Source organism: Fluviicola taffensis DSM 16823 (assembly GCF_943372375.1).
Classification (GTDB): Bacteria; Bacteroidota; Bacteroidia; order Flavobacteriales_D; family Crocinitomicaceae; genus Fluviicola; species Fluviicola taffensis_A.
On the sequence record NZ_CALRYJ010000005.1, the window covers coordinates 115,343 to 173,013 of the forward strand.

Here is a 57,671-nt window from a genome sequence, read left to right on the forward strand (position 1 = left end):
GCTGACATGGGAAGATGCCGTGAAAATTTACTCGAACGATATCAATACCAAAGAGAACAAAGGATACATTACAAATCCGATCACAGGAGAAATCAAATGGAGTGTGGAGCAGGTAAATCAAGTTGATCCCATGATGTTCCAGTTGACGGATGGTTTGGAGTTGAACCAGATCACTGCACCAACTTTATATTATGATTTTAACGAACGAAAAGAAGCGATTCGAATTGTTCGCGTAGCTGAAAGAACAAAACCACACGTTGGAAACTTAACCGATGATTACAATTTGTTCCGAATGATGGCATTGGAAGAGAAAAGACAAAAAGCAATCGCTGTTTGGACAAAAACTAAGATCTCAACTGCATATATTCGAATCGATGATTCTTTCAAGGATTGTCCGTTTGAAAATCAGTGGATTCCTAAAGCACCTTAAAGAAAAACTATAAAACTTATGTCAGACGTAGCTGCTATTGAACAACTGGTAAAAGACTATAAAGCTCTCAAAAATGAAATTCATCAGGTAATTGTCGGTCAGGAAGAAGTTGTTGATCAGGTATTGATTTCGATTTTCTCCAGAGGACATTGTTTACTTGTTGGAGTTCCCGGACTAGCAAAAACCTTATTGGTGAACACCATTGCCGATACATTGGGATTGTCGTTCAACCGGGTTCAGTTTACACCCGATCTAATGCCATCAGACATTGTTGGTTCTGAAATCCTGGACGAAAGTCGCCAATTCAAATTCATTAAAGGTCCCTTATTCAATAATATCATTCTGGCGGATGAGATCAACCGTACACCTCCCAAAACGCAATCAGCCCTTTTAGAGGCGATGCAGGAAAGAAGAGTGACGGCAGCCGGAACAACTTATACCCTGCCCCATCCATTCTTTGTATTGGCAACTCAAAACCCGATAGAACAAGAAGGAACTTATCCTTTACCTGAAGCTCAATTAGACCGTTTTATGTTCAATATTTGGGTGGATTACCCAAGCTTTGTAGAAGAATTGGCTATCGTGAAAAGTACGACCTCAGACACAAAGATCACATTGAATCGAATTGTTTCCGGAGAAAAGATTGCTGAATACCAGGAATTGATCCGTCGCATTCCGGTTCCGGATAATGTGTTGGAATATGCCGTGAAACTGGTTGCAAAAACACGTAAGGACAATCCATTGGCTCCGCAACTCACGAAAGATTTCATTTCATGGGGAGCAGGTCCGAGAGCATCTCAATACTTGATCGTCGGTGCAAAATGCCACGCTGCTTTACATGGTCGCTTCTCACCGGATATCGATGATGTGAAAGCTGTTGCCTTGCCAATCTTAAGACACCGCATCGTTCGAAATTACCGGGCAGAGGCGGAAGGTTATTCCAATGACAGGATTATTACAGAATTGATGAAGTAATCAATCGAATTATATAAAAAAACGTAGGGGCGCAAAATTTGCGCCCCTACGTTTTTTTATGATGTTTCGTTTACACGTTAATCGTATACGTATGTCCATTGATCTCAATCGTAAATGTTCCGTCACAGTTACCATTTCCGTAATCAATTGTACGTGTTGATTTTCCTGTCGGTGTGATTTCCAATGTTCCTTTTGTGATATAAGCACAATAGGCTTTTACATGCAGCGGGCTTGTCACATTTGCAACGTATCCGTCACCATTCACAACTTGTGCCGTTGCAGTTCCGGTAATATCCCATTCGTCATCCGCAATATTCCATACCGTATTATACCCGTTTGTAAATGTCCGGACCTGAGCTGAAACATAGGTTGCAACTTCTCCTGTTGTCAATGTCACAACACCGTTGATATCTACATTGTAATACGGTTGGCTTTGGCTGTTTACACCCATATTCTCAACCGTCATCACACCTTCTACCTTGTTGTCGTTTACATAGTAGTTCACAGGAGTGAATTTCACAATTGTTCCCTGGTTGTAATAAGCACCGTTGTAAGAAATGATCAACTTACCACGACGTTGTTTGTAATCCTGACAAGTACAGTTATTATTTCCCCAATCGATTGTGATCGTATCCTGAACACCAACAGTATCCAATGTGATGATCACATTACAATTTGCTTTTTCAGCTTCAGTTACGATGTGACTATCCTGATATTTGTAAATTGGCTTGTCAATTCCATAAACAAAGACTCCACCTTTATAAGCTTGGTCAGACATGTTTGCCATTTCAGCAAATGCATTTTCAACAATGGCATTGGTTTTTGGAGCACTACTTTCGTCATACTTCCATTTCTTACATGAAGCAATTTGAACTAGTGCTGCAAGAGAAAAAGTAAAAATTAAGAATCGTTTCATTTTGATGTAGTTTTAGTTTTAGAAATGCGAATATCGTTGATTACAAATAACATACCAAACCATTTTTGTGTAAATGAGCAAATATCACTTTTAACCTATTATTTGGCGAAAAGTTACACTTCCTTGTTAAAATTTCACGGGCAAAACCCCATCATTCAGGGCGCTTCATTTCGTTGTTCACATTTCAGTATTAATAGTTTCAACGGACGAATCCAAATCCGACATCCCCTTGCCCCTATCTTTGTTTCATGAAAGATCTCAAATCTTTACAAGCCCTAATTGCACTCATGGATGATCCGGATGAGCAAGTTTATGCGCATGTAAGAGATCGCTTGCTGGAAATCGGTCCGGATGCGGTAGAGTTACTCGAATCTTCCTGGGAAGAAAAGGATTACGGTTTACTCTTTCAATCCCGCATTGAAACGATTATTCATGAAATCCAGTTCGAGGAATGCAAACGCCAATTGGTTTCCTGGTACAACAGTTCGACCAAGGATTTATTGAAAGGCGCAATCATCATCGCAAAATACCAATATCCCGGATTGGACGAAAAACAGGTAACTGATTTCATTGAACGTATCCGAAGAGATTGCTGGTTGGAACTGAATCCGAACATGACCGCATTTGAATCGATCCGAATCATCAATAAAGTACTGTTCGGTCAATATGGATTTTCAGGAAATTCAAAAAATTACAACTCGCCCCTCAATTCCTTTATCAACACGGTTATTGAAACGAAGAAGGGAAATCCATTGAGCCTGAGTATTCTGTACAGCATCATCGCCCAGGAACTGAAGCTTCCGATCTACGGCGTAAATCTTCCCAACCATTTCATTTTGGCCTACATGGACAACAATGGTGTGAATCAGTTCATCTCCAACGGAAACGAATACGGAGTGTTGTTCTACATCAATGCCTTTTCCAAAGGAAGCATGCTTCAAAAAGACGATATCACGCAATTCCTGTCAAGTATCCAGGTTGCTCCATTGGCAAGTCATTTTCAACCCTGTTCCAATTCGGACATTATCCGCAGAATGCTTACAAACCTGGTTTCTTCCTTCCAACAGGTAGGGAATTTGGAAAAGGTGAATGAGTTGATTGAGTTGCGCGCGCTTTTGGATTAATTAGGAATGGAAAGGGGAAATCCTCCGACAATTGATTTGTTCACTAGTATTTAACTTATTCAAATCAACCACCCAAATCCGTTTGAAAATATTACCTACCTTCGGTTAAATCAATTTTTCACTCTTGAAACACATCCTTCTATTTCCGCTCCTGTTTTCTATTCTTCCGGCATTCAGTCAGCAGAACATCTTTAAATGGGGAGAAGGTCTCACCTACTACACAGGAAAATTCGACCCAAAAAAGTTCAACGAGAAGGAATTGGATACCATTTACAATTACCTGTATAATTGTCACTTTGAAATGATGACCGTTGGTAACATTTGGAAGATTGAGCAAATGGATACCGCAACAACCAAATCCATTGATCTTTATTACACTAAAACACTTCACATTCTTGAAACAATGAGAATTCCTCCCGGCCTGTTTTGGGATAGTCTGCGTATTTACCGTAAAAAGGAACTGTTTGAAGTGTGTCAGCATAATCGTTTATATATCCTGGCACTAAAAGACCCTTCTGTTATGTACGATTATTATCATGACGAATGCTCTCAGGAAATCAAAGCTCTGAATGGAGACAGCACACAGCTTTTACAGGCTTGGTTTGAATTAAAGGAAAAGCAGAAATTAACTAATTGCTGCCCTGAAAATTTGGAAAAAAGATATCAGGCAGAGTACAGTTCCAAAAATCGCCTAAAGTATGCCAGGTATGAATTGATGACTTATGGCTGGGGAAATTGCATGAATCAATTTGTTTATTATCATTCGGATGACCAACGCATACAACCGGAATTTGAGAAGTTGTTTCTCCATGTTGACCGTGAGGATGAGAAAGAGTAAACAAAATTTTCTGAAAATTCAACCGTTTCATTTACAGCAGTAGGAATTAAACTTTAACTTTTCAATTCCTAAAATTCGTATATTGAACTCGCTTAAAATATCGAGCACTTCCACAATTCAGAAATTCGTTGATAAAAAATAAAATCATGGCAAAATATCCTTTAATCCTCATGACACTTCTCGGAATAAACCAATCCATTCAAGCACAGGAAGACAAATACCAATGGCTGGAAGAAGTGGATGGCAAAAAGGCTTTGGAATTCGTAACCGCTCAAAACAAAGCTACTTTTGAAAAATTGAGCAAACAGAAGGACTATCAATCCATTTACGATAAGACTTTGGAGATTTCCAATTCTTCCGATCGGATTGCTTACCCGAACATCCAGGGAAAATTCGTTTACAATTTTTGGAAAGACCAACGTCACGAACGCGGAGTCTGGAGAAGATGCCCTTTGGTTGATTATACCAACGGAAAAATGAATTGGGAAACCTTGTTGGATATTGATGCGTTATCTCAAAAAGACAGTATCAAATGGGTTTACAAAGGCGCAAGTGGTTTGTATCCTTCTTACAACCGGTTTTTGGTTGAACTTTCCAATGGCGGTGGAGATGCGGTTTATATCAAGGAATTTGATGTGAACACCAAGCAATTCGTGGAAAACGGATTTCAAATTGACGAAGCAAAAGGCGGAGCAAGCTATATCGATGAAAATACCCTGATCGTTTCCACCGATTTCGGCGAGGGAACCATGACCACTTCCGGTTATCCGAACCAGGTGAAAATCTGGAAACGCGGAACACCATTGAAAGATGCACAATTGATTTACGAAGGAAAAACAACAGATGTTGGCAGTTGGGGTGGAATTTTACGCGCAGACGGGAAAAATTATGTTTTCATTTCACGCGCCTCCACCATGTTTACAGCCCAAAAATTGTTGTGGATCGATAACAAGATCGTGACTTTGGATATTCCGGATGATTGCGGTCTGAATGGTATCCTGAAAGGTCAATTAGTTATCCAGTTGAAATCCGATTGGACAGTAAATGGTCAAACTTATCAAAACGGAACGCTTCTGAGTTTGAATTTCGAGAAGCTATTAAAGGGCGTGAAAGAAGTGCAGATGATTCTCCAACCGGATGAATTTTCAAGTATCTCTGATGTTTCAACTACCAAAAACCAATTGTTGGTGAACATGCTGACGAACGTTACGAGTAAATTGTTCATCTATTCCTTCATTGATGGAAAATGGGCAGACCAACAAGTGAAAGCACCCGATTTCGGAACCGTTTCCCTGATTTCTTCCAGTGAGTTTTCCGATCAGTACTTTTTCCAATACGAAAACTTCATCACTCCTTCCACCTTGTACGCAGCGGATGCAGGAACGAATACCTTCAAAGCTAGCAAATCACTTCCATCCTATTTTGATGCGAGCAAATACGAAGTAAAACAATTCAAAGCAAGATCAAAAGACGGAACCATGGTTCCCTATTTCATGGTCGCAGCAAAAAACATCAAGTATGACGGCTTGAATCCTACTTTGATCGTTGCTTATGGAGGATTTGAAGTTTCCTACCAACCGTTTTATGCGTCCAAATATGGAAACACCTGGCTGGACAAGGGAGGAATCTTCGTCATTGCGAATATCCGTGGTGGTGGAGAATTCGGTCCGAAATGGCACCAGGACGGGATCAAGGAAAAACGCCAGAATGTATTTGACGACCTATTTGCAGTTTCAGAAGACCTGATTGCAAAGAAGATCACTTCACCTAAACACCTGGGAGTTATGGGTGGAAGTAACGGCGGATTATTGGTCGGAGTGGCATTCACGCAAAGACCGGATTTGTACAATGCGGTGGTTTGCCAGGTTCCCTTATTGGACATGCAACGCTACAACAAACTCTTGGCCGGCGCAAGCTGGATGGGCGAATACGGAAACCCGGATGTCCCGGAAGAATGGGCATACATCAAAAAATATTCTCCGTACCAAAACCTGAAAGCGGGAATGAAGTATCCGGAAGTCTTCTTCACCACTTCTACCCGCGATGACCGTGTTCACCCGGGTCATGCCCGAAAAATGGTTGCCAAGATGAACGACATGGGCTACAAAACGTATTATTACGAAAACACCGAAGGCGGACATGCCGGTTCATCCACCAACGAGCAAAGCGCCAAAGGTACTGCTCTGATGATTTCTTATTTGTTGATGAAATTGAGGTGATAGAAATAGGTATTGATCCGAAAAGAGAGTGTTTTCCGGGAGAAAGATAAATGCAAAAAGCACCTTTTTCAGAGGTGCTTTTGCCAATTAACAGGATGGTTTTATCGGATTCTCAATTATCCCACAATAATTTTTGGATCATACTTGTAATATCCATAAAGTACTTGTTCTTGCCCGTTGGGGCTTAATCGATATAAGGCAAAATTCACCAATAAATTTGCCGTTCCGGGTGCTTTGACTTTCGATTCAAGGGTCATGAAATTTCGGCTATAATTAACAGCCGGCAATCCATTTCCACCAGCAGAAGGTTGAACAGCCTTTGGACGATTTACACAAGCCGAAATGAAATCATTCAGAACACTTGTTCCACCGGTTACATTGTAAATTATAACCGCATCATCTCCATTTTCCTCAACTGTTGTGCCAACGAAATTGATAATATCACCCGCATTTGCTTTGATCTCCAGATCATTTGTACCTTGACCTGTAATACCTCTTGCATTTCCGGCAACCATGAAGAAGGTTTTTTTCAGCAAACTCGCGTCGTTTATGTTTGTTGGATATTTTGGATCAATCGAAACAGGCAGCTTTGCTGCAAGAAGTTGTTCCGTGTCAACGACAACTAATACACTTATAATTTTCCCTGTGGAAGCCTTTACTGTTGTTTTAGACATAACATTTGTTTTTATAATCATTACTTAATCTTAAGGCTTCTTCGCAACCGCTAAAGCATTAGCAAACACGGTTGGTTTCCACCCCCTGTTTTAAAACCCTAACAGGAAGGTTCGTTTTTTCTGTTCGCTGTGGCGAACAAAGTGGGTTCTGCTCCACTGTTTTGTACTAAATCTGTCAACAACAATCGGTTATCATCCAAAAATTCGCTCAGTAAAGTATCCGTAGAATTTTCCGTTCCATGCGCGCTTTGGAGGATCACCATCTGTTCTTAACACCGTTTTTTCTTTATCAGCTGAATTCAGAAAATAGTGGTGATTACGATGTGTAATCTGTTTTTCAAAGGTGAGGGTATTCAATAGGAAAACGTTACCCGAAAACGGGTAAAAAACTAACTACCTGAAAACAGGTATGGCCTTAGACGGACATGTGCGGGCTGATGAACAACCCCGTAAGCGATTATTCAGAAGATTTTCGGAATATTCACGGTCTCTCCAACGGTTTAAATTTCATTTTTGATTCTGACGAGAATTGATTATTGATCCAATAGTCCTTCATTAATCGCATAACGAACCAAACTAGCTATTTTATTTACGCCCAACTTCGTGTAAATATTCTTGCGGTGTGTTTCAACGGTGAGTAAACTCAAATGAATAGCAGCTGCAATTTCATGTGTGCTTTTTCCTTCTGCAATAAGCCGAACGATTTCCTTTTCACGCAACGTGAGCGGTGTGGGCGTGTTTGAGAGTTTCTTTTGAGGTTGCAGGCTCTTCATCACAACTGCTGTTACGCGCGGATCGAAGTAAGACTTTTCATTCATAATGGCGTGAATCGCTTCAATGAATTGGTCTTTTCCGGAATCCTTTAACAGGTAACCGTCAACTCCTGTTTTGAGCATTTCTTTGATGCTTTTTTGATCTGCATACGTAGTTAATACCAATATTTTAATTGCAGGATGGTCCTTTTTGATTCTGCGCGAAGCTTCAATTCCGTCCATGACCGGCATTCCGAGATCCATCAAAATTAAATCAGGATTCATCAATAGCCCTTTGCGTAACAACTCTTCTCCGTTTTTCGCTTCACCCACAATTTGAATGGTGGTTTCATTCACCAACAACGACTTTATTCCGTCAATAATTAGTTGATGATCATCTGCAATGACAATTTTAATCATGTTTCAATGAAATTAAGTGGGAGAATGAGTACACAGGTTGTTCCGTAATGAGGTGTTGAATTGATTTCCAATTTACCGTTCAATTGCGCCATACGTTCATGCATATTTAGAAGTCCGATTCCGGTTCGCGCTGACTGTACATTAAATCCGCAACCGTTGTCTTCCAACAACACATTTATTTCTTCAGCATGCTGATTGATGTGTAATTCTACTTTTGAAGCGCCTGCATGTTTCAAGGTATTGGATAATAATTCTTGAATGACTTTGTAAAGTGTCAATGCCACTTCATGACCTATCTGTATCGTTTCCGGAAAATGTGAAAAATGAATTTCGAATTGTTTGGTTGTTTGAATTCGGGTAATTAATTCATTGATTGCCGGAATCAAACTGAATTGAAGATCCAGTCCGGTAGCCATTTGATGTGAAATAGCCCGAACTTCCGCACAGGCTTCAGCAATTAGTTTTGAGGTGGTCGCATAATGGGAAAACAGCTCAGTATCTTCAACCGGAGGCGCGGCAGCTTCATGTTGATACTTGATTGTTGCCAGGTAACTTCCCAGGTTATCATGAATGTCTTTTGCCAGTTTTTTACGCTCGGTTTGCTGTGCTGTTACTTCGGTTTCCAGAATACTAATTTCCTGATCTTTTAGTAATTGATCAACCTGCTCCGCATTCCGTTCGCGGGTATAAACCAATAACAATTTTTGTCGTCTGATGCGTTGATAAAACAACACACTAAGAAAAACAATCGCAACGAATACCAATACAACCGTGACCAATGAAAGTTTCAATTGATTGGAAGTGAGCTTATTCTTTAAAGAAATGGTTTTGTTTCGCACATGAAGATTGGTTATTTCCTGCACTTTTTGTTTGGTGTCGTATTTTTCTTCCAACAAAGTCAATTGCACCTGATTCTCTGTATTCAGAAGCGAATCTTTTAGTTTACCATAGGTTTCGTGCCACATCAATGCTTGTTGAAAGTGCCCCGTTTTTTGTTCCGCTTCATACAATCCGAACAATGCCTTTTTCTGTTCATTCACCAACCCCAATTCTTTCCCCAATTTGTAGCTTTTCGTGTAATAATAAATGGCTTGGGAGTAGGATTTCAAATAAAAGTGATTTGCTCCGTAGAGATTAAAGATGTAAACGCTCGTGTGTTGATCATGCAGTTTTTGCGCTGCGTTATTGGCAATTCCCAAATACTCGAGTGCGTGTGTATAATTACCCATTTCGGTGTAGGCAAATGCCAAATTGGTATACGCCACCAGCAAGGTTGTCGGTTGATCCTTTTGTTGCAGAAATTGAATTGCTTTTTTTAGCAGGATAACTGCTTCTTTCTTTTTATTGACTAAAATCTCTACTCCGGCAATATTGACCCAAGCCTCTGCAAGTGCTATTGAGTCGGCTGATTGTTCGTAATAAATCTTTGCTTTTTGAAAGTACTCTATACTCTTCTCGTACCGTTTCTGCTCTTTGTATATGGCTCCGATATTGTTATTGATCATGGCAATCCCTTCCAGATCTTTGAGCGATTCATTGATGTGGGCACTTTTGGTAAAATAAGTAATCGCTTTCGCCCAATCACCTTTGTAATAAGCAATGCTTCCACAGTTCAATAACGCTCTGCTCTGCCCTCTTCGATCTCCCCATTTTTCAGCCAAATACGCACTCTTGGAGAAGTTTAACTGCGCCTGATCAAAATCCTGACTCATGGTATAACTCATTCCCAGATTGTTTAAGGCTTGGATTTCCGGGTAAACTTTTCCCAACTGATGTGCTTTCAAACAGACTTCCCTTAAAAATCGGCGTTCCCTGTTAAAATGCTCCTTTTCACGCTCGATTTCGGCCAATTTCAAGCAAAATTCAATCTGTAAATCTTGGCGATAGGCTTTGTTTAACCCATATCCTTTTTGGTAAAATGTTGCAGCCTTGTCTAATTCCAAATCACTGAGAGCCAAATTTCCCTTCACCAATAAAAGTAACGGAAAACACTTGCCACGATCCCTTTGAGTCATTTCGCGTTCAATTTTCTCCAACGCCGCTGATGCTTCTTCCGAATGTCCTTCATTGCGCTGGTATTCTGCCAATTGCAACCGTGCAATCAATGTATTTTCAGTTAGCCCGTTTCGATTTGCAATATCCAGTGCTTTCTCTGCGTAATACTTGAAAGAGCCATTGCCTGACGTATAACAAGCCCATGATAATTCATTGAGCAAGGCGGATTTTTTTTCAGCCGAGGTTTCGGTTGAACAGGCGCGTTTTAGTTGTTTAACCGTTGCCGGCTGACCAAGAATTGTTGCTATGCGGAAACAGAAGAATCCGATTAAAAACCATTTCATCCGGCAAACCACTGTTAAGAAGGCTATTGACGTTTATCAAAGCGAATGATGGCTTTGCCGCTTGCTTCCGGACCTCTTCCCCAACTTGCAGGAAATGAAACAAATACAATAACAAAACCCTCTTCACCAGTCGGATTATTGGTAAGGATGGTTGTTTTTGTTCGGACACTTCCATTATTCTCACACGGAGCGGCTTCAAGTTGTACCAAGACATTCAATTCATTCGAGTTTATTTCATCACATAAATTGAATAATTCCAACTCCCTGGGTTCGGTAGAAACAAATTCCATTCCCGTATTCAAACATTTGTTAATAACCTCTGTTACTAAGGTATAAGTATAAACGCCATCATGAACAGATGAAGTTATAGAAAGTTTGATATTGGGATCCCAATCGCATACATTTTCTATCATAGTGAATAGTGTTAACATTCATGGTCTAAAACAGCTTGTTTTCAGGAAATGAATGGGTTAAATAATGGTTCGTGATCAGCTAATTCTGATATATCAAATATAGCACAATAATTTAAAAATTCCGCTCAAACAAAAAACCAATTGCCACTTCTTTCTGGAATTCCGGGTTATTCCGCCCCTGCTATTTCTAAGATAACAATTTGAAAACCTAAGCGGAAACAGGTATGGGTTAATTTACCCGATATCGGATACAACTTCTTCTTTTCTTCCCAAAACCTTTGTAAAGTGGATGGCAAGACGCAACCATCATTTTTTCTGAATTCAGCCGATGAATGAATAAGGAATTGTGGTGAAGATTGAATTTTGAATTCCCAACCATTCCAAAACCTTAACACTTAATGGCAATTTACGTGTGACCTATCGACTAAATAATACCTATCTTGATAAATTCACCATTAAGAGAAAGTATGACTTGGAGAGAATTAAGAAATCATCTAAAAGGAAAAGTGTTTCTTATCGGGTTGACATTTGTTGATCAGGAAGGGAAAGTGATGGAAGTGTACCAGACGCATGGAACTGTTTCCAAATTGACTGTGGATGGATTCTTCAAAATACGAAGAGCCGATAATAGTATCTTCACCATACCGTACAACAGAGATACCATAAAAGCGGCGAAAGAAGGAGAATACCGCGAAAAAACGACGGGTGAAATAATCAAAAACCCCGACTTCATCATGACTTGGGAAGTGAAAACTGCCACGCAAGATAAATTGGAGGACATCAAAAAAAATGGCTACACACCTACTTTTGACTATTCCGAAACACAACAACCCCAGCGGGCTGATGAGGATGAATTGGTTGAAAATGGACTAGAACTGTGATTTCAAGCTGATCAAACCTGTCAAGTAGCTTGCCGACCATATGAAGCTACTTCCTTATATGAAACGGCCTTAGTCACCATGTCTGATTTCTACAGTGGCATTCAAACGGATTTGGAATAATTTGTATATTCGGTATTTCCTCAATCGAAGCAACGTGAAAAACATACCGACACTATACGAATGGGCAGGTGATATCAAGACCTTTGAACGGTTATTCGCCCGGTTTTACGACAAAGTCCTGAAAGACGATCTATTGGGCGAAGTTTTCAAAGACATGTCACCGGAGCATGTAAAGCATGTATCCAATTTTGTAGCTGAGGTTTTTGGAGGCGGTGAATTCTATACATTGGAGAACAATGGCAGCCATGCAAAAATGATCGGTCAGCACATCGGGAAAATGCTTACCGAAGAAAAACGACAACGTTGGGTGCATCTTTTATTACAAACCGCAGATGAGGTCGGACTTAAAAGCGATCCGGAATTTCGTTCTGCTTTCGTAGGTTATATTGAATGGGGAACCCGACTTGCAGTCATCAATTCCCAACTGACCGAGAATCCGATGGATACCAATGAACCCATGCCGAAATGGGGCTGGGGAGAAACAGGTGGACCATATAATCCGGAGATCAATTAAGAGTAACTATTTTGGGTACAAGAATCACCTGTTTATTAGCGTTATATCAAATAAGTGTAATGATCTTTTAGAACTAGCTTAATGGCATCAAACGACATCGATTTTATTTCAGTTAACGGACAAAATCAGGATTTTCCAAAACATTTCCATGAAACATTTTGTATCTCACTGATCCGGAACGGAATTGAAAAAATTGAACTGGAAGAGAATTTCTTATACAGCCCCAAAAACAGTATTTCCATAACCAACCCATATGAAGTGCATGCCAATCCGGTGGTGGACAATGATGCAAAAGTTAGTTTTGATACCATTTATGTTTCAATCGAATTAATGACCTACCTATCAAACGGGAAAACAATTGAATTCAAAAACAGGCAAATCCAGGATGTCAAGACCAACCAGATTTTCATACAACTGATGGAAGAACTAAAGTGCAATAATTCTTTGCAATCCGAATTTCTATTAGGTGATCTGATGACTCAATTGGATCCTCATGTACAAACTCCAAAAAGCGAATTGGTCTCTTCTTTCCATTCAGACTACTTAACAGAACTGATCACTTATATTGAGCAAAACCTGGAAGACAAACTTTACATAGATGAGTTGGCAAAAATCACGAACCTGAACAAATATGGTTTTGCTAAAAAATTCAAATTACTGACAGGAATGACACCCATGAGTTATGTCTTGATGAAAAAGGTCTTTGCTGCAAAAGCTAAGATTAGTGCAGACTGTGACCTAACTGACTTAGCATATGCCTATAATTTTACAGACATTTCACACTTCTCACATAGTTTCAAAAAATATATCGGTATTTCACCTAAAGAATATAGAAATCAGTTGAACGGACAATTGCCAAGATTATACAAGTAAAAATGGCTTTCCTGCTTTAAATTTGACGAAAAGAGTTCAATGAAAAAGTTGTTTTCCGTACTATCGATTATCATTCTGATTCTCGAATGCAATGCCCAGCAAAGCGAACAGGTCAGCAAACGTCAATTATTAAAAGATTTTGATGTGTTTCGGCACATTTTTGAAAAGGCCAATGCAGGATTGTACAAATACCATCCGAAGCTGCAAACGGACAGCGTTTTTTCTGCAAATAGAAAACGTATCAACAAAAACACTTCTTACCGCGAGTTTTATTCTATTCTCTGGAATGTGATCGATTTTACAGGAAGTTGCCATAACGAATTAACTTATCCGGATTCACTGATTAAGATCCTTCATCGGAAAAAAATATACTTCCCTCTGCCTTTGAAGCTTATAAATAACAAACTCTACTCCAATTTAACATACGAGAACATTCCCGCAGGTAGTGAAATTCTTTCCGTAAACGGGATTAGTGCCCAGATATTTGCTACAGAAACTTCGCGTTATTTAAGCACTGACGGGCACAATACTAGCGGAAAACACGCATTTCTTGAAACACGATTACTTCCTTTTTATATTTACCTGGCCTATGGCGAACCCGATTCTTTTGCAATCAACTTTAAAGACAGTTCCGAAATTCGCCAAGTCGTTCTGGAACCTGTTGAATACAAAAAAGCAATTGAAAACTACAAAAAGCGTTTTATTCCAGCTTACGAAAAAAGTTCTGTATCTGATTATTCCTTTAAGTATTCCGATAGCACCGAAACGGGTTTTTTAACGATAAATACTTTCGCTTTGGGTGGTCCGAAAAGCGAAGGACATAAAAAATACGCAGCATTTCTTGATTCGATTTTTAACCATCTGAAGGCTAGAAACATTCAAAACCTGATTGTGGATATCCGAGAAAATGGCGGAGGGAATGATCCGAATGATCTGTTATTGTATTCTTACCTGACCAAACGCAACTTCAGAGAGAATGTTTCAGCATTTACACTCTTTCATACCGTTCCTCTAAAGAAATTCTATGTAGAAGAAGAAACCGATGAGATCAAGGATTTGGAAGAAGAATTAAAAGAAGAGCATTCCATTTTAAAAGACGGAAAATATTATCAAAACGAAAAATTCAACCAATACTGGACTCCAAAACCCAATGCTTATTCCGGGAAAGTATATCTTTTAGTCAGTCCGTTTGTAGCTTCAGCCGGTTCTCTATTTGCCAGCATGATAAAAAATGATGAACAATCCGTAGTGATCGGACAGGAAACTTTGGGTGGATATTACGGGCATACCGGGCATATTCCTGTCACTTACAAACTTCCAAATACAGAGCTCTTATTATCATTTTCAATTGTTGATCTGGAACAAGATGTACAAAAATTACCGGATCAACGATATGGAGACGGGGTGAAACCGGATTACACAGTAGAACAAACCATTGAAGAGTACCTAAAAAGTATCGATGCAGTAATGGAATTTGCAAAAAAACAGATAAATCCTTAAGGTGCTAAAAAATGGTTTCCGACCATATGGACATTGTGTAAGAAGTGCGTTTCCGATTTAGTTTCTGAAACAGAAGCTATCGGGTATTTGACTAAATCATTACATTTGAACCGCTAATTCAATTAGACTTAACCGACTAATTGAAAACGACACTATGTAACACTGAAAAATAAATAATCATGACTCAAAAGTTGAACGATCAATCACCACTATTGAAGCGCTTTCTTTTATGGATCATTTTAGCTGCTCCTTTTATTATTCACTCCCAGGTTGAAATAGGAAAAAAAGCACCCGAGCTGCACCTCGAAGGAATTTATAACTGCAACGATAAATCACTCCAATTGGAATCTCTCAAGGGGAACATTGTAGTCCTGGACTTCTGGGCAACCTGGTGTTCTCCATGTGTCGCAGCTTTTCCGGAAAACAATGAGCTGTATACCAAATACAAGGATCAAAATGTAACGTTTATTGCCATAACGGATGACTCAAAAGAGAAATTGGAAAACTTCCTGAAAAAAGTGAAAATCGATTTTTGCGTTGGAAGAGATGATGATAAACAGGAATTCAAAAACTACAATGTCACAGGTCGTCCGGCGATGTTCATCATAAACCGGGATGGTACTTTGGTATATCGTGGAATTCATGTATCGGAGGAAACACTTTTAGAGGTCATCAACACCAATGGAGTTGCTCCGGAGCAAAAAAGTAATCACCCTGAAATTATTTTGAACGGTGGATTTCGTGGTGGCGAGGATCCGGTATTTAACGGGATGAAACAAATGACCGGAAGGAAGGAATTTTGTAGTTCTGCACTGATCGATCAATTGATTATCCGACCTTCACTGGAAACAAATTCAGCAGGTTCTGCTTATAGAATGAAGAACGGACATGTCGGCATCACCTATTGTGCCGGATCACTCAAAGAACTGGTTGTTTTTCTATACGACCTTCCATCTGATATATGGGTAGAAAATAAAACCGGTGACTCTTGCCGGTATGACCTTGTTTACTGGAGAAAAAAAGACAGTTTTGAAGGAGCTATTTCGGAGATTGAGCAAAGTTTATCGGATGGTTTATCAATCACATTCGACAGTATTTCAAGTCAGAAAAAGGTCCTGTTCTTATCTCTTCCCAAAACGAATGAATACGTCAGAACCGAGGAACAAATTGAAGAAGGAACGGATAAAGCCTATACTTCAATCAGTCTTTTCCTAACAAAATTGGAAGAACTAACCAATCAGTTTTATATCGCAGACAATTCATTAAAGAACCAGCTGGTCTACAACCAGGGAATGGAATGGAAAAAGCTGAATGATGCCAGTGCTGCTGAGATCATTGATTTTCTAAAGGCCAAAGGAATAACTGTCAACCAGGAAATGAAAGTGATTACGACTTATGTGATTAATAGGAAATAAGGTTGTCGGGAGGTTTAAATATTAAACCAGACCTTTCATTAAATTAAACCAAAACAAACCAATCGCAAAGGGTTTCAGGTCTTGCCGGAGTTATATGAAGGAAATTATATGAAAATTGGAATTTTTCCTTTTAGATTGGTGAAATAGAACAGATTTGGCACATTAACAAAATTGTTACATTTGAAATGATTTTGTTAATAGATAAAAGCTTAGATTTAGTTACAAAGCAACAAGAGCTATGGAAATAGAAAGAAGATTCGGAATAATTATTGGGATTAATGATTATAAAGTAAAACCATTGGATTTTTGTGTGAATGATGCCGAGTCTATTGCTCAAATATTAGAAGAGAAGTGTCGATTTGACAAAAAAGATATCCACCTAATTACAAGTAAAAAAGGTAATGCCACAAAAGACATTACAGGTAACTTTGAGAACTCTTTAAAAGAAATCGAAAAGGAATTTATTCCTCATAATGATTCAATATTTTTCTTTTTCGCCGGACATGGAAAATATTTACTTGAAAAATCTACTCTGCAGTTTCACGATAGTTATATGGTTATTGAAGATGTTTTTCAAAAAATTAATGGATTATTTCCAAAATATCAATGCTATGCGATTGATGCTTGTGAATCTGGAGGTAAGGTTTTAACAAGAGGGCTGGATAACGAAGATTTCTTATCAAAATATATTTCTAGAAGTCAAGGTATCTTATTTATGTATGCATCAACAGAAAGTGAAAATGCTAAGGAGAAATCAGATTTAAGTCACGGTTTATTTACAAATTTTTTTCTTCAAGCAATTAATAACGAAGAAATGTATGATGAAGAAGGAATTCTTACACCCAATAGGATTCAAGATTATATCGCAAAAGAAACATTAAGAGATAGTGGTTTTAAACAAACACCAGTCATTGAAAACAGAACAATTGGATATTATCCCTTTGCATTTAAAGAGAACAATAATACCCAAGAAAAAGGAAAAAAGAAAGAAAATAAAAGAACTGCAAAAGACCACAAATCAATAAAGACTGAAGTTATAGTAAGTGAAAAAAACATTAATAAAGAATACTTCCCAGAAGTTCCTTATGAAATAAGACAGTTGTTATTTAATAATATCAAACCTACTTTTGAAAATGAACTAAAGGTTTGGATAGATCGCGTAAATCTTAACGATTATGAAGTCATCTTTGAAGATGATTTTAGAGCTTTTAATTCAGATGCGGAAACTGAAGTAAAAGATAGTGTTGTAAAGAAAAGTTTTTCCGATAAAGTTATTTCGTTAAATAATATTTTCACATCAGAAAGAGAGGTTATTAAACCTCCCTCGATATCCACTATAAGTGTAATATCTGCTTTAATGAGAAAAAATGAACCTGAATATGTTTATCGTAACTATATAAATTGGAACGAAAATGGAATTTTAGCTAAATCAATCTTTTTAAAGTCAAAAACTATAAATAAAGTTTCCGTTGGGATTTCCTTTTTGATATATCAAGCAATCTACGGTGTTGGATTAGCAGACACTTCGTTTTATTTAGATTATAACGGATATTCAAATGATAACTTTAAAGGACCTTTTACAACAATAAAGCCATATAAATTTAACGAAAAAACGACTTCAAATATAATTGAAAGCATAAAAAACAAGCTAGTATCATTTGATGGAATGGTTACCCAATGGAATGAAAAACGAAAATTTGATATAGAAGATTTTGACAGGAGATCGGAGTGAACTAATGATAGATCATATGAAATAGTAGTAAACAAAAAGTTCGTTCATTAAAAACTATAATTCAAATAGGTAAATTAACCGCCATTTGCGACACTTGGATTTCAAAACAAAAACAAATTGATCATTACCATTGACTAGGAAAAAGAAAAGTAACTTCATATTGAACGATAAGCTTCTCCAAAATCTAAAATTATCTAAATCCCACCCCTCTTAGTCTCCCCTCAAGGGGAGAAGCACAAAATTCTCAATTAATTCGTATCAAATCCCACTTCCAGCTGCATTTCCTTCATCTCTGTGATCATTTTAGCAGATGGATTGATGCGTAATCGTTTGGAAGGCATACTGACTGTCAGGTTGTCCAAATGATCGACCACCGTGAATTTGACCGAGCAATTTCCTTCCTCGCTTTCCTTGAACATCGATTCCAGCTTGTTTAGCATCATCTGATCCAACAATTTGATCGGAACCGTGATATTGATCGTAGCCGTTTTCGTTCCCATCATATCCTGCAATTGTTCAATGGAATTGATGCTGAATTCGATCGGTTTCATTTTCGTGATCTTGTCCGGATAAGGACCTTCCTGAACGCGACCTTTGATGGCTACGAACAAATCCTTCGTTAACAGATGTTTGAACTTCAGATAGGTGTCTCCGAAGATATATTGCTTGTGCGAATTCGAATAATCTTCAATCAGGATCAAACCGAATGGCTTCCCTGTCTTGGTTGTCAAATGCTGTGCATCGGTGATAATCGCCGGAATGGTGAAGTCGCGACCCAAATGGTTTTTCACATTGGAAAGTAATTCCACATTTCCATTGCAGAATGCTTCGATCTCCACTCTGAAATCATCCAGGGGATGTCCGGAAATAAAGATTCCAACCACTTCGCGTTCGCGGTTCAATTTGTAAAGCAAGCTCCATTCTTCCGATTGTGGGATCATCGGTTCGGGCATTTTCACATCTGCCGATTCTCCAAACATGGAAACCTGCGCGGAATTTTCATTGTCCTGCAAGCTGTTTCCGTATTTCAGTGCATTCTCAATGAAGGTTTTCCCTCCCGGATCCAAAGCAAAGTATTGTGCCCGATGCGCTCCTCTGAATGAATCAAAACAACCGGCATAAGCCATACTTTCCAAGGCTTTCTTGTTCACCAAACGCAAATTCAGGCGCTTCGTCATTTCAAAGATGGATTGGAATGGTCCTTCTTCTTCCCGATTTTGAATGATATTCTCCACCGGACCACTTCCCAATCCTTTGATTCCTCCCAAACCGAAACGAATTGCTCCAGCCGTATTCACTGTAAATTCATAAACCGATTCATTCACATCCGGTCCGAGCACTTCCAATCCCATACGTCGGCATTCTTCCATGAAGAAGCTCACCTGCGTAATATCGTTCAGGTTATTGGAAAGTACCGCAGCCATGAATTCAGCCGGATAGTTTGCTTTCAGATATGCTGTCTGGTAAGCAATCCAGGCATAACAGGTGGAATGCGATTTGTTGAAGGCGTAAGATGCAAATGCTTCCCAGTCTTTCCAGATCTTCTCCAGAACCACCGGATCATGTCCACGTTGTCCACCTTGCTCTACGAACTGAGGTTTCATTTTATCCAGGATGTAGCGCTGCTTCTTACCCATTGCCTTACGCAAAACATCGGCATCACCTTTGGAGAAACCTGCCAATTTCTGGGACAAAAGCATTACCTGCTCTTGGTAAACGGTAATTCCGTATGTTTCCTTCAGAAACTCTTCACAAGCATCTAAATCGTATTTAATCTCTTGTTCCCCGTTCTTCCGTTTAATAAAATCGGGAATGTATTCCAACGGACCCGGACGATACAAGGCATTCATCGCAATCAAATCCGCAAACACGGACGGACGCAATTCACGCATGTATTTCTGCATTCCGGGACTCTCGTATTGGAAAATCCCTACCGTTTCACCGCGTTGGAATAACTCGTAAGTTTTCAGGTCATCGATCGGGAAAGTATCCGGATCCAGATCAATATCGTGGCGTTTTTTTACGTTTTTGACTGCATGCTTGATCAAGGTCAAAGTCTTCAGACCCAAGAAGTCCATTTTCAATAATCCGGCTTCTTCTGCAACAGAGTTATCAAATTGGGTGCACCACATGCCTGTATCTTTTGCAAGTGCTACAGGAACGAAATTCGTAATATCGTCAGGCGTGATAATGACACCGCAAGCGTGAATCCCGGTATTCCGGACAGAACCTTCAATACGCTGCGCTTGTCTCAAAACCTGGGCACGCATGTCGGTTCCTTTGGCAAGTAAACGCAATTCCTGAACATTCGCCAAATCCTGCGGACTATTCGTCAATTTTTCTGCCAGCTTCGGTTCTTCCCAGTTGAAGATCGCATCCAATGAGAAGTTATCCGGAATGAGCTTCGCAAGTCCATTCGTTTCAATCAAAGGCAAATCCAATACACGACCTGCATCCCGAATGGAAGACTTCGCAGCCATTGTTCCATAGGTAATGATCTGTGCCACCTGGTTCGAACCATATTTTTCAATTACCCAATCGATGACTCTTCCACGACCTTCATCATCGAAGTCAATATCGATATCGGGCATGGAAACACGATCCGGGTTCAGGAAACGCTCAAATAGCAGATCGTACGCAATCGGATCGACATTGGTAATTCCGGTACAATAAGCTACCGCCGAACCTGCCGCCGATCCACGACCGGGACCAACAGAAACGCCCATATCGCGGGCTGCCTGACAAAAGTCCTGTACGATCAGGAAATACCCGGGATATCCGGTTTTCTCGACTGTTGCCAATTCAAAATCCAATCGGTCGCGAATCTCGTCCGTAATCTCCGGATAACGTTTGGCAGCACCTTCGTAAGTCAGATGACGCAAATAAGCATTCTCTCCTCTTTTGCCACCATCCACCTCATCTTCCGGATGTTTGAATTCTTCCGGGATCTCGAATGCAGGAAGTAATACTTCACGCGCCAAAGGATAATGCTCAATCTTTCCTAAAATCTCAGCTACATTTTCAATTGCTTCCGGAAGATCCAGAAACAACTCCTTCATCTCATCCGATGATTTGAAGTAATATTCTTCATTCTCCAATCCAAAGCGGAAGTTTCTTCCTTTTCCTTTTGGAGTGGTCACTTGTTCGCCATCTCTTACACAAAGCAGAATGTCGTGCGTGTTCGCATCTTCTCTTGTAGCATAAAAAGTGTTATTTGTGGCAACCAGTTTTACCTCATGCTTATTGGCCAATTTGATCAAGGAGGAATTCACCCGATTCTCATCTTCCTGTCCGTGGCGCATAATCTCCACATACAAATCGTCCTGAAACAGATTCTTCCACCAAATCAAAGCATCTTCTGCCTGCTTTTCACCCACATTCAGAAGTAAGCTTGGAATTTCACCATTCAATCCTCCTGTCAATACAATCAGATCTTCGTGGTATTTTTCAATGGCCGCTTTATCAATCCGTGGAACGTAATACATTCCTTCGGTGTGAGCCATGGAAGCCAACTTGATGAGGTTGTGGTATCCTTTTTTATTTTTTGCGATGAAAACAACCAGTGATCCGTTGTCTTTCACACTTTTATCCAAGCGGTCGCGACATACGTACATTTCACAACCAATGATCGGCAACAATGGCTTTTTGGAATACGATTGTCCGTTTTCTTCTGCTTCTTGTCTTTCTGCTGCAATTTCCTTATTGATTCCGGCAATTGCTTTCTCAAAATGAAAGGCAGCCATCATGTTTCCAATATCCGTCAGGGCAACGGCTGGCATGTTGTGCTTAATGGCTTGCTTCACCAATCCTTTTACATCCATGGTGGATTGCAAAATGGTGAATTGCGTATGATTGTGTAAGTGAACGAAAGGAATGTCTTTTAATCGCTCCCGAGCTTCTGAAACGTCGACTGAAACAGAATCGTCACTTGTTTGTTTTTTGAGTTTGGCACTTTCCTCTTTTAAATTGAGGTGTGTAAGTCCAATCGGTTGAATGAAATCCGGATTCGCAATTTTGAACCGGTTGAAGTATTCCAATTCAACTTTCAGTTCTTCTTTTGTAAAGACTTCTCTACGAACCAATTCAAAGAAACAACGGGTAGTTGCCTCCACATCGGCAGTTGCGTTGTGAGCTTCACCAAAAGGAACACTGAACAAATAGTTGTGTAATTCGGTTAGCGTTGGTAGTTTGAATTTTCCTCCACGACCTCCGGGAATCTTACACATTTCTGCTGTAACTTCCGTACAGGTATCCAAAACGGGAAGGTCGTGCATATTGGTTTCCACCTTCGTACGCAGGAACTCAGCCCCCATGATATTGAGGTCAAACCCGATGTTCTGTCCGACTACAAAGTCCGATTTCCGTAAGGCTTCATTGAATTCTGCGATAACATCTTCTAAGGCTTGTCCTTGCTCCATTGCAAGCTCGGTGGAGATTCCGTGGATCCGTTCCGCATCGTAAGGGATATCAAATCCATCCGGTCGGATCAGGAAGTCTTTTGCTTCTACCAAATTTCCCAACTCATCATGCAATTGCCAGGCAATCTGAATTGCTCTTGGCCAATTGTCTAAATCGGTCAAAGGAGCATTCCAATCGCGAGGTAAACCTGTTGTTTCGGTATCGAAAATCAAATACATGAGAGTCCTTTTTTGGGACAATAAAGATAGTCAAAAGAAAGGGATGAATCAAAAACAAGTTAGCTGCTTGTTAATAACTCATCCCTATTCTTTGAAAGTTTTGCATGCTTATTACTACAACATGATATCATGTTGTAACCATATCGTTATATCATAAACATGTGCAAGCTCGGCTCTAATTTGTTACAGCAGGAACGGATTCCATGGTCGTTTCTTTCGCCGGAAGCACATTCCCTTTGATCCGAACCACTTTCACCCCTTCATTCACCGCATTGGATGTAATGGTAACGGATTTATTGATCGAACCAGCGTTACTTGTATTGTAATGCACGGTTATTTCACCTGTTTTACCCGGCAAAATCGGTTCCGTTGGCCAGCTGGGAACGGTACACGAACAAGAACCTTTTACATTTCCCAAGATCAGCGGAGCATTTCCTGTGTTCTTGAAGATAAACACACAATCTCCATTTGCGCCATTTTCGATTGTTCCGTAATCATGGGAGTCTTTCTCAAACTCAATTTGCGGACCATTCAACACTTCGGGTTGTGCAGCTGCTTGTTTCATACCCAATGTAAAAACAAAGCTTAAGATAAAAAAAAGGGTGTTTGATTTCATAACGTAGAATTTAAATATTTGAAGCAATCTACGCAATCGGAACCAAGTAAGATCAGGGATTAACAAGACCTTAACTCAAGTCTTAAATAGCTGTTAAAAATGATTTTTCAAAGCAACTTTTTTGGTTAAGAACCATCGTTTTCTGCCAATACTTACCCTTCTCATCCCAAGATTCCCCCTACTTTTTTCCAAGGCAAAAAGAACGAGCACTGCTCGTGAAGACGAAGCAAGACTTTATTAAAGTCTAATGCTGAGGTAGTAGGCAAAAATGCCTTTCCCCAATTACAGCATTCGAGCAGTCTTCCCTTTCTGAACGATCTACGGAAAGAAGAGGTCAGGACCTCAAATGGAAAACACTTTCCGAGATCGGCAACAGAAACGGAAGACTTTTACTTCCAAGATAAAGATAAAAGGACGGGTTATGATTTTTGTTTCAAAGCTTGAATTACTCTGCCGTGTAATTGGGAATTATCTCCACTGATAAAATTGATACAAAAGACCATTAATTGTCTTACCGAAAAGTAAAACGAGAAATAAACAGAATATTACTCATCCTCGGGGATAACGAAGACTTTGAAACGAACCTTTTCAGTGCCTTTTTTGGTGTTGGTTGAAAGGATAATGGAACGGTCTTGCTCGTAGTATTTTCCTTTGGTTTCGAAAGTTACGTGAAGAATTGCTGATTTTCCTGGTGGAATGGGTTCGGGAAGCGTGGCTTTGGTACAAGGACAAGAAACCTTGTAATCCGAGATAATGAGTGGAGTATCTCCTGTATTTGTTATCACATAATCGTGTGAAATGACAGGTCCCTCTTTCGTTTTGGGAAATGAAAACACTCCTTTATCAACAGAAAATTCCGCTTTCTGACCAATGCAAAAAGCGGAATTCAATATGATAAATGCGATAGTTAAACAACGCATTTGATTTAATTTTTAGTGAGCAGATGGAGCACCACCGTCATTTACCGGGCTTGTTCCTTCCGGTTGAGGAGCAACATTCCCTTTGATACGGATTACTTTCGTTGGCTCGTTTACAGCATTTGAAGTGATAGTCACATTCTTGTTGATTGCACCTGAACGTTTTGTATCGTATTTCACTGTAATAACTCCTTTTGCTCCCGGAGCAATTGGTTCTTTCGGCCACTCAGGAACCGTACAACCACATGATCCTTTTGCATTCGAAATAATCAAAGGTGCATTACCTGTATTTGTGAAAGTAAATGTACAAGCTCCGTTACCTCCATATTTGATATTTCCGTAATCATGCGTTTCTTTTGCGAATTCGATCTTAGCCCCGTTTTGAACTTCTTGAGCTACCGCAGTGTTTGCACCGATCACAGCTACAAAAGCTAACATCATTGTAAATAATACCTTTTTCATCATTAGTTTCTTTTAGTTGTTGTAAATATAGATTATAAAGTTTTACCTCTTGGTTTCTTTAACACATAGTTAACGAAAAACCATTCAAAATACTAATTTGCTTTTGAAACATATTCATCAAAAGTCAAATCCACCTTTTTTAAACGATCTTCTATCTGTTTTCGTTGCTCGGCAGGCATCTTCGGATTCTCCTTTAACAACATCTCGTAGTACTTCTTGACCTTGTCTTTCTGTCTTGGAATAACAAAGACATCGTATGCACCGGCAAGACTTTCCAATACCATCGCCCGATTTTTGTACATCGGATACATCAGGATCAGTGAGTCAGCAATGATTACGGAACGCTGATGTAAGTTGGCAGAAGCAAAAATAATGTGTGCCTTGTCCATATATTTCGCAGCATCTTTCGATTTCGGGAAACGATGTGCAACGGCTAAACATTTTTCAGCATAAACCACCGCAGTTTCCTGACTGTATTCAAGTGATCCTGTAGCCGAAGATTTTTTCAAGGAATCCTCAAATGTTTTCACCTCCTGAATAGCTGACGCACTATTCGCAGGATCCTTTTCACTACCTGTAGATTCAACAGTTGCAGGTTCAGAAGAGCAAGCAAACAAGAATAGTCCTATTCCAAATGCAATTAATCGGTTCATTATTTTCCTTTTTTAAACGATGGAAACTTCATTTTATAAGCTACAGAAATCAAACCCTGCGAAATATTCTGAAGTCTTTTTGTCAATAATCTTCTTTTTAACACGGAAAGATGGTCTGTAAATAAGACTCCTTCAACGTGATCGTATTCATGCTGAATGATTCGCGCTTTATAACCATCAAACCATTCATCGTGGAATTGCCAGTTCTCGTCGTAATAGGTCATTCGGATTTTTTCCTTGCGCATGACTTCTTCCCTGATTTTCGGAATACTCAAGCAACCTTCATGAAAACCCCAAGATTCCCCAGTCTCTTCTTCAATTATCGGATTGATAAAAACGCGCTTAAATCCGTCCATTCCTTCCGCTTTCGGATCTTCTTCCTCATCCTCATCATCCGTTTCTGCAAACGGACTTCCATCTACAACGAACAAACGGATCGAACGGTTGATTTGAGGTGCGGCCAAACCAACTCCCGACGCTTCATACATCGTTTCAAACATATCTTCTATCAGCTTATCCAATTCCGGATAGTCTTTATCAATTTCGACAGCTTCTTTTTTTAGGATCGGATCACCGTAAGCTACAATTGGCAATATCATTTTGATTTTTTTTACAAAGTTAGGAAATAGAGTCTTTCGAAATACTTTTCCTTATTTTACGCGGGTTTGAAGGTAATCCTGAAGGATAATTGTGGCACTTACCGTGTCAATCAATCCTTTTTGTTCCCGATCTTTCTTCTTTAATCCGCTTTGTGCAATCACGGCGGAAGCCATTTTTGAAGTGAACCGTTCGTCCAATAAGCTAATGACCAATTCGGGAAAATTCTTCTGAACCGCTTCTTTCAATAAACGTACATTTTGGGTAATGTGTGAGTCGGAAGCATCCAATCTTTTCGGTTCACCGATTACAATTTCTACAATTTTCTCTTTCGCAACAAGCCCTTTCAACTCATCCATCAAGGTTTTACTATCGATTGTTTTTAAACCGAAAGCAAACATCTGAAGCTCATCGGAAAGTGCCAAGCCTGTTCGTTTCAGACCAAAATCGATTGCGAGTATTTTTGACAAGAGACTAGTATTAAAAATTATCCTGTAAAAATACGCTTAATTAATTGCGAATGCCGAATACCTCTTCTTACTTTTTGCCAAGGCAGAAAAAGTAAGCCTTCATTTTTTTTCAATTTTCGCCAATCAAAAAATCAGGTATTCAAGTAACTAAAAACATTTTTCTTGAATGACAATGATAACTCGCTCCAATTACGTTTTGATATCTATCAGAATTGAAAAAACCACTTCATATAATTTTTACCTTTGTCGAAAATCAAAAAGTATGCGTTCCATTATTGAAGCTGCTTGGGAAAACCGAGCATTATTAGATCAGCCAGAAACACGTCAGGCAATAGAACATGTCATTGAAGATCTCGACAAGGGAATACTGCGCGTTGCAGAACCGAAAGACGATGGAACCTGGCAAGTGAATGAATGGGTGAAAAAAGCCGTAGTGATGTATTTCCCTATTCGCAAAATGGAAACCATTGAAGTTGGTCCTTTTGAATTTCACGATAAGATGGCGCTAAAAAAGAATTATGCCGAACTAGGTGTTCGCGTTGTTCCTCACGCAATTGCACGTTATGGAGCATTTGTAGCATCGGGTGTGATCATGATGCCTTCTTATATAAACATCGGAGCTTACGTTGATTCCGGAACCATGGTTGACACATGGGCAACAGTTGGTTCATGCGCTCAAATCGGAAAAAATGTGCATTTGAGTGGTGGTGTCGGAATTGGTGGTGTATTGGAACCTTTGCAGGCTGCTCCTGTAATCATTGAAGACCATGCATTTATCGGATCCCGTTGTATTGTTGTAGAAGGTGTCCGCGTTGGTAAAGAAGCTGTTTTGGGAGCAAATGTGTGTTTGACGATGTCAACAAAGATTATCGACGTAACCGGAGATGAGCCAATCGAATTAAAAGGGTATGTTCCTGAGCGTTCGGTGGTGATTCCGGGTTCTTACACCAAATCATTCCCAGCCGGGGATTTTCAAGTGCCATGCGCTTTGATTATCGGAAAACGCAAAGCATCAACGGATTTGAAGACAAGTTTGAATGATGCTTTAAGAGAACACAATGTAGCAGTATAAAACAGTAGGGGTGCGATTAATCGCACCCCTACTAATATATCTAACTATTATTTTTCTGACTTTCCAGTTTAATCAGGTTCAATGCAGATCCTGCCTTAAACCAATCAATTTGTTGTGCATTATAGGTATGATTCAATTTGATCTCCTCTGTTGAACCATCCGCATGAACCAATTCCAAAGTCAATTGTTTTCCCGGAGCGAAATCAACCAGATCAATGAAGTTGAAGGTATCGTCTTCTCTGATCTTATCGTAATCTGCCTCGTAAGCGAAAGTCAATCCCAACATTCCTTGTTTCTTCAGGTTTGTTTCATGGATCCGTGCAAATGATTTCACGATTACCGCACGCACACCTAAATGACGTGGTTCCATTGCAGCATGCTCACGGGAAGAACCTTCCCCGTAATTGTGATCTCCCACAACAATCGAAGGAATACCAGCCGCTTTATAAGCACGAGCTACAGCAGGAACTTCTCCGGTTGAACCAGTCAATTGATTTACCACTTCGTTTGCTTTTCCGTTGAATGCGTTTTCAGCACCAATCAACATGTTATTCGAAATATTATCTAAGTGACCGCGGTAACGCAACCACGGACCAGCCATTGAAATGTGGTCGGTTGTACATTTCCCGAATGCTTTGATCAGCAATTTCGCACCATGAATGTTTTGTCCATCCCAAATAGGGAAAGACTCCAACAACTGCAAGCGCGTTGAATCCATCTTTACAATTACCTGAACTCCTGAACCGTCTTCAGCTGGAGCCTGATATCCCGGATCATCCACATCAAATCCTTTTTTCGGAAGTTCATCCCCATGAGGAGGCAACAATTTCACTTGTTCTCCTTTATCATTTGTCAATGTATCTGTCAATGGATTGAATCCCAAATCACCGGAGATTGCCAAAGCAGCAACCATTTCGGGAGATGTCACAAATGCATGTGTATTCGGGTTACCGTCTGCTCTTTTGGAGAAGTTACGGTTGAATGAATGAACAATCGTATTTTTCTCTTGCTTGTCGGCACCTTCGCGATCCCATTGTCCGATACAAGGTCCACAAGCATTGGTAAACACTTTCGTACCCATTTTCTCAAATGTCGCAATAATTCCATCACGCTCAATGGTGAAACGAACCTGCTCGGATCCCGGGTTAATACCGAATTCCGCTTTCGGAGTGATTCCATGAGCAACGGCTTGTTCCACAATGGAAGCCGCACGGGACATGTCTTCGTAAGATGAGTTTGTACAAGATCCGATCAGACCCCACTCTACTTTCATCGGCCAACCGTTAGCTTCAGCCTCCGCTCTCATTTTAGAAACCGGTGTTCCGCGATCCGGAGTGAATGGTCCGTTGATATGAGGTTCTAAGGTATTCAAATCGATTTCGATCAATTCATCAAAGTACTTTTCCGGGTTTGCATAAACATCCGGATCACCCGTCAAATGATCTGCGACCTGGTCTGCTAAAGCAACCACTTCCGCACGACCTGTTGCCGTTAAGTAGCGACGCATCGAATCGTCATACCCGAATGTGGAAGTCGTAGCGCCAATCTCAGCCCCCATGTTACAGATGGTTCCTTTTCCTGTAGCAGAAAGCGAAATCGCTCCGTCACCGAAATATTCAACAACGGCACCCGTTCCTCCTTTTACAGTCAAAATATCCGCCACTTTCAGGATCACATCTTTCGCAGAAGTCCATCCGTTCAGTCTTCCAGTCAGTTTCACTCCGATCAATTTCGGGAATTTCAACTCCCAGGGCATTCCGGCCATCACGTCAACCGCATCAGCACCACCGACGCCGATGGCAATCATTCCCAATCCACCTCCGTTGACGGTATGAGAATCGGTTCCGATCATCATTCCTCCCGGAAAGGCGTAATTCTCCAGCATAACCTGGTGAATGATCCCTGCTCCCGGTTTCCAGAAACCGATTCCGTATTTATTGGAGATTGAAGACAGAAAGTTGAACACTTCGCTGCTTTCATTCAATGAGCGTTGTAAATCGGCATCAGCACCCACTTTTGCCTGAATTAAATGGTCGCAATGCACCGTTGAAGGAACAGCTACTTTTGGTTTCCCGGCTTGCATGAATTGCAACAAAGCCATTTGTGCTGTTGCATCCTGCATCGTTACACGATCCGGAGCAAAATCCACATACGACTTCCCACGTTCATGGACAATCGTTGCAGCTCCATCCCAAAGATGTGCATATAATATCTTTTCTGTCAAAGTTAAAGGGCGACCAACCACTTTTCTTGCAGCAGCTACGCGTTCCGGGTAAGCAGCGTAGACTTTTCGGATCATATCTAAATCGAAAACAGCCATTTCTAGTACATTTTTGAATAAGCCTAAATTTAAGTATTAAAAAAATGACATCCTCTAAATACTATTTATAAATGCATTGATTTTTTCTATACATAAGCGGATTGTTTATCATACTTAAAATACATCTCCAATCTTGCACGCAGATTGCGCGGATTTACGCAGATGTATCTGCCAAATTTCTATAAGCAGAATATAAACGCAAAGGATGAAAACACATTGATTTTTTCGATGGTATTACCTTCAGTGTATCTATTTACAGTTGGTAAACCATTCTATGAACTTTTAAATTAAATTTTCATAGCAATTCTGATATGTGAGCCCCTTCAAAAGACCAAAGAAAAAAAGCGAATTAAAATTATATATTTATACTATAAGAACTAATTCATGGACAATCGTTTTACGGACATCATTCAGCTAATCAAACAATCTCGGACTAATGTTATAAAAGCCGTAAACTCTGAACTAATAAACCTCTATTGGAATATCGGAGCATACATCAGTAAGAAAATTGAAGACTCGGAATGGGGCGATTCCATTGTTACTGATTTAGCCAAACACATTCAGACTCATGAACCTGAAATTAAAGGCTTTTCCGATAAGAATATCTGGAGAATGAAACAGTTTTACGAAACCTATAAAGATTTTCCAAAACTCTCACCAGTGGTGAGAGAAAAACTAAACTTCTTTATGGATTAATTTGTATTTTGAGCGGTATCTAAGTATTAGACTTTTAAACCAAAAAGACTTAAATTAAAAGGCTAAATTGGAAATATCAATTTAAAACTTGGAATTGATGTCGATTGAAAACAATAACCATATAAAAAATGAAACCCACTAGTTTGAATTGCTTCAGGGACTAATGGGAATAAGATATCACAAAGATAAAGCAAAATCTGAAACGCAACAAATTAGCATAAAAAGTTCGGTTTATATCAGAACTTTTGTATCTTTGCAAAACCACTACTATGCGAATTATAGGAAAGAAAACAATTTTAAAGGTCAAAAAGAAAAACATAGGAAATAAAAAACTGTGCGCTGAAATTGATCAGTTAATAGCAGATTTGGAAAAGTTTAATCCGAGTGAAAAAAGTTTGAATGACATTAGAAGTGATGCAGACTGTGTGCATAGTGATGGATTTTACTTTTTTGATATTCATATTCATCGAACGCTTATACTCATTGAATTGGATGATGAAGGAGAAGCCACCATTGTTTGGGCAGGCACTCATCAGGAATATGAAGCAACATTTAAAAACAATAAATCGACCATTGAAAAATGGTTGCGAAAAAATGGTTACATAGCATCATGAAAACACATTTTGACATAGAAGCAATCGTAGAAAAAAGCATAATCACCAATGAATTAGATTATGACAGAGCGCTTATTGCTGACAGAAAACTAAGACTCCTTGCAAAGGAAAGTATTCATTTCAAACATTTGAGAACGAAACTGCGTGAGATCATAGAAAAATATGAAGCTTCTGAGTGGAGTGATGTTGACAAAATTGATGATCAAAAACTCGCGGAAAGTGCCAAATCTGAACGTATTGCAGAACTGGAAAGACAATTCCTGGAAAACAGGAAACAAGCAATCCGGAAAAAGTTAAAAGAACTGGATTTAACCCAAGAAAACCTGGCATCCCTTTTAGGTCACAAAAGCAAGACTCACATGTCTGAATTGATGAATGGTATCAAACCATTTACGCTAAAAGATTTAGTAATCATCAATCGCTTATTAAAAATTGATATCGCCGTATTGATTCCCGTATTCCTCTCGAAAGAAGACCAGGTAAAGGTGCAGGAAGCTGTGATAAAATTGGACAAACCCAAGGTGAGGTTGACCAGTGATGATTTTGTTTTATACTAATTGGCTGTAAAATCATTCTCCATGGATTTATACGATTCAGATAGCAAGGAATGAAAATGCATTGATTTTTTCGATGGGTGGATTGTTTCCCGAACTAAAGAAGGTTACTTAATTAGCACGCAGATCTCGCGGATGCATGCACTCGCTTTCTGTAAGCAGCAGATGAACCGTTTGCCGCGACGGAATAAGGAGGAAGTGAAGGATGAGTTTCCATTTTCAGAATATTGGTTATTTTGGTGTAGCGAAACTGTATTGAATCTATTTCTCAAACCGGTATACTTTTGCGATCTTATGTTTATAAACGAGTTATGTAATTAAGAGCAAATGACAAACATTATTGTTTTAGATACTAACATTTTGCGAGGTCTAGGAACTAAATTCTATGAAGCCGTAGATCTTTTGGCCTTGGAAGATTATTGCTATTCATCAGGTAGTGAGCTTGTCATCCCCAAAACGGTTCGTCGAGAATTCTTAGATTTCTACAAAAGAGAAGTCATCCAGAAACATACGAATTCGATTCAAGTTTCTTATAACAAATTAAAGAACCTGGAGAGATTTGAAAAAATTGAAGAGCCTGAATTTAACGAACTCTCAGAAAAACAAATTTCTTTCATCGAAGAACAACTAAGAAAAGGAAAATTCAATCCAATAATAGATATTTCACTTGATGAAGATGAATTACTTGAGTTTTTGCTAAAAAATCGGCAAGATGTAAAGAAAGACAACACCCGTGATTACTTAATATGGCTTAATGTTATTTGGTTAGCTAATAAGTATGATGAAGATCAAATCATTTTAATATCGCAAGATAGAATTTTTACTGACAATCCAGTTCTCGATAGTATTCGAGAAAAGCATGGTGCTCAAAACATAAAAGTAATTGAATCAATTTCAAGCTATTTAAGAGAATTCGGATTTAATTCAGCTGATCTGACCTCTGACTTGATTTTAAAATCGCTCCCGATTGAAGTAATTAAAGATGAATTAATAAAAGATAAAGATTCGATTCCAAGTCATATTAGCGGGTTTTACTACGAAGAAAATAGAGATTTCAAACTCGAAAAATTAAATATCGGTAAAATTGAAATTGAAGATTTTTATGGCCATAAGGATTCCAAGACTAAGAAAATCAAAATTATAGCTCACGTTTTAGTCGATGTAGAAATGGTCTTTGAGAAGGAACCTAATATTGAAAAACTCGAAGAATATTTTGAGAAATATATCGACGGATTTTATCCAAATACCTTTGATAAACAAGGTAGACCTTTCTTTAATGATTTTATGTTATTCCATTTTGGAATGGAGTATGACGAAAAAAACAAATCGATCAAGAATGTTGAATTCTATGATTTTTTCCCAGAGGAATCCTATTTCAGAAAAGTAAAAAAAGCACACGGATACGAATAACAATTCATAACATAGATGTTCTTCATACTAAAAAGTTGATATTCGATAATTGGCATGAAAGCAAAGGCCGAAAACGAGACACTTCAATGACAGAAAGAGAAATAAGAAAATATATTGACCGACTTAATAATGGGAAAGCAAGTGAATCTATATTCACCCGACAAATTAGTGAAAACGTTGATGTTGCCAAAGTATGGAAAAAACAACCCAAAATGACCGATGATATTATTGGAAATTTTAGTTCTTATAGATTCTTCTTTATAAAAAATGAATTCTCCAAATACGTTGGAGCAGTGCTTGACATGGAAGATGACTTACATTGGTATGTAAATCCTAAGAGCAGGAAGAAAGGTTATCTAACAACTGCATTAAAGGAATCAATCCTTCCCTATTTATTTTATGATGAAAGAAAGAGTCAAAGAATAACCATTGAAAAAAATGCAATTGGCGAAAAGAATTATTTAAACTCTAAAGGAGTAGCTCTTAAACTTGGATTCAAAGCAATAAATGAGATGGAAACAGAATTTGAGTTAAAACAAATCGATTTCAATTGGGACAACGAAAATCTTGAAGAAATCAATCCAGTAACCAGCCCTGAAAGATTCGAAGAATTAAGAAAAAGAGCATTTTATGCTTATAAAATACTTTATAAAATCAGTGACGAACTTCTAATGACCGTTAGCGATGACCATGAATTAAAAGAAGTTGCAGATGAAGTAAGGCAGTATACCCATAAAATAGCGGATCTTGAATGGGCAAATAAAAAACGATAGGTTAACAAAATCACTTCCCCGTCGCCACCAATAACTCCCGCATATCTACTTCCAGGAATTTCGAAATCTCATAAAGCGTTTCAATAGACGGTTGCACTTCATTGGTACACCAACGCGAAACAGTTGATTCGGTTTTACCCAAATGACTCGCTAAATCCTTGCTGCTTTTATTCTTTTCAGCCAGAACAGACTTGATTCTATTTAAGTTCACTTTCGCCATGGTGCAAATATATTGACTTCTCCTGCAAATATCGCAAAATTCCAAACACCTGAAAATTATCTCCAAACAGCAAAAAATAATATTTTCATGCGTTTTAATTTGCATAATAATATTATTTATTATAATCTTGTAGCAAGAAATTATATTTCCGTGTCAACAAAAAAATATGAAAATCTCATTGCTATGAAACCAAAAATGGAGAAAGAAGTCATTCTATCATTGATTAAAGACGATTTGGTAAACCACAAATTGCTGCTGGGTTTGGATGCATTGGGCCTTCGCGCTGCAGATTATTATTTGAATATCAGCGACACCATTTTCTCCTTGATGGGTTTTCCTGAAAACAAAGACTCCGACCGGATTTATGAGCATTACCTGGAGTTGACGCAAAAAGCCAGATTCCTGAACATTTCGGAATCACAAAATCAGTTGAATCAACTGGCACAGGAAATTTATTTGGAGCTGACGGTGCATCGTTCAACCTTAAAAAACGACCGCTGACAAAATACCTGATCGAAACTGCTTTTATGGAATACTCATTTGTTTAACTCACAATTAATTACGAAATTCGTTACATGAATTACAAGCAATACATAGAAATTAATTCCGAAAAGCGATTTGGCAAACCAATCATTAAAGGGACACGCATTTCTGTTGCTGATGTTTTGAACTGGCTTGCAAATGGCATGTCAAGCAAAGAGATTATTCAGGATTTCCCGGAATTGAATGAAGAACAAATTAATGCTTGCTTATTTTTCGCGGCATCTAAAGAAGGTCATTTAGGGATCGCATCATGAAACTGTTGTTCGATCAAAATATTTCTCACCGAATCATCCATTTCATTCAAGATATCTTCCCGGACGCCAAGCAGGTTAGAAAGAAAACATGATCAGAAAACTAACCGGCATCCTCATCCCTACTTTCATTTCGAGCATATCGGGTTGTGAGAAGAAACTATTCGACTAGCGAATAATCTTTCAATACTAATCCATTCCAAGACAAAACCCGCCATCAACACAGAGAATAAAGAACTAATTAAACACTAAAAAATGTATTACATCATTCAAGAAAATATATTTAGGGAGCCCAATTACGATCAAATTTTTCGTGTATTAGAAAAACTAAATTTACCTTTTGAAATTGTCAAAGTTGAACCTTTAGCAGAAAATTTTGCATTCAAAACAGACTTGAAAAATGTATTTGTTTATGGTTCCGTTAAATTGGCAAGAATTGCTCAGCAGTATCATTTCAAACCCGGTTCTTTTTATGGAGGAAACCATTCGTTTGAAGTATATTCCAAGTATTATGGTGAAAATTTATTAAACTTTGATAGCGAAATTTCTGAATTTGGTAATGACTTGAAATGGGAAGTGGGCGAAGAAAAATTTATAAGACCAAGCAGAGATGCAAAAGTTTTTACCGGTAAAAGATTTACTGAAACTAAATGGAATGATTTTGTAGAGCAAACCCTAAATAGCAACGGAAATATTCCATTGAAAAAGGATACTAAAATCCAAATTACCAAACCGAAAAAAATATATAAAGAGGCTCGTATTTGGATTGTAGACGGAAAGGTTGTTACAAGTTCATACTATTTTTTTCACGGGAATATCGAGTTTGAAGAAAATGTTGATCTTGAAGGAATAAACTTTGCTGAAAGAATGGCAAAAATCTATGAAGTTGCAGATGCATTTGTTATGGATATTTGCTTAACGGATGACGGATGGAAAATTGTAGAAATCAATTGTGTAAATAGCGCTGGATTTTATAAAGCAGATATTGAAAAATTAATAATCGCACTAGAAGAGAAATTAACTGATAAAGCATAACAACGAACTCTATTCCGCAAATCCTTATAGGGCATTTTAAAAAACGATGGTGAGACAACAGATATTGCACTAGCATTTCTTACATAAACATTGTACTGAAGAACAAACGCACCCAAATGATTTCACTATTCTGGCAAGTTAATCACACTATGATGTATCTATCGACCGGAGACTAATTTCCCTTGCTGTACTATGCTTTCATTGCTTTTCACATAGTAAATATAAACCCCCTCTTTATAACTACTTGCTTCAATACTGTTCAGTCCCGGATTTAACAATCCACTCATGACCTTTGTACCTAAAACACTATAAATAGAGATTTCCAAGCCTGTTTGAGCGGGGTCATTTAAAACAACATTTATCGCACTTGAAAAAGGATTTGGAAAAACACTTACTATTTCAGGGATTCCTACCATATCAGACACAACCAAGCCTGCAGTAGAATCAATACTCAGTGATGCATTTTGCGATGTAGAATTATTTAAGCAAACTCCGGATATTACCACATTGTAGTTACCGGATGTATCTGCAATACCTACTACATTTATTGTAAGCGTATCAGTAGTAACACCAGAAATATTACTGCTATTGACCAGATTTACCAACCCTTTGCGCCATTGATAGGTAAGGTTTGTACCAGTTGCTTCTACAAAGAATACAGCCGGGCTTTGAAATACGACATCCTGATCAGCAGGCTGTGTTACGATAGTTGGAGCATTATTAACAGATAGAGTAAGCGAATTTGATTGAGAACAACCCGTTGCAATGACCGTTTCTGTTAAGGTATAAGTTATGGTATCGTTAGGACTTGCTGCCGGGTTAGAGATGATCGAAGAACTTAAATCTATTGCAGGTGTCCATAGGTAAGAATTACCCGTTGTAGAATTACCACCTATATGGATACTCTCCCCATTACAAATTGTCGTGTTATTTATGGTGATAGCCGGAGGTAAAGAATTAACGGTTACAATGACCGAATTTGATTTTGAACATCCGGTGATCGTATTTATTTCGGTTAATGTATAGATTGTAGATACTGAAGGGTTGGCGTAAGGATGAGCACTTGTGGCAGAATTTAAACCGGATTGAGGAGTCCATGAATAAGTGTGCCCGGGAGTTGAAGCTGTACCCAGCGCTGCAAGACTTCCATAACAAATAGAAAGATCGTTTCCTGTTTCTGCTGCCGGTGACGGGTTTACTGTTATTGCGATGTGATTGGACACTACCGTATTACAGGCGTTTGTATTGGTAACATAGTAATCGCCGCTTGTATTAACAGTGAGTGAAGATGTGGATATTGCCGCGGTGTTACTCCATGTTCCACCTATGCTCCCTGATAGAACCACAAATTCGTTCCCACAAAAGGTGGTTGGACCACTTACAGCTATTACTGACGCCGATAATACATTATCAACAGTAACAACAATAGAATTTGTATTGGAACAACCTGTAGCAACAATTGACTCAGTTAGTATATAAGTCGTTGTTTGAGAGGGATTTGCTACCGGGTTTGCAATTGTTGACGAACTTAATCCAATTCCGGGCGTCCAGGAATAGGTATTTCCGGCAACAGGAGAAGCACCAAGTATCACATTACTGAGATTGCAAATAGTTGCGCTATCCCCAACCATGGCAGAAGGCACGGGATTTACTATTACATTGATATGATTGGATTCTACGCTGCAAGATACATTCGAATTGGTTACATAGTAATCTCCCCCCGAATAAACCGTTATTTCAGACGTTGTTTCGCCGGTGTTCCAAGCACCATTTACATTCCCTGAGAGCACAATGCTGTCTCCGGAACAAAATGTTAGTGGTCCGTTTGAGGAAATAGTTGATGATACCGGTGTTGAGGCTATAGTAATGATATTATTCGTGAGAGACAATGCACCGGCTGTTGTAAAGACCCGCCCTGAGAGATTTGCCCCATCATTTAAAGTGACTGCTGCATTACTTAGGATTGTTCCACCGAAGGTTGAATTAGGACCTAAAACAACAGCACCAACAACATGCCAATAGACATTGCAAAGAGAAGCAGAATTTGAAAGGATAATAGTTGATGAAGCCGCTGTTGTGAATGTGCCGCCTATTTTTATAACAAATACAGCGTTCGCATCACCCTGAGCATCTAATATCAAATTTCCGGATAAATTAGTGACACCAGTCTGGCAATAAACACCGGCAGTAAGTACCTGACCATTGCCCATTGCAGGACCTATGGTTGTTCCGCAAGCCATATTTACCAAAGTCGTGTTTGCTGAGGTCAGGCTTATCGCTGCTTGTTGCGAAACAGCATCGATAGTATGTATCTGGCCAACCAGTACCCCCGGAGGAAATGCAGTGAATGCCCCGCCATTATTCCCAACATCGCCGGTTACATTTGATGGACCTACATTTGAGAACGCACCTGAAGAAGTGAATGCGGCAAATCCTGAGGCTTCCCCAAAGTCAGGAGCTTGTCCAAAACTTAACTCAGGAAAAAACGGGATCACTGCAATAATAGCCGAAAAGAGTATGTTTTTTTTCATTTAATGATCTGTGTTAATTAGCTTTAATCAAAGCTAAACCATAACAACAGACTGCTATTACATAATCATTGAGTATTGTTACATAAGTACCACATTTTGCATGATACCAAACTTCTTGACGCAAGCCACAACTTATGAGAAGAAGCAAACTTGCCTTGAACTCGTATTGAATCGTGCGACTTTATAAAAGAGGTTACCAAAAATGATAAGCGACTTACTTCTTAGGAAAATTTTTCATAAATTCGAGTTTCGGCTTCGCAGCAATTTTGATGGACAAATCTTTGGCAAGCCAACCTGGCAACAATAAATCAATTTCAACAAAGAAAACATGATCAGAAAACTAACCTGCATCCTCATCCTTGCTTTTATTTCAACCTTATCAGGTTGTGAGAAGAAACTATTCGACTATCGAAATAAGTATTTAGGCGATTATTCCATCACCTATCATTACAGTTATTCGCAAATGAGCGGACCCCCCAGCGAAACCACCATTCAATACAACGGAGTTATTGAATATGGAGACAAAGGCAATATAAAAATAGAATGGCATGATGGAGATCGGGTTGAATTTTCCGTATCGAAGAAAGGAGCAATCTCTAAATGCAATTCAACAATCGGAGACATTTCAAAAAAGGGATTTGACCTTTCATTTACCGACGATTTATGCAGTACCGGACCAATGGGAGCTAATTATACGGTTACGTTGAGTGGGGAAAAGGAGTAATTCAAAATTAACAAATGAACAAACAATCAGTAGTTGATCAATTAAAATGGTCTATACAAACACTCTCTTCAGAAGCAGATGATCAGCTTGCGTCCTTTCCTGATTTCGTGGTAGTGACCGATGAGCTATTATTGGAATTTGACAATTGGTACCGCGTTGCAATTGGAAATTATCCCGATATTTTTTCAGATGAACAACTTAAAATCCTGAAAGACATCGATTTGTTTATAGATAATTTACCTCAAGAGGATTTGAGTATATCTATAGCGGATGAATTAAAAACACATCCGTTTTGGAAGGAACTAAGAATCCTCGCCCGGGAAGCATTGCAGAAATTCGGTTGGGATTCCGATCCACCTCCTCATGATCGATCAACATATGTACGTGGGTAATTTGCATTAAATAGTCCCACACTTCGACTACGCTCAATGACCGGGGTTTCGATATATTATTAATCAATGGACTAAGCACACCTTTCCCCGAAGGTTTAACAAAACAAGTTAGAGACGCCAATTATGAATGAAACTCCATACAATCAATTACCCCAAAATATAAAACGAGTATTCAGAGTCGTTTATAGTGAGTTGGTAGCAGACGAGATTACTGTATTCAAGAATCAAAGCGAGAAATGGGGAGTTTTGGCAATCGTTAAGCGATTTGGGCTTTTTTGGTCGCACGGTTATTTAGTCAGGCCAATTTACGACTCCATCGGATTTATCAAAAGCCTGAACCTTATTGAAGCTGTAAAATACGAAAATGATACCTGGAACAGAGATAAAAACACCTATCTCTATTATGATCTCAATGGAAAATTGGTTTGGCAATCAAAATCGGGCGAACGAACATCCATCGATGACTTCGGCAACGTCTTTCTCAACCGCAAAGAACAAATTGGGCTTCTGGACAGTAATTTCACGCAACTGATAACACCCAAATACGAACAACTGCAAGCTCTGAACGCTGTCTATCTAAAAGCACTTCAGGATGGAAAATACGGAATCGTAAACCGGAATGATATTCTAGTCCTGGATTTTGATTTTACTGAGATCTTTACTGCTGCAGAGAACAACCAGGTAATTGTCAAAAAAGATAAAACATACTTTGTATTTGACCCGGAGAACAGTTCACTCGCAGAGCTACCTTTTTCTAAACTTTTAAACGCTTCAAGCAATACTTATGGCGCTCCTTCACCAGAAAGCTATAACTATTTTAAAAGCATTACCGATTTAGAAGAAGATGAAGACCCTTATTATGATGAGTACGACGGCTATGAAATGATTCATTGCAAAGGAAAATGGGGAATCATTGACAGGGCAGGTAAAGTCATCATTCCGAATGATTATTGTTACGTAGATTTTCTCAGGAACCCCAAGTACTTTAAAGTTGGAATCGGCGAAATAGAAGTGTTTGATTACGAAGACACCGAAAAGCAATCAAGAACAGCAATCAGGAATGTAAAATGGGGAATTATCGACATTCACAACACCATTGTTGTACCTGTTGAATATGATTGGATAGACGAAGTAGAATCAACCATTTGGGTGGTTTATAAAGGCGGAACTGTCTTTTATAATGATGATTACCAGGAAAATTATTGGACAATAGAAAAAGGCAAACTCGGCGTATATAACCTATCGACCTTAATCACACCCATAGAATACGACTCCATTTTAAAAAACTGGTTTAGAATCAAAGATTACATTTTCGTCCAAAAAGAACCGGCGAATTCGGAATATGATGTTTATACTTTGGACGGAAAGAAAATAGAAAGCAACAAACCGAATCCCCGAAACCACATGAGCAATGGGGAATAAAATACAGGAACTTACTCAAGCAGTTTATCGGTCATTGATCCGGCGAATTAGATCTTAGACACATTAAAAGACCTGCGTCCGTTATTGGTGTGAATGTTCAGGATGTATTTACCTGGTGAATAAGGAAAATCTACGGAATAATTCTTTTTCTGAGCCTTGTCCACTTTATCAATGAGTAATTCCTTCAACAATTTCCCACTTGCATCATAGAGCTCAGCAACCAGATTGTCTCCATGCTGAAAATCAATCGAAAAATTCAGTTTTTCAGAAAATGGGTTCGGAGTGATGGTAACAGACAATGCATCTTTCGGCTTACCTTCTGTTACTCCTGTTGATAATGTGCTGTATCCATATTTATATAATCCCGCACCAGAAGCGTATACAAGATGAGCGTTAATCACAAAAATCCGATTCAAATTGTTTCCAATACCTAAAAAATTCCAGGTATGACCGCCATCTGTCGTTTCATAAAATCCGGTGGTATGTCCTCCCATCCAACCATGATCCGGTGTAATAAACCCAACCGCTTGCACGAATTTCTCAACAAATGGTAAGGTTTCCCAGGTTTGTCCGGAATCTGTGGATTTCAATAATCTGCCTGTAACCGGCGATTGAATGGACCCATAAATATGGGTATTGTTCTCCAACAATTGTAATTTCCACACATAATCACCCGGAGTTTGAGAATTATAGATTTCCGTCCAACTAACTCCCCCATCTTCGGTTTTCAAAATAATACCTCCTGCGCTATTTTTGCCCGAAACATAACCAACTTGCTCATCTATGAAAAGAATTTCAACCAGCCCGGTTGCGTAGGCCGACATATCGATATATTGCCAGGTAACTCCACTATCAATAGACTTTATAATATATGGTAAAGTAGAAAAATACGCACCACATCCGTAAATCGTTGAAGTACCCACCGCATCCAAACCACAAATTGCCGGTGGATTCGGCAAAATAGTAACCAAGCCCCAGGTATCTCCGCCATCTACAGAACGGTAAAACTTATTATCAAGTGTCCCGAAAAAACCAATATCCTCATTGAGGAATTCAATATTTCTCAAATAATTGGAAGTCTGGAATTTCAATTCCCAGGTCAGTCCTCCATCCGTTGTTTTAAAAACAGAACCGCCGGATCCATCAACTGCCCAACCTAAATGATCATCCAAAAAGAAAACATCGTCGTGTCTGTTACCTAAGCTATCATATTTAATAACAGTCCAGTTTAGCTGCGAGTATGAAAAGTTGCAAAACAAACTTATCAGGAATATGGTAATTGTTGTTCTCATAATAATAAATCATAAATAGTTCTTTCAAAAGAAAAGCATTTGATGATTTATTTTGTTGCGAAAATGTCTCCTGTAGTAACTATTGAGTTAACTAGGGCTTAAAGAAAATAAACCCCGGCACTTCGACTACGCTCAGTGACCGGGGCTTCGATATTTTAGTAAAGGCTAATTAATTCACCAACAACTTATGTGAAGGCGCAAACTTCGTTAAGTTGATTCCTTCAACCGCTTTTTTGTATTCTTCGATGGATGGCGTTCTACCCAAAATGGTGGAAAGAACAACAACTGGCGTGGAAGAAAGTAAAGACTCTCCTTTTTTACCGTCTGCATCTTCCACGACTCTTCCCTGGAACAAACGCGTAGATGTTGCCATTACGGTATCTCCTTTTTCTGCTTTTTCCTGGTTACCCATACACAAGTTACATCCTGGACGCTCCAGGTACAACATGTTCTCATACGAAGTACGAGCTGCTCCTTTCGGTGCATTGTCGTCGAATTCGAAACCGGAGTATTTCTGCAATACTTCCCAATCGCCTTCCGCCTTCAACTCATCTACGATGTTATATGTAGGAGGAGCAACTACTAACGGAGCTTTGAATTCCACTTTCCCGTTTTGTGCTTCCACATTCTTCAACATCTGAGCAAGGATTTTCATATCCCCCTTGTGAACCATACAAGAACCGATGAATCCAAGATCTACCTTTTTGGTTCCTTCATAGAAAGAAAGCGGACGGATTGTATCGTGTGTATAGCGTTTGGAAACGTCTTTATTGTTTACATCCGGGTCAGCAATCATTGGTTCTGCGATCTGATCCAAATCAACCACTACTTCTGCGTAATACTTCGCATTTGAATCCGGAGTCAAAGCCGGTTTTTCTCCCGATTTGATTTCAGCAATACGCTTATCTGCTTTATTGATCAATCCTTGAAGCACTTGTTTCTCGTTATCCATTCCCTTATCAATCATGATCTGGATTCTGCTCTTCGCAATCTCCAATGATTCGATCAAGGTATCGTCTTCCGAAATACAAATAGAAGCTTTTGCCTTCATTTCTGCAGTCCAGTCAGTAAATGTAAATGCCTGATCAGCTGTCAATGTTCCCAAATGAACTTCAATGATTCGTCCCTGGAAAACGTTTTCACCACCAAACTGGTGTAGCATCTGAGCTTGTGTAGCGTGAACCACATCGCGGAAATCCATGTACTCTTCCATGGTTCCTTTGAATGTCACTTTTACTGATTCCGGAATCGGCATGGAAGCTTCTCCGGTAGCAAGTGCCAAAGCAACCGTACCTGAATCGGCACCAAAAGCAACTCCTTTCGACATACGTGTATGTGAATCACCACCGATAATGATAGCCCACTCATCGATTGTAATGTCATTCAATACTTTGTGAATTACGTCTGTCATCGACAGATAAACACCTTTCGGGTCCCGTGCCGTGATCAAACCGAATTCGTTCATGAATTTCATCAGTTTCGGAATATTTGCCTGAGCTTTCTTATCCCAAACCGAAGCTGTGTGACAACCACTTTGGTAAGCACCGTCAACAATCGGTGAAATAACAGTCGCAGCCATGGATTCCAATTCCTGAGCGGTCATCAATCCGGTTGTATCCTGTGAACCAACGATATTTACTTCCACACGAACATCCGAACCTGCATGCAATACTTTTCCTTGAGTGATTCCAACAGCGTTTCTATTGAATATTTTTTCAACCGCTGTCAAACCTTGTCCTTCAACAGAAATCTCTTTGGATGGAGCATATACCAACGGAGTATCGATCTCCAGCATTTTCGCAGCCCAAGTCTGAAGCTTTTTACCAAAAACAATGGCATAAGATCCACCTGCTTTGATAAATTCCATTTTCTGAGGAGTGAATGCCTTGGCAATATCCATGACCTCCTGGTCGCCTTTATATAGTTTTTTCTTTTTCGTATTGATCGTAAGCACCGTTCCTGTAGCAACAGAATATGCTTCCTCCAAAATCGGATCACCACTTTCATTGCGGATCGGTTCTCCGTTTCCATCCAGCTTTTTCACCCAGTTCTTCAAATCCAAACCAATTCCACCGGTCACATCCACCGTAGTAAGGAAGATCGGAGAAATCCCGTTCGTTCCTCCAACAATCGGAGCGAAGTTTACAAATGGAACATAAGGACTAGCTTGTTTACCTGTCCAAAGTGCTACGTTGTTCACACCTGACATTCTGGATGAACCAACACCCATAGTTCCTTTTTCAGCAATCAGCATCACACTCTTATCCGGGTGTTGTGCCTGCAATGCTTTGATTTCGTCCTGAGCCTCAGGAGTAATCATACATTTCCCGTGCAACTCGCGGTCTGAACGTGAATGTGCTTGATTACCCGGAGAAAGTAAATCCGTTGAAATATCTCCCTCACCGGCTATAAACGTGACGACCTTGATCTCTTCAGCCACTTCCGGAAGTTTCGTGAAGAACTCCGCTTTGGCGTAACTTTCTAAAATATCTTTAACGATTGCGTTTCCGTTTTTGAAGGCCTCTTTCAAACGATCCGTATCCGCATCATACAAGTAAACTTGTGTCTTCAAAACAGCAGCAGCTTGTTCCGCAATATCCTGATTATGTCCTAGAACCAAATCAAGTAACACTTCAATAGAAGGTCCTCCCTTCATGTGTGACAACAATTCAAAAGCAAAAGCCGGAGAAATTTCATTCACAACGGATTCTCCCAGAATGATCTGCTTTAGGAATTTTGCTTTCACAATGGCAGCACTGGTAGTTCCCGGTATGGTGTTGTAAATGAAAAACTTCAGTGAATCTTCGCGATAAGCATTATTCTCATCTTTAATTTGCCTGATGATTTCACTTAACAACTCTGCACCATCTATTGGTTTTGGGTGAAGCCCCTGAAGTTTGCGTTCTTCAATCTCTTGGATGTATTCTTGATAGGTATTCATAAAAGGAAGTCTTGCTTTTTAACATTTGTTCGACGCGCGAATTTAGGGAAAAGCAATGGAAACTGAAACACAAAGTTTGCTAAGAAAGTATAGTTTCGAATTATTAAGATTGGTTCTAAATTATGAACGTCCTTATTTTACTCTTCGGGCTCCAGCATCCAGGTCAGTAGTTAATTAATTACTACTTTTGAACCTGATGAACTTTCAGTAAAAATCAACTATGGCTTATCCAATAAAATCTTTTTTCTATCTGATTATTATCACTGCTTTTATAGTAAGTTGTTCCAATTCAGGCAAACAGTATTTTACGGATGAAGTGTCTGATTTCAAAATCCTGTTCCCTGGTAAACCAACAACTTCCGAGCGCACAATTGTATTCCCGTTCGGTTCGTTTTCCGGGAAAAAATTCAGCATGGAAACAACAACCGGGCTTAACACATCCTACTCGGTGACTTGCATTGAGCTACCGGCCAACATTGTTCATTCCGATTCCATGAATCTTCTGTCTCAATTATTTGCAATCACTCAAGCAGATTACCTGCAACAATTCGGAGAAGGCGGATTAATCAACACTTGGGTCAAAAGCGTTAATAAATATCCGGGAAGAGAGTATGTCTGGGCTGATATCAGGAACAATAAAGGATACACAAGGCGTGTTTTCTATGTTGAAGACAAACTATATCTTTTGGAAATCGGCTATAACACAAGTAATCAGCACAACGTTGAAATCAATGAATTCCTGGATTCATTCCAACTTTTAAGTAAGGAGATCAATCCAAACCCGGAACCGGAACCAAGCATTCCGGTAAAGAAATTTGTTATTGACTTTCCGGGAGCCACCGAAACCAGAAGAATGGTTATTCAGGGAACAACCGGACCTACCTATATAGTTACCGAAATGTACAAACCCAATTCCGGCAGACGGTTTGATGAGTTTGGTAATTTTGCCTACGGGGTAAACTATATCGATTTCCAAAAAGAAGAGATCCTGAAAATGCCTGAAGACCTTCAAAGAAACTTCATTTACGAAAACGCTGTAAATAGCCCTATGATACAAAACGGGGGAAGAATAATCAGCAACCTTGAGTCAACAATAAACGGTAATTGGTGTATTGAAACAAAGGCACTCATTTTAAACGGACAAATTGAATTCACAGCCAAATCATTCTTTAAGAACAAATACCTGTACCAAGTGCTCGTTCTTTCAGCGGTGACCAAAGGAGACAACCCTACCTCTAAAGAGTTCATGGAATCTTTCCGTCTTAAATAGCCGCTTATTTGACTCAAATCTAATCTTGTAACAATTTTATTTCTATCTTTGCACCCCGCTAAGTGTGTCTTGGCGGTATTTTAGTATTAATAACAAATTAGTTTAATTATGAATTCTTACGAAACTGTTTTCATTCTTACTCCCGTTTTGTCTGAAGACCAGGCAAAGGAAGCAGTGCAAAAGTACGAAAGCGAATTGGCTGCCATGGGTGGTAAATTAACGCATTCTGAGAGCTGGGGCCTAAAAAAATTGGCTTACCCGATCCAAAAGAAATCAACTGGTTTCTATTTCTTATTCCAATTCGATGGCGAAGGTTCCGTTATCGCTGACTTGGAGTTGATTATGAAACGTGACGAGCGCATCATGCGTTTCTTGACTGTGAAAATGGACAAGGATCACTTTGCTTACGCTGAGAAACGTCGCAAAAAAATGAGCGGAGCTCCAGTTGAAGCTTAAATTTATTCACGTTTAAAATTTTAAAAACATGTCACAAAACGATATTCGCTATCTTACTCCGATTAACATCGAGATCAAAAAAGATAAATATTGCCGTTTCAAAAAAAGCGGGATTAAATTCATCGATTTCAAGGATGCTACTTTCTTGTTGCGTTTGGTAAATGAGCAAGGTAAAATTTTACCTCGTCGTATTACCGGAACTTCTGCGAAATACCAGAAGAGAGTTAATAAAGCTATTAAACGTGCTCGTCACTTGGCTATCTTGCCATATGTTGGGGATATGTTGAAATAGTCGTCCATTTTAATTTAAAAGACAAGAAATCATGGAAGTAATTCTTAAGAAAAACATCGATAAATTAGGTTACAAGGATGATGTTGTAACTGTTAAGCCAGGATACGGACGTAACTTCTTGATTCCTCAAGGTTACGCTTCTTTGGCTACTCCTTCTGCGAAAAAAGCGCACGAGGATATGATGAAGCAACGTTCTCATAAAGAGTCCAAAATCGTTGCTGAGGCTGAAGCAATCGCAGCTAAATTGGCAGATGTTACTGTAAAAATCAGCACAAAAGTTGGTGAGAACGGTAAAATCTTCGGTTCAGTAAACACAGTTCAATTGTCTGAGGCATTGAAAGCTGCTGGATTCGACATCGATCGTAAATCGTTGAAAATTAAAGACGAACCAATCAAAGAAGTTGGAACGTTCGAAGCTGAAGCGAACTTACACAAAGGTGTTAAGCCAGTATTCAAATTTGAAGTGGTAGGAGAATAATTTTTCCCAAACTACATATTGAAATCCCGTTGTTCTTTGAGCAGCGGGATTTTTTTGTTTCCATACAGGCGATTGAAATCCATGATCCTAAATTTCCCGCAGATTTCACGGATTACGCAGAAAGGTATTCCAATCTTATCAAGGAACACACTACACTCATTTAATCTGCGAGATCAGCGGACTATTTTTTATTTAAGTAATCCTTCTTGCTTCAAGTGCTCAACGATTATGCTTTCCAACTCGACCTCCAATTGTTCTCCATATCCTTCAGATGAATAAATCAATTCTCCCTTGTTATTCATTAAAAAAATAGTAGGATAACCTGACACTTTAAATTCCTCATTCAATTTGTTCGGACTTACTGCTAACGAATAACCGATTTGCTTTTTCTTAATGAACTCATAGAACCGCTCGTCAACCGGATCAATGTCATTAATTCCAACTACTAAAAGACCTCTTCCTTTCAAATCATACTTCTTGTTTAGCTTATTCAGAAAAGGAATTGCCTTTAAACATGGGTAACAGCTTTGATAGTAAAAATCAAACAACACCAATCCATAAGAAAGATTAGTCGAAGTATAATTTATCTTCTTATTTGTCATAAACTCCCAATCCGGAACTTTGCTACCAACCAATAGTTTTTCATCTGATTCATTTTCACTAACAACATATTCACTAAGGTGAATACCATTTTTCACAAAATAATCCGGGGTTTTAAATTTATGATTCTCTTGATTACCCAAAGAATAAGAAGTGAGATTGAATTCATCGTATTGTTCTAAAGTATCTCCAGATAAATCCACTTGATAATAGACAGAATAACGTATCGGAATATTATCTTTTTCGTTAATCCAAAAGTCCAAAGCTGAGTTTAATATTTCAACAGCATCATTCGTGTCTTTTAATGGAACAAACCTATAATGAACCGTCATATTAGAACCTATCTTTTCTTCACCTATAAACTGTATTAAATTTGTGTCAAGTTCTGACATTTCCGAATTGCGAAAGTCATTCAAAGGATTGAAAAATTCGTAATTATGTTGAAGCGAAATTAGTTCATTTAAGGCCTGCTTACTCTGAAACAATTTGGCTTCTTTCTTTGAGCCTGAAATAAACTGATTATAGTTGTAAGAATAAAAATCCGAATTAGTTGATATCGTTCGATTCGCATCAAAATAAACCCCAAAAATGGTATCTAATGAATCTCTTTTGAAAACACAATCCAAATATTTAAAAGCCGTATCCGAAGACATAAGATACTTCGTTTTATATGACATTTTATAAGCCCCGTTTTCAATCTAAGCACATTTAATGCATGAATTGTTCCACAATGTGAAATTGCTATTTTGTGAATAGGACGAAATACTCATTGTAAAAAAGAAAAATCCGAACACAAAAATATTCATAGAAGAAACCTTGAAAGCAAATACTAGTTATTGAAGAAAAACAAGTATACAAAAATTAAATTAAAATGCACAAATGTGCGCAATGATTTTTCCACTCAATTTAATGACCATCCTTCGCGTCCTCTGTGTCTTTGCGTTAAAAAATGGAGCATTGATTTTTTATTGAACCGCAAAGTGGCAAAGGACGCAAAGTCAAAATGCGGTAAAATATTTCCATCAACCAAACCGATCTTTTCGCATCTTTACGTTACAAATTAAATCACACAGTCATGGCAATAGCAGTAGGAGACAAATGTCCGACATTCAAACTAAAAGATCAGAACAACACAGACTTTGATATTCAATCCGTACTTGGGAAAAAAGTATTGGTCATTTATTTCTACCCGAAGGACGATACACCCGGGTGCACCGCAGAAGCTTGTTCGTTCAGGGACAGTTACGAGGACTTCAAGGACTTGGGTTGTGATGTCATCGGCATCTCCAGTGACTCGCCCGAAAAACATGCGAAATTTGCAGAAAAACACCGCCTGAGCTTCACCTTACTTGCCGATACTTCCAAGACAGTCCGCAAAGAGTTCGGAGTTCCGGGAAACCTATTCGGATTGATCCCCGGAAGAGTTACTTATATCATTGATAAAAAAGGAATTGTTCGACACATCTATAATTCATTGACAAATGCTGCCGGACATATTGAAGAATCCATTAATGCTGTAAAAACGATTACGAATGAAGAAGCTTAGTTTTTTAGTCCTAACCGCAATTAGCACCTCTTTTTTAATTGCATCCTGTACACATGAAGAGGAGCAAACCTGTAACGAAGAACAAGTAAGGGTTGAACCCAAAAAGGGGAATGAATTTGACCAAGCACTGGCAAGCGAATTGGGTGCGGATGATTACGGGATGAGGCATTACGTCATCGCTTTCCTGAAGAAAGGTCCGAACCAGGATCAAAGTGAAGAGGAAGTGAGACGTTTACAGCGCGCGCACATGGACAACATCGGGAAACTGGCGGAACAACGCAAATTAGTTGTCGCAGGTCCATTCATGGATGATACCGAATTGCGCGGGATCTACATCTTCGATGTGGAAACGGTGGAGGAAGCGGAGGAATTGACCAAAACGGATCCTGCGATCAAAGCCGGAAGATTGGTCATGGAATTGCATCCCTGGTATGGCTCAGCCGCATTGATCAAAACTGCTGAAATTCATAAAACGGTTTCCAAAAAAGAGATCTAGAACAGTTCGTCTACCTTCTTAACACGGTAATTAAAGATTCCTTCGAGCTGTTTTCTGACAAAAAGCCAGTGGACAAATCGTCCAAGAAATCCGAATGGCAATGAATAACTGACGATATCTGTCATTTCGACTCCTCCTTCCACTTCTTTGAAGTGATGTTCGTGATGCCACATCTTGTAGGGTCCCTGACGCTGTTCGTCTACAAAATAACTTCCATCTTTCACATAGGTAATTTCCGTTACCCAATTCATCGGGATGTGCAAAACAGGAGAAACTTTGTAGCTGATAATCAATCCGTGATACATCTCGTCCGGAACAGGAGTCAATACCTTAAAGCCCATATAATCGGGAGTGATAACCTGCAAATTAGCAGGTGCGGAAAAAAATCTCCAACAGGTTTCCAGGTCAGTTTTTACAAATTGTGTACGCTTAAGCTGATACATAAAACAGAATTGTTTTTACGACAATACAACTAGTACTTATCAGCATAAAAATAGCTAAAAATGAGACTCCGTAGTTACTTGTGAATTCAGTTACTTCGTGAATGTTCTTACAAAGGGAACAATTCAGTTACTTTTTTGATCCGGTAATCAAAAATGCCTTCGAGTTGTTTTCGAATGAAGAGCCAGTGTACAAATCTGCCAATAAAACCCAAGGGCATGCGGTAGCTGATAATATCTGTCATTTCCACACCTCCTTCCACTTCTTTGAAGTGATGTTCGTGATGCCATAGCTTATACGGACCCTGACGCTGTTCGTCTATGAAATAATCCTCATTTCGAAGCGCTTTTATTTCACTGATCCAACCCAAGGGAATCCTCAAAATCGGACGAATCGTGTAACGGATGATCAATCCTTCGTACATCTCATCAGGAACAGCAGTCAATACCCTAAAATCGATATAATCCGGTGTGATGACATGCAGGTTCGCTGGCGCAGAAAAAAAATTCCAACACGTTTTGAGATCCGTCTTTATAAATTGTGTGCGTTTGAGTTGATACATTCCGTTGAATTAAGATGCTTTCAACTAAATGTAACCAAACCTGCTCTGGTTTTAAAACAGATTCACACGTTTTAACAACTCGGCACGGTGCGCTTCACTGACCGGAATCTCTTTCCCATCCATCAACATCAATGATTTGGGATTGATTTGTGAGATTTGTGTGATATTGACCAGATAGGAACGATGAACCCGCAAGAAATCCTTCAAAGGCAATTTGGCTTCCACGTGCTTCAAACTGTAACTGATAATGAACTTGGATTCCTTGGTATACAGGATCGAATAGTTATCACATGCTTCCACATAACTGATATCTGAATAAGCCAGCTTTACCAATTTCTGTTTGTCCTTGATGAAAAAGTAGGTGTTTGCCAAGACCGAATTTGCAAAAACAACTCCTGCGTTCGACTTCCGGATTTGAAATGCATGCCAGGCCAATTCGATTTGAGTAGCCAAATCGTCCTTTCTGAAAGGTTTCATGATAAATCCTGCAGGATTGGTCAATTTTACCCGATCCAAGGTTTTTGCATCCGTATTTGAAGTAACGAACAGAAACGGAATCTTCAGTTGCTGATTGACAAAATGAGCCAGATCAACACCATCTGGTCCGGCTCCAAGATTAATATCCAAGAGTAACAAATCCGGTTTACTATCCTGCACCAATTTTTTCGCACTATCAAAATTATCCGCTTTCCCAACAACTTCAAAACCCGCATCTAACAGACACTGTTCCAAATAATCCATGATGATCGACTCATCCTCCACTATGAATAATTTCAATTTACTCATGACCTTAGTTTGTAATTTGAAATAAATAACTCCACTTTCAATCCTTGATCCGAATCCGTTTCGACCAAGTTTGCTTTCAGCTTACGCGCCATCGACTGAATCAGTTTGGTTCCAAAATTGGTACCTGAACCCGGGTTCGTTTTCCCTACTCCATTATCTGAAACTGTCAATACCAGCTGATTATCCTTCTCTTTTAAGCTGATATAAAATTTAGGATAATCTTGTTTCCCAAAAGCATATTTACAAGAATTTGTGATTAATTCCGCTACTATCAATCCAATTGGCAAGGCGGTTTCAATATCCAAACTTACCTCATCGTATTCTGAATGCAATTCGATTTCCTTTTTCTGATCGGTTGCAAAGTGACGAATGACATCCTGAACCAATTCATCCAGATAAGAACGAATATGGACTGCATGCATATTATCCGATTGGTACAACTTCTGATGAATAGTGGAAATTGCATTGATGCGGTTCAAACTGTCTTCTATCAGCTGAATGGATTCCGGATCTTTCAGATCGCGCGCCTGTAAATCCAAAATGGCATAAATCATCTGCAAATTGTTCTTCACGCGATGATGGATCTCCCCCATCATGGATTCCTTTTGCTCCAAACTGGCTTGGGTCATCTCCACTTTCTGCTCCAAAAGTACATTGATCCGCTTCTTGTTCCGGAATAGGAAAAACAGCAAGACGGAGACTAACAGGACAACGAAAATGATCGCTACCAGGGTGATCATTTGCCAAAAGTGATTTTCAGCCTGGATCCGCTGTTTGAATTTGATTTCCTTCACTTCAAACCGGGCTTGCATCTCGGCTAAGGCTATACTTTTATTCTCTGTGAAAATCGCATCACTCAGAATCGTATACTTATTCAAACTTTGATATGCCTTTTTGTAATCGCCTTCCGCAAAATAAATTCGCGACAAGATCTCATGTGCAAAAACCTCCCTTTCCTTCGCTCCGATTTTCCGGGATAAATGCAACGCTTTGAGTGAATACTCTTTTGCAATACTGAATTGCTTTAGGTCGAAATAGCAATTTGCAAGTCCGAGATAAGCAGATTCGAGGTTATAATCGTTGTCATACTCCTTAAAGTTTGCTGATGCTCGCTCAAAATAAGCAATTGCTTTTTTATAGTCTTTTTGATCGTGATAAATTTTACCCAATGAATTATAAGCGCCACCAAGTCCATCCAACTGGTCAGTCTTTTTATAGAGCTCGATTGCTTGCTTAAAATTTGCTTCTGCCTCCTTGGTTTTATTCTGATAAGAAAATGTAATTCCCTGATTGACCAAGGCATTTGCCAAATCCTCCTCCAGATGAAGCTCCTTACAAAGGTCTATTGCTTTCTGATGATAATAATCCGCATTTTCATATTGATATTGAGAAAAGTAACAAATACCTAATTGAGAATAACAATAACTCAGGTTTTCCAAATCGTTCTCCTTTTGGAACAAGTAGATCGCCCGCTGAAAATAAGTAATTGCAACCTTCGCCTTTCCCTGAATATCATTTGCAATCGCCAAATTCATGCAAGCAAAAGCTTCACCCGACTGATAGTCAATTGATTTGGATAAACGCAGTGCTTTTGAGCTTAATTCAATCGATTTTTTGACATCTGTCGTATAGAGAATCTCACTTTTCAAATTAAGCGAATCGATCCTTGCAGTCTTTTTTTGACTGAAAATACTGTTTGCCAATAAGGCAAAAACCAGGAGAAGGATAAACCGATTCATTTCGCCATAAAATTAATGCCATTTACTCATAATGTACCCGAACTCATCCTTTTTTTTTGAGTATTGAACCCACAAACAAGACTTTTGCTGCAGAATTTGAAACTATGAAGAACAAATTACCAATTCAGTTAGGTAAAAACAAGCTATTCCCTATAAAAAACCACTGTTCTGATCAGAAAATAACGGAATACGGTCTTACAAAACCGGTCGAAATAATTAACCATCACCTAAATCAAACCCTATAGTCATGTTTACAGAAACTATAACCTTCAAACATTGGGTGTTCGATGTACCGAGTAAACTAACTCGCAAAATCTATGAGAACACCCTATGTGGGTATTCAGAATTCCACGTTCAGGAATTTCGATCTTATTTTAAGTATCAAGATGAAATTTTCACTACGGAGATCAAAGACCTGTTAAGCAACCTGGGAATCGATTACAAAAAAGATACTTTTTTAAAGCTCATTGAAGACGAGAAAGGAAACGAATCTTTTATCATCACCTATCAGTTCTTAGGAAGCATGGAAGTCAGTTCTCCAGAGCGTATGCTGGAGCCTTTTATCCTGAACGAACTGGAATATGAAGCGATTAACCGAAAGATGAGCATCGCCTTTTACCAAGTGGAAGAAACAATGATTGGGAAGGACATTATTTATGCAGAGATTTTGTTTCGGATGATGTAAAACTTGTAATTTATTTTGATAAACTAAACGTAATTGGAAGGGAAAAGACACTATTTACCGCCTTGCCTTCAATGAACCCAGGATTCCAGTTCGGCATAGATTTAACCACCCGAATAGCCTCTTCGTCCAAAAGTGGGTGCACCGATTTCTTAAGTGTCACATTTGTTATTTTTCCTTTATCGGATACAACAAACTGGATATAAACCTTGCCTTGAATCCCATTTTCCTGAGCTTCTTTTGGATATTTTATATGGCTAGCAAGATAACTAATCAAGGCTGCTCGTCCTTCTTTGAATTCTGCTGGTGAGCTGCGCGGGAAATACTTTGTTTTTTTTCCATTTTCAAGATAACATGCCTTCTCTTTCAAAACCCCATTGTTGAAGGTTTCTTTTCTCTTGATTTTTCCATTTTCATAATAGACTATAAAGTCTCCATGGTTCACTCCATCTACAAATTCTTCGGTGGAATACAATTCACCAGTAGCATAGTATGATATCATTTGGCCATTTTGCTTTCCATCCTTATAAAGCATTTTTGATGAAATGGCCCCTCCTTTTCTGTAATAATTAAATTCCCCTTCCTTAATGGTTTGGGCATAATCCTTGAACGCACCAGTCATTTGAACAGAATCAGATTCTATAAAGTAATCCGTGACACGATACAGGTTATCGGTTTCTTTTATAATTCGATAGTACTTTGCAGAATCAATCTGTTTGGTAACAGCCCAAGTCTTATCAAAATAGATAGTATCGCGTTTGTTCTGGGCTAATGAGAGTAAGCTAACGGAGATTAATAAGGTGGTCGAAAGAAACTTCATAGTTATTTTTCAATTTAAGTTTGGCAAAGATAGTTATCGGGGCGGAATTAAATTTCAACCAGTTCAATCGGCAATCCATCCGGATCTGCAAAGAAGGCAAAACGTTTACCGGTGAATTCATCCACTCTTATAGGCTCGCAGAACACCTGTTTCGATGAGAGCTCTTTGATGGAATCCTCGATGTTTTCAACGGAAAAAGCCAGGTGTCTCAACCCGCTTGCTTCAGGTCGTGAAGGTCGATTGGGAGGATCCGGAAATGAAAACAATTCGATGCAATAAACCCCATTCAGGATGAGGTCTAATTTGTATGAATCGCGCTCCGTCCGGTAATTTTCCGCCAGAATCTCGAAACCGAGAACTTCTGTATAGAATCGCTTGGAGCGTTCATAATCCGAACAGATAATCGCAATATGATGAACGGATTTGAGCATCCGATTAAATGTACGTGTTTGATGACAGATAATTCTTCACATAATCCGCAATCCCTTCTTCCAGGGTGTGGAAAGGGACATCATACCCCTGACCGATCAGTTTCTGCATGTTCGCCTCTGTAAAATACTGATACTTGTCGCGGATATCTTCCGGAGTGTCGATGAATGAAATTTGTGGTTCCTTATCTAATGCCTTAAAGGTATTGGTAGCCAAATCCAGGAATGTACGCGCTTTGCCGGAACCCAAATTATAGATTCCCGATTTTGCCGTTCCTTTCATCAAAAATTCAATCACGGAAACCAGATCTTTTACATAAACAAAGTCACGCATCTGACCACCGTCCGTATAATTCGGATTGTGGGAACGAAACAGTTTCATCGACCCGTGTTCTTTCACCTGATTGAATGTATGGAAAATCACCGAAGCCATTCTTCCTTTGTGGTATTCGTTCGGTCCGTAAACATTGAAGAATTTCAGTCCGTACCAATGAGGTGGTGTCTGCTTTTGCTCCAATGCCCAGATATCAAAAACCTGCTTCGACCAACCATACGGATTCAAAGGTTGCAGTTTCGGCATCGTTTCTTCGTTGTCATCGTATCCGAATTCACCCAAACCATAAGTCGCAGCAGAACTTGCATAAACCAACGGAATATTAAATCTCACACAATGATTCCAGACCATTTTGGAATAGTCCACATTCAGCTCATCAAAGATGGATTTGTCAAACTCGGTAGTATCAGTCCGCGCCCCGATATGCAAAACGCAGGTCACCTCATCTCCGAATTCAGTCATCCACTGGTCAAAATCGTTACGCTGAACCATAGCAACAAACAATTTTCCGTCGAGATTGGCAGCTTTCTCCGTTTTGGAAAAATCATCTACCAAAATTAGGTTGTTGATTCCTTTGCTATTTAATGTTCCAACGATACAACTTCCGATAAAACCTGCTGCTCCTGTAATGACAATCATGTGTGAAATATTTAGGGACAAATTTACGAAATCTTTATTCGTGAACCCTGCTTTTTTTAACAAGCTTCTGATTTCAAAAAGGGCATTATCGGCAAAAATTAGTAACTTTAGAGCCAATTTTCAACACTTGGAAACAGTATATATTACACGAAGAGAACATTTCAATGCAGCGCATAAACTATGGCGTGAGGAATGGTCTGACGAGAAGAACGAAGAAGTCTTCGGGAAGTGCAGCAACAAAAACTGGCATGGACATAACTTCGAATTGTTCGTGACCGTAAAAGGAGAACCCAATCCGGAAACCGGTTTCGTCATCAATTTGAAAGATTTGAGTGTCATTATCAAGGATCTGGTTATCGAACAACTGGACCATAAAAACCTGAATCTGGATGTTCCATTCTTGAAAGGGAAGCTCGCTTCAACTGAAAATCTGGCTATTGAGATCTGGAAAATCATTGATGCTCCGATCAAACAGGCTGGAGGTCAGCTTTGCAAGATCAAGTTGGTAGAAACAGAAAACAATTACGTAGAATATTTTGGTGGTAAAGAACCTTTTTAAATAATGGACACTTTGACTCCCCTCAGTATCCTTATGACTTTTACAGGAAAAGGTGGCTGAGCGGAGTCGAAGTCCCTTTTCAATTTTCAATTCAAACTCATGAGCGAATTCCATTACAACGACGAAACGACAGAAAACATTTCAGCCATTTACAAATCCGTTCTTACTCAAATCGGTGAAAACCCGGAACGTGAGGGATTATTAAAAACTCCTGAGCGTGTTGCAAAATCATTGCAATTTTTAACGCAAGGATACGACATCAAACC

General features: G+C 39.1%; 58 protein-coding genes (2 of these 58 running past the window's edge). 33 read left to right on the forward strand and 25 right to left on the reverse strand.

Features of this window, described 5'->3' with window-relative positions; genetic code table 11:
• A protein-coding gene (locus AAG807_RS09320) for a peptidylprolyl isomerase (RefSeq protein WP_341902790.1) crosses the window boundary here: on the forward strand, positions 1-430 show its end. Its footprint begins 950 nt before the window's first position; only the last 430 of its 1,380 coding nucleotides appear in the window; the start codon falls outside the window, past its left edge; it ends in the stop codon at positions 428-430.
• Between the two features lie 18 nt (positions 431-448).
• Entirely contained in the window at positions 449-1,405 is a 957-nt protein-coding gene (locus AAG807_RS09325) for an AAA family ATPase (protein WP_341902792.1), read from the forward strand.
• A 70-nt stretch (positions 1,406-1,475) separates the two neighbouring features.
• On the opposite strand, the gene AAG807_RS09330 is transcribed toward AAG807_RS09325, so the two are convergent.
• Positions 1,476-2,321: a hypothetical protein gene (locus AAG807_RS09330; protein WP_341902794.1), complete on the reverse strand. Its 846-nt coding sequence runs from the start codon at positions 2,319-2,321 to the stop codon at positions 1,476-1,478.
• A 248-nt stretch (positions 2,322-2,569) separates the two neighbouring features.
• Between AAG807_RS09330 and AAG807_RS09335 the strand changes: the two genes are divergently transcribed.
• From AAG807_RS09335 to AAG807_RS09345, 3 genes are all read left to right on the forward strand, one after another.
• Positions 2,570-3,445 carry a transglutaminase-like domain-containing protein gene (locus tag AAG807_RS09335; protein WP_341902796.1) on the forward strand — a complete coding sequence of 292 codons (876 nt, stop codon included), beginning with the start codon at positions 2,570-2,572 and terminating at the stop codon, positions 3,443-3,445.
• A 124-nt stretch (positions 3,446-3,569) separates the two neighbouring features.
• Positions 3,570-4,283, forward strand: a complete 714-nt coding sequence (locus AAG807_RS09340) for a hypothetical protein (RefSeq protein ID WP_341902799.1) — start codon at positions 3,570-3,572, stop codon at positions 4,281-4,283.
• A gap of 146 nt (positions 4,284-4,429) precedes the next feature.
• A complete protein-coding gene (locus tag AAG807_RS09345) occupies positions 4,430-6,502 on the forward strand; it encodes a prolyl oligopeptidase family serine peptidase (protein WP_341902802.1) in 2,073 nt (690 codons plus the stop codon).
• Positions 6,503-6,618: 116 nt separating this feature from the next.
• On the opposite strand, the gene AAG807_RS09350 is transcribed toward AAG807_RS09345, so the two are convergent.
• The 4 genes from AAG807_RS09350 to AAG807_RS09365 all read right to left on the reverse strand — a co-directional run bounded on the left by AAG807_RS09350 (position 6,619) and on the right by AAG807_RS09365 (position 11,100).
• Positions 6,619-7,176: an AidA/PixA family protein gene (locus AAG807_RS09350; protein ID WP_341902805.1), complete on the reverse strand. Its 558-nt coding sequence runs from the start codon at positions 7,174-7,176 to the stop codon at positions 6,619-6,621.
• Between the two features lie 533 nt (positions 7,177-7,709).
• Complete coding sequence (locus AAG807_RS09355; RefSeq protein ID WP_341902808.1) at positions 7,710-8,348, reverse strand: response regulator transcription factor; 639 nt, start codon at positions 8,346-8,348, stop codon at positions 7,710-7,712.
• Positions 8,345-10,687, reverse strand: coding sequence for a sensor histidine kinase (locus AAG807_RS09360; RefSeq protein WP_341902811.1), 2,343 nt, complete (start codon positions 10,685-10,687; stop codon positions 8,345-8,347). Before AAG807_RS09360 ends, AAG807_RS09355 begins: the two co-directional genes overlap by 4 nt.
• 23 nt (positions 10,688-10,710) lie before the next feature.
• Positions 10,711-11,100: a hypothetical protein gene (locus tag AAG807_RS09365; protein WP_341902813.1), complete on the reverse strand. Its 390-nt coding sequence runs from the start codon at positions 11,098-11,100 to the stop codon at positions 10,711-10,713.
• A gap of 467 nt (positions 11,101-11,567) precedes the next feature.
• Here AAG807_RS09365 and AAG807_RS09370 point away from each other — a divergent pair, with 467 nt between their 5' ends.
• The 6 genes from AAG807_RS09370 (at position 11,568) to AAG807_RS09395 (ending at position 18,135) form a co-directional block, all read left to right on the forward strand.
• A complete protein-coding gene (locus AAG807_RS09370; protein WP_341902815.1) occupies positions 11,568-11,981 on the forward strand; it encodes a hypothetical protein in 414 nt (137 codons plus the stop codon).
• A gap of 154 nt (positions 11,982-12,135) precedes the next feature.
• Positions 12,136-12,615 (forward strand): group II truncated hemoglobin, encoded by a 480-nt coding sequence (locus tag AAG807_RS09375; RefSeq protein WP_341902817.1) that lies wholly within the window; start codon positions 12,136-12,138, stop codon positions 12,613-12,615.
• Positions 12,616-12,696: 81 nt separating this feature from the next.
• Positions 12,697-13,488: an AraC family transcriptional regulator gene (locus AAG807_RS09380; RefSeq protein ID WP_341902819.1), complete on the forward strand. Its 792-nt coding sequence runs from the start codon at positions 12,697-12,699 to the stop codon at positions 13,486-13,488.
• A gap of 39 nt (positions 13,489-13,527) precedes the next feature.
• A complete protein-coding gene (locus AAG807_RS09385) occupies positions 13,528-14,988 on the forward strand; it encodes a S41 family peptidase (protein WP_341902821.1) in 1,461 nt (486 codons plus the stop codon).
• A 179-nt stretch (positions 14,989-15,167) separates the two neighbouring features.
• Positions 15,168-16,403: a TlpA disulfide reductase family protein gene (locus AAG807_RS09390; protein ID WP_341902822.1), complete on the forward strand. Its 1,236-nt coding sequence runs from the start codon at positions 15,168-15,170 to the stop codon at positions 16,401-16,403.
• A gap of 238 nt (positions 16,404-16,641) precedes the next feature.
• Positions 16,642-18,135: a caspase family protein gene (locus tag AAG807_RS09395; protein WP_341902824.1), complete on the forward strand. Its 1,494-nt coding sequence runs from the start codon at positions 16,642-16,644 to the stop codon at positions 18,133-18,135.
• Positions 18,136-18,383: 248 nt separating this feature from the next.
• Here the strand turns inward: AAG807_RS09395 and dnaE are convergent, their stop codons facing one another.
• From dnaE to ruvX, 7 genes are all read right to left on the reverse strand, one after another.
• Positions 18,384-22,772 (reverse strand): DNA polymerase III subunit alpha, encoded by a 4,389-nt coding sequence (dnaE, locus tag AAG807_RS09400; RefSeq protein WP_341902827.1) that lies wholly within the window; start codon positions 22,770-22,772, stop codon positions 18,384-18,386.
• 175 nt (positions 22,773-22,947) lie between these two features.
• Positions 22,948-23,388 (reverse strand): DUF1573 domain-containing protein, encoded by a 441-nt coding sequence (locus AAG807_RS09405; RefSeq protein WP_341902830.1) that lies wholly within the window; start codon positions 23,386-23,388, stop codon positions 22,948-22,950.
• Positions 23,389-23,933: 545 nt separating this feature from the next.
• Positions 23,934-24,308, reverse strand: coding sequence for a DUF1573 domain-containing protein (locus AAG807_RS09410; protein WP_341902832.1), 375 nt, complete (start codon positions 24,306-24,308; stop codon positions 23,934-23,936).
• Positions 24,309-24,320: 12 nt separating this feature from the next.
• Positions 24,321-24,767, reverse strand: a complete 447-nt coding sequence (locus AAG807_RS09415; protein WP_294858992.1) for a DUF1573 domain-containing protein — start codon at positions 24,765-24,767, stop codon at positions 24,321-24,323.
• A gap of 92 nt (positions 24,768-24,859) precedes the next feature.
• Positions 24,860-25,420, reverse strand: a complete 561-nt coding sequence (locus AAG807_RS09420; protein ID WP_341902835.1) for a hypothetical protein — start codon at positions 25,418-25,420, stop codon at positions 24,860-24,862.
• Positions 25,420-26,019, reverse strand: a complete 600-nt coding sequence (gene def, locus AAG807_RS09425) for a peptide deformylase (protein ID WP_341902838.1) — start codon at positions 26,017-26,019, stop codon at positions 25,420-25,422. Before def ends, AAG807_RS09420 begins: the two co-directional genes overlap by 1 nt.
• Before the next feature lie 51 nt (positions 26,020-26,070).
• Entirely contained in the window at positions 26,071-26,487 is a 417-nt protein-coding gene (gene ruvX, locus AAG807_RS09430) for a Holliday junction resolvase RuvX (protein WP_341902840.1), read from the reverse strand.
• Positions 26,488-26,749: 262 nt separating this feature from the next.
• Between ruvX and AAG807_RS09435 the strand changes: the two genes are divergently transcribed.
• A complete protein-coding gene (locus tag AAG807_RS09435) occupies positions 26,750-27,559 on the forward strand; it encodes a 2,3,4,5-tetrahydropyridine-2,6-dicarboxylate N-succinyltransferase (RefSeq protein WP_341902842.1) in 810 nt (269 codons plus the stop codon).
• Between the two features lie 40 nt (positions 27,560-27,599).
• Here the strand turns inward: AAG807_RS09435 and AAG807_RS09440 are convergent, their stop codons facing one another.
• Positions 27,600-29,879 (reverse strand): aconitate hydratase, encoded by a 2,280-nt coding sequence (locus AAG807_RS09440; protein ID WP_341902844.1) that lies wholly within the window; start codon positions 29,877-29,879, stop codon positions 27,600-27,602.
• Positions 29,880-30,263: 384 nt separating this feature from the next.
• Here AAG807_RS09440 and AAG807_RS09445 point away from each other — a divergent pair, with 384 nt between their 5' ends.
• The 5 genes from AAG807_RS09445 to AAG807_RS09465 all read left to right on the forward strand — a co-directional run bounded on the left by AAG807_RS09445 (position 30,264) and on the right by AAG807_RS09465 (position 33,926).
• Complete coding sequence (locus tag AAG807_RS09445) at positions 30,264-30,575, forward strand: DUF1016 N-terminal domain-containing protein (RefSeq protein WP_341902846.1); 312 nt, start codon at positions 30,264-30,266, stop codon at positions 30,573-30,575.
• A gap of 269 nt (positions 30,576-30,844) precedes the next feature.
• Positions 30,845-31,189, forward strand: a complete 345-nt coding sequence (locus AAG807_RS09450) for a type II toxin-antitoxin system HigB family toxin (protein ID WP_341902849.1) — start codon at positions 30,845-30,847, stop codon at positions 31,187-31,189.
• The gene (locus AAG807_RS09455) at positions 31,186-31,746 is read left to right on the forward strand and encodes a helix-turn-helix transcriptional regulator (RefSeq protein ID WP_341902852.1); all 561 of its coding nucleotides are present in this window, start codon (positions 31,186-31,188) and stop codon (positions 31,744-31,746) included. Before AAG807_RS09450 ends, AAG807_RS09455 begins: the two co-directional genes overlap by 4 nt.
• A gap of 324 nt (positions 31,747-32,070) precedes the next feature.
• Positions 32,071-33,153, forward strand: a complete 1,083-nt coding sequence (locus AAG807_RS09460) for a PIN domain-containing protein (protein WP_341902855.1) — start codon at positions 32,071-32,073, stop codon at positions 33,151-33,153.
• Positions 33,154-33,239: 86 nt separating this feature from the next.
• Positions 33,240-33,926 (forward strand): hypothetical protein, encoded by a 687-nt coding sequence (locus AAG807_RS09465; protein ID WP_341902857.1) that lies wholly within the window; start codon positions 33,240-33,242, stop codon positions 33,924-33,926.
• A 10-nt stretch (positions 33,927-33,936) separates the two neighbouring features.
• Here the strand turns inward: AAG807_RS09465 and AAG807_RS09470 are convergent, their stop codons facing one another.
• The gene (locus AAG807_RS09470; RefSeq protein ID WP_341902859.1) at positions 33,937-34,146 is read right to left on the reverse strand and encodes a helix-turn-helix transcriptional regulator; all 210 of its coding nucleotides are present in this window, start codon (positions 34,144-34,146) and stop codon (positions 33,937-33,939) included.
• A 183-nt stretch (positions 34,147-34,329) separates the two neighbouring features.
• Here AAG807_RS09470 and AAG807_RS09475 point away from each other — a divergent pair, with 183 nt between their 5' ends.
• The 4 genes from AAG807_RS09475 (at position 34,330) to AAG807_RS09490 (ending at position 35,975) form a co-directional block, all read left to right on the forward strand.
• Complete coding sequence (locus AAG807_RS09475) at positions 34,330-34,647, forward strand: hypothetical protein (protein ID WP_341902862.1); 318 nt, start codon at positions 34,330-34,332, stop codon at positions 34,645-34,647.
• A gap of 74 nt (positions 34,648-34,721) precedes the next feature.
• Entirely contained in the window at positions 34,722-34,943 is a 222-nt protein-coding gene (locus AAG807_RS09480; protein ID WP_341902864.1) for a DUF433 domain-containing protein, read from the forward strand.
• On the forward strand, positions 34,940-35,035 hold the full coding sequence (locus tag AAG807_RS09485; protein ID WP_341902866.1) for a DUF5615 family PIN-like protein: 96 nt from the start codon (positions 34,940-34,942) through the stop codon (positions 35,033-35,035). The genes AAG807_RS09480 and AAG807_RS09485 overlap by 4 nt, the downstream gene beginning before the upstream one ends.
• A 160-nt stretch (positions 35,036-35,195) precedes the next feature.
• The gene (locus AAG807_RS09490) at positions 35,196-35,975 is read left to right on the forward strand and encodes an ATP-grasp domain-containing protein (RefSeq protein ID WP_341902868.1); all 780 of its coding nucleotides are present in this window, start codon (positions 35,196-35,198) and stop codon (positions 35,973-35,975) included.
• Positions 35,976-36,133: 158 nt separating this feature from the next.
• Here AAG807_RS09490 and AAG807_RS09495 read toward each other — a convergent pair whose 3' ends face one another.
• Entirely contained in the window at positions 36,134-38,506 is a 2,373-nt protein-coding gene (locus tag AAG807_RS09495; protein WP_341902870.1) for an ice-binding family protein, read from the reverse strand.
• Between the two features lie 328 nt (positions 38,507-38,834).
• Between AAG807_RS09495 and AAG807_RS09500 the strand changes: the two genes are divergently transcribed.
• The 3 genes from AAG807_RS09500 (at position 38,835) to AAG807_RS09510 (ending at position 41,044) form a co-directional block, all read left to right on the forward strand.
• Positions 38,835-39,230, forward strand: a complete 396-nt coding sequence (locus AAG807_RS09500; RefSeq protein WP_341902873.1) for a hypothetical protein — start codon at positions 38,835-38,837, stop codon at positions 39,228-39,230.
• Between the two features lie 14 nt (positions 39,231-39,244).
• Complete coding sequence (locus tag AAG807_RS09505) at positions 39,245-39,622, forward strand: hypothetical protein (protein WP_341902875.1); 378 nt, start codon at positions 39,245-39,247, stop codon at positions 39,620-39,622.
• Between the two features lie 123 nt (positions 39,623-39,745).
• Positions 39,746-41,044, forward strand: coding sequence for a WG repeat-containing protein (locus tag AAG807_RS09510; RefSeq protein ID WP_341902877.1), 1,299 nt, complete (start codon positions 39,746-39,748; stop codon positions 41,042-41,044).
• A 47-nt stretch (positions 41,045-41,091) separates the two neighbouring features.
• Here AAG807_RS09510 and AAG807_RS09515 read toward each other — a convergent pair whose 3' ends face one another.
• Together AAG807_RS09515 and AAG807_RS09520 are read right to left on the reverse strand one after the other, a co-directional pair.
• Complete coding sequence (locus AAG807_RS09515; RefSeq protein WP_341902879.1) at positions 41,092-42,336, reverse strand: T9SS type A sorting domain-containing protein; 1,245 nt, start codon at positions 42,334-42,336, stop codon at positions 41,092-41,094.
• Between the two features lie 169 nt (positions 42,337-42,505).
• Positions 42,506-45,277 (reverse strand): bifunctional aconitate hydratase 2/2-methylisocitrate dehydratase, encoded by a 2,772-nt coding sequence (locus AAG807_RS09520; RefSeq protein WP_341902882.1) that lies wholly within the window; start codon positions 45,275-45,277, stop codon positions 42,506-42,508.
• A gap of 220 nt (positions 45,278-45,497) precedes the next feature.
• Between AAG807_RS09520 and AAG807_RS09525 the strand changes: the two genes are divergently transcribed.
• The 4 genes from AAG807_RS09525 (at position 45,498) to rplI (ending at position 47,773) form a co-directional block, all read left to right on the forward strand.
• Positions 45,498-46,547 carry a hypothetical protein gene (locus AAG807_RS09525; protein ID WP_341902884.1) on the forward strand — a complete coding sequence of 350 codons (1,050 nt, stop codon included), beginning with the start codon at positions 45,498-45,500 and terminating at the stop codon, positions 46,545-46,547.
• A 108-nt stretch (positions 46,548-46,655) separates the two neighbouring features.
• Positions 46,656-47,003: a 30S ribosomal protein S6 gene (gene rpsF, locus AAG807_RS09530; RefSeq protein WP_013685773.1), complete on the forward strand. Its 348-nt coding sequence runs from the start codon at positions 46,656-46,658 to the stop codon at positions 47,001-47,003.
• Between the two features lie 28 nt (positions 47,004-47,031).
• Positions 47,032-47,295, forward strand: a complete 264-nt coding sequence (gene rpsR / locus AAG807_RS09535; protein WP_013685774.1) for a 30S ribosomal protein S18 — start codon at positions 47,032-47,034, stop codon at positions 47,293-47,295.
• A gap of 31 nt (positions 47,296-47,326) precedes the next feature.
• Entirely contained in the window at positions 47,327-47,773 is a 447-nt protein-coding gene (gene rplI, locus AAG807_RS09540; RefSeq protein ID WP_294859008.1) for a 50S ribosomal protein L9, read from the forward strand.
• Positions 47,774-47,961: 188 nt separating this feature from the next.
• On the opposite strand, the gene AAG807_RS09545 is transcribed toward rplI, so the two are convergent.
• Positions 47,962-48,765, reverse strand: a complete 804-nt coding sequence (locus AAG807_RS09545) for a TlpA disulfide reductase family protein (RefSeq protein WP_341902890.1) — start codon at positions 48,763-48,765, stop codon at positions 47,962-47,964.
• Positions 48,766-49,448: 683 nt separating this feature from the next.
• On the opposite strand from AAG807_RS09545, the gene AAG807_RS09550 reads away from it, so the two are divergent.
• Together AAG807_RS09550 and AAG807_RS09555 are read left to right on the forward strand one after the other, a co-directional pair.
• Entirely contained in the window at positions 49,449-49,919 is a 471-nt protein-coding gene (locus AAG807_RS09550; RefSeq protein WP_341902893.1) for a peroxiredoxin, read from the forward strand.
• Entirely contained in the window at positions 49,906-50,415 is a 510-nt protein-coding gene (locus AAG807_RS09555; RefSeq protein WP_341902895.1) for a YciI family protein, read from the forward strand. The genes AAG807_RS09550 and AAG807_RS09555 overlap by 14 nt, the downstream gene beginning before the upstream one ends.
• Here AAG807_RS09555 and AAG807_RS09560 read toward each other — a convergent pair.
• The 4 genes from AAG807_RS09560 to AAG807_RS09575 all read right to left on the reverse strand — a co-directional run bounded on the left by AAG807_RS09560 (position 50,412) and on the right by AAG807_RS09575 (position 53,943).
• Entirely contained in the window at positions 50,412-50,858 is a 447-nt protein-coding gene (locus AAG807_RS09560; protein WP_341902898.1) for an SRPBCC family protein, read from the reverse strand. The genes AAG807_RS09555 and AAG807_RS09560 overlap by 4 nt on opposite strands.
• A gap of 107 nt (positions 50,859-50,965) precedes the next feature.
• Positions 50,966-51,418, reverse strand: coding sequence for an SRPBCC family protein (locus AAG807_RS09565; protein WP_341902900.1), 453 nt, complete (start codon positions 51,416-51,418; stop codon positions 50,966-50,968).
• Positions 51,419-51,469: 51 nt separating this feature from the next.
• The gene (locus AAG807_RS09570; protein WP_341902903.1) at positions 51,470-52,204 is read right to left on the reverse strand and encodes a LytTR family transcriptional regulator DNA-binding domain-containing protein; all 735 of its coding nucleotides are present in this window, start codon (positions 52,202-52,204) and stop codon (positions 51,470-51,472) included.
• Positions 52,201-53,943 carry a tetratricopeptide repeat protein gene (locus tag AAG807_RS09575; protein ID WP_341902906.1) on the reverse strand — a complete coding sequence of 581 codons (1,743 nt, stop codon included), beginning with the start codon at positions 53,941-53,943 and terminating at the stop codon, positions 52,201-52,203. The genes AAG807_RS09570 and AAG807_RS09575 overlap by 4 nt, the downstream gene beginning before the upstream one ends.
• 247 nt (positions 53,944-54,190) lie before the next feature.
• Here AAG807_RS09575 and AAG807_RS09580 point away from each other — a divergent pair, with 247 nt between their 5' ends.
• Positions 54,191-54,628, forward strand: coding sequence for a hypothetical protein (locus tag AAG807_RS09580; protein ID WP_341902908.1), 438 nt, complete (start codon positions 54,191-54,193; stop codon positions 54,626-54,628).
• A gap of 10 nt (positions 54,629-54,638) precedes the next feature.
• Here the strand turns inward: AAG807_RS09580 and AAG807_RS09585 are convergent, their stop codons facing one another.
• From AAG807_RS09585 to rfaD, 3 genes are read right to left on the reverse strand one after another with little or no spacing between them, the layout of a single operon-like run.
• Complete coding sequence (locus AAG807_RS09585; protein ID WP_341902911.1) at positions 54,639-55,445, reverse strand: TonB family protein; 807 nt, start codon at positions 55,443-55,445, stop codon at positions 54,639-54,641.
• A gap of 47 nt (positions 55,446-55,492) precedes the next feature.
• On the reverse strand, positions 55,493-55,876 hold the full coding sequence (locus AAG807_RS09590) for a VOC family protein (protein WP_341902914.1): 384 nt from the start codon (positions 55,874-55,876) through the stop codon (positions 55,493-55,495).
• Between the two features lie 4 nt (positions 55,877-55,880).
• Complete coding sequence (gene rfaD, locus AAG807_RS09595; RefSeq protein ID WP_341902916.1) at positions 55,881-56,846, reverse strand: ADP-glyceromanno-heptose 6-epimerase; 966 nt, start codon at positions 56,844-56,846, stop codon at positions 55,881-55,883.
• A gap of 127 nt (positions 56,847-56,973) precedes the next feature.
• On the opposite strand from rfaD, the gene AAG807_RS09600 reads away from it, so the two are divergent.
• Together AAG807_RS09600 and folE are read left to right on the forward strand one after the other, a co-directional pair.
• Positions 56,974-57,405, forward strand: a complete 432-nt coding sequence (locus tag AAG807_RS09600; protein WP_341902917.1) for a 6-carboxytetrahydropterin synthase — start codon at positions 56,974-56,976, stop codon at positions 57,403-57,405.
• A 99-nt stretch (positions 57,406-57,504) separates the two neighbouring features.
• Positions 57,505-57,671 carry the start of a GTP cyclohydrolase I FolE gene (folE, locus tag AAG807_RS09605; RefSeq protein ID WP_341902920.1) on the forward strand. Its footprint extends 424 nt past the window's final position, so only the first 167 of its 591 coding nucleotides appear in the window; it begins with the start codon at positions 57,505-57,507; the stop codon falls past the right edge of the window.

Bases quoted from the DNA above. Each gene is read 5' to 3' on its own strand.
- AAG807_RS09325 (WP_341902792.1), top strand. From the start codon at position 449: ATGTCAGACGTAGCTGCTATTGAACAACTGGTAAAAGACTATAAAGCT.
- AAG807_RS09330 (WP_341902794.1), bottom strand. From the start codon at position 2,321: ATGAAACGATTCTTAATTTTTACTTTTTCTCTTGCAGCACTAGTTCAA.
- AAG807_RS09335 (WP_341902796.1), top strand. From the start codon at position 2,570: ATGAAAGATCTCAAATCTTTACAAGCCCTAATTGCACTCATGGATGAT.
- AAG807_RS09345 (WP_341902802.1), top strand. From the start codon at position 4,430: ATGGCAAAATATCCTTTAATCCTCATGACACTTCTCGGAATAAACCAA.
- AAG807_RS09350 (WP_341902805.1), bottom strand. From the start codon at position 7,176: ATGTCTAAAACAACAGTAAAGGCTTCCACAGGGAAAATTATAAGTGTA.
- AAG807_RS09355 (WP_341902808.1), bottom strand. From the start codon at position 8,348: ATGATTAAAATTGTCATTGCAGATGATCATCAACTAATTATTGACGGA.
- AAG807_RS09360 (WP_341902811.1), bottom strand. From the start codon at position 10,687: ATGAAATGGTTTTTAATCGGATTCTTCTGTTTCCGCATAGCAACAATT.
- AAG807_RS09365 (WP_341902813.1), bottom strand. From the start codon at position 11,100: ATGATAGAAAATGTATGCGATTGGGATCCCAATATCAAACTTTCTATA.
- AAG807_RS09370 (WP_341902815.1), top strand. From the start codon at position 11,568: ATGACTTGGAGAGAATTAAGAAATCATCTAAAAGGAAAAGTGTTTCTT.
- AAG807_RS09380 (WP_341902819.1), top strand. From the start codon at position 12,697: ATGGCATCAAACGACATCGATTTTATTTCAGTTAACGGACAAAATCAG.
- AAG807_RS09385 (WP_341902821.1), top strand. From the start codon at position 13,528: ATGAAAAAGTTGTTTTCCGTACTATCGATTATCATTCTGATTCTCGAA.
- AAG807_RS09390 (WP_341902822.1), top strand. From the start codon at position 15,168: ATGACTCAAAAGTTGAACGATCAATCACCACTATTGAAGCGCTTTCTT.
- AAG807_RS09395 (WP_341902824.1), top strand. From the start codon at position 16,642: ATGGAAATAGAAAGAAGATTCGGAATAATTATTGGGATTAATGATTAT.
- dnaE (WP_341902827.1), bottom strand. From the start codon at position 22,772: ATGTATTTGATTTTCGATACCGAAACAACAGGTTTACCTCGCGATTGG.
- AAG807_RS09405 (WP_341902830.1), bottom strand. From the start codon at position 23,388: ATGAAATCAAACACCCTTTTTTTTATCTTAAGCTTTGTTTTTACATTG.
- AAG807_RS09410 (WP_341902832.1), bottom strand. From the start codon at position 24,308: ATGCGTTGTTTAACTATCGCATTTATCATATTGAATTCCGCTTTTTGC.
- AAG807_RS09415 (WP_294858992.1), bottom strand. From the start codon at position 24,767: ATGAAAAAGGTATTATTTACAATGATGTTAGCTTTTGTAGCTGTGATC.
- AAG807_RS09420 (WP_341902835.1), bottom strand. From the start codon at position 25,420: ATGAACCGATTAATTGCATTTGGAATAGGACTATTCTTGTTTGCTTGC.
- def (WP_341902838.1), bottom strand. From the start codon at position 26,019: ATGATATTGCCAATTGTAGCTTACGGTGATCCGATCCTAAAAAAAGAA.
- AAG807_RS09435 (WP_341902842.1), top strand. From the start codon at position 26,750: ATGCGTTCCATTATTGAAGCTGCTTGGGAAAACCGAGCATTATTAGAT.
- AAG807_RS09440 (WP_341902844.1), bottom strand. From the start codon at position 29,879: ATGGCTGTTTTCGATTTAGATATGATCCGAAAAGTCTACGCTGCTTAC.
- AAG807_RS09445 (WP_341902846.1), top strand. From the start codon at position 30,264: ATGGACAATCGTTTTACGGACATCATTCAGCTAATCAAACAATCTCGG.
- AAG807_RS09450 (WP_341902849.1), top strand. From the start codon at position 30,845: ATGCGAATTATAGGAAAGAAAACAATTTTAAAGGTCAAAAAGAAAAAC.
- AAG807_RS09455 (WP_341902852.1), top strand. From the start codon at position 31,186: ATGAAAACACATTTTGACATAGAAGCAATCGTAGAAAAAAGCATAATC.
- AAG807_RS09460 (WP_341902855.1), top strand. From the start codon at position 32,071: ATGACAAACATTATTGTTTTAGATACTAACATTTTGCGAGGTCTAGGA.
- AAG807_RS09465 (WP_341902857.1), top strand. From the start codon at position 33,240: ATGACAGAAAGAGAAATAAGAAAATATATTGACCGACTTAATAATGGG.
- AAG807_RS09470 (WP_341902859.1), bottom strand. From the start codon at position 34,146: ATGGCGAAAGTGAACTTAAATAGAATCAAGTCTGTTCTGGCTGAAAAG.
- AAG807_RS09475 (WP_341902862.1), top strand. From the start codon at position 34,330: ATGAAACCAAAAATGGAGAAAGAAGTCATTCTATCATTGATTAAAGAC.
- AAG807_RS09480 (WP_341902864.1), top strand. From the start codon at position 34,722: ATGAATTACAAGCAATACATAGAAATTAATTCCGAAAAGCGATTTGGC.
- AAG807_RS09485 (WP_341902866.1), top strand. From the start codon at position 34,940: ATGAAACTGTTGTTCGATCAAAATATTTCTCACCGAATCATCCATTTC.
- AAG807_RS09490 (WP_341902868.1), top strand. From the start codon at position 35,196: ATGTATTACATCATTCAAGAAAATATATTTAGGGAGCCCAATTACGAT.
- AAG807_RS09495 (WP_341902870.1), bottom strand. From the start codon at position 38,506: ATGAAAAAAAACATACTCTTTTCGGCTATTATTGCAGTGATCCCGTTT.
- AAG807_RS09500 (WP_341902873.1), top strand. From the start codon at position 38,835: ATGATCAGAAAACTAACCTGCATCCTCATCCTTGCTTTTATTTCAACC.
- AAG807_RS09505 (WP_341902875.1), top strand. From the start codon at position 39,245: ATGAACAAACAATCAGTAGTTGATCAATTAAAATGGTCTATACAAACA.
- AAG807_RS09510 (WP_341902877.1), top strand. From the start codon at position 39,746: ATGAATGAAACTCCATACAATCAATTACCCCAAAATATAAAACGAGTA.
- AAG807_RS09515 (WP_341902879.1), bottom strand. From the start codon at position 42,336: ATGAGAACAACAATTACCATATTCCTGATAAGTTTGTTTTGCAACTTT.
- AAG807_RS09520 (WP_341902882.1), bottom strand. From the start codon at position 45,277: ATGAATACCTATCAAGAATACATCCAAGAGATTGAAGAACGCAAACTT.
- AAG807_RS09525 (WP_341902884.1), top strand. From the start codon at position 45,498: ATGGCTTATCCAATAAAATCTTTTTTCTATCTGATTATTATCACTGCT.
- rpsF (WP_013685773.1), top strand. From the start codon at position 46,656: ATGAATTCTTACGAAACTGTTTTCATTCTTACTCCCGTTTTGTCTGAA.
- rpsR (WP_013685774.1), top strand. From the start codon at position 47,032: ATGTCACAAAACGATATTCGCTATCTTACTCCGATTAACATCGAGATC.
- rplI (WP_294859008.1), top strand. From the start codon at position 47,327: ATGGAAGTAATTCTTAAGAAAAACATCGATAAATTAGGTTACAAGGAT.
- AAG807_RS09545 (WP_341902890.1), bottom strand. From the start codon at position 48,765: ATGTCAGAACTTGACACAAATTTAATACAGTTTATAGGTGAAGAAAAG.
- AAG807_RS09550 (WP_341902893.1), top strand. From the start codon at position 49,449: ATGGCAATAGCAGTAGGAGACAAATGTCCGACATTCAAACTAAAAGAT.
- AAG807_RS09555 (WP_341902895.1), top strand. From the start codon at position 49,906: ATGAAGAAGCTTAGTTTTTTAGTCCTAACCGCAATTAGCACCTCTTTT.
- AAG807_RS09560 (WP_341902898.1), bottom strand. From the start codon at position 50,858: ATGTATCAGCTTAAGCGTACACAATTTGTAAAAACTGACCTGGAAACC.
- AAG807_RS09565 (WP_341902900.1), bottom strand. From the start codon at position 51,418: ATGTATCAACTCAAACGCACACAATTTATAAAGACGGATCTCAAAACG.
- AAG807_RS09570 (WP_341902903.1), bottom strand. From the start codon at position 52,204: ATGAGTAAATTGAAATTATTCATAGTGGAGGATGAGTCGATCATCATG.
- AAG807_RS09575 (WP_341902906.1), bottom strand. From the start codon at position 53,943: ATGAATCGGTTTATCCTTCTCCTGGTTTTTGCCTTATTGGCAAACAGT.
- AAG807_RS09580 (WP_341902908.1), top strand. From the start codon at position 54,191: ATGTTTACAGAAACTATAACCTTCAAACATTGGGTGTTCGATGTACCG.
- AAG807_RS09585 (WP_341902911.1), bottom strand. From the start codon at position 55,445: ATGAAGTTTCTTTCGACCACCTTATTAATCTCCGTTAGCTTACTCTCA.
- AAG807_RS09590 (WP_341902914.1), bottom strand. From the start codon at position 55,876: ATGCTCAAATCCGTTCATCATATTGCGATTATCTGTTCGGATTATGAA.
- rfaD (WP_341902916.1), bottom strand. From the start codon at position 56,846: ATGATTGTCATTACAGGAGCAGCAGGTTTTATCGGAAGTTGTATCGTT.